The organism is Nocardioides pacificus (genome assembly GCF_054775955.1).
Map to the genome: position 1 here is coordinate 344106 of NZ_BAAHCI010000005.1, position 56008 is coordinate 400113.

Here is a 56008-nt window from a genome sequence, read left to right on the forward strand (position 1 = left end):
GACCCTCGCCAGCCTGACGACGCTCGCCCTGCTCAGCACAGGGATCACCGCCGGCTGCTCCGGCCCATCGGCCGAGGACGAGGCCGGCGACCTCGCGGACACCGTGGCCGAGGCGCTGAGCGAGCGCACCCTCGAGGGCGTGCCGCTGGCCGACGCGGGCGCCGACGCCGACGCGTCCGACGAGCTCGCGAGCATCCTCGAGCGGGTGGCCGACCTCCCCGTCGAGGTCGAGGCGGGAGACGCGACGGTGGACGGCGATGCGGCCACCGCGCCGCTAACCTGGGCCTGGGAGGTGGGCGCGGAGACCTGGACCTACGAGACCACCGCAGACCTGTCCCGCACGGATGACGACTGGGCCCTGAGCTGGGATCCCACCCTGGTCGAGCCGTCGCTGACCGAGGGCGAGGTGCTCGATGCCCAGGTCCTGCCCGCCCGGCGCGGCGACATCCTCGGCGCGGGGGACCGACCGCTGGTGACGAGTCGCGACGTGCTGCGCTTCGGCGTCGACAAGACCAAGGTCGCCGGCTCCCGGGCGACGAGCTCGGCACGTCGGCTCGCCCAGCTCCTCGACCTCGAGGTCGCGGCGTACGTCGAGCGCGTCCGCACCGCCGGCGACAAGGCGTACGTCGAGGCCGTCGTCCTGCGCGAGAGCGACGCCGAGCTCCGGGTCCTGCAGTCGGCCCAGGGCATCCCCGGCGTTCTCGTCATCGGGGACCAGCTGTCCCTCGCCCCCACCCGGGGGTTCGCCGGCCCGATCCTGGGGACCGTGGGCGAGGCCACCGCAGAGATGATCGAGGAGTCCGACGGGGCGCTCGAGGCCGGTGACGTCGTCGGCATCTCAGGTCTGCAGGCGCGCTATGAGGAGCAGCTGGCCGGCACGCCGGGGATCGCGATCCGGGCCGTGCCCCAGGCCGAGGCGGACGCCGGCGACGCGCGCACGCTCTTCGACGTCGAGGAGACCAGCGGCGAGCCGCTGCGCACCACCCTCGACGAGCGGGCGCAGAGCGCCGCCGAGTCGGCACTGGCCGACATCGGCCCCGCCAGCGCGCTCGTCGCGATCCGGCCCAGCAGCGGCGAGATCGTGGCGGCGGCGAGCGGGCCGGGCTCCGCGGGCTACAACACCGCGACGTTCGGCCAATATGCGCCGGGCTCGACGTTCAAGGTGGTGAGCGCGCTGGCCCTGCTGCGCAGCGGCCTTCGCCCGGACGCCCCGGTCCAGTGTCCGGCCACGACCACCGTCGACGGCAAGTCGTTCAAGAACTACGACGACTACCCCGCCTCCGCCCTCGGGCAGGTCTCGCTGCGCACCGCGATCGCCAACTCCTGCAACACCGCGATCATCGGGGCTCGCGACAAGGTCGGCGAGAGGTCCCTGGCCCAGGCGGCCGCGGCTCTCGGCCTCGGGGTCGACCACGACCTCGGCTTCCCGTCCTACTTCGGCGAGGTACCGCCCCCCGAGAGCGAGACGGAGGCCGCCGCCGACCTGATCGGCCAGGGCCGGGTGCTGGCCTCGCCGATGGCGATGGCGACGGTGATGGCCTCGGTGAGCGCCGGTCGGGCGGTGCTGCCGACGCTGCTGCCCGACGTCGAGGTCGAGCAGACGGCTCCCGAGCAGCCGCTGACCCCCGGCGAGACCCGCGACCTGCGCGCGATGCTGCGGGCGGTGGTCACCGAGGGGAGCGGCTCGTTCCTGGCCGACGTGCCCGGCGAGGTGATCGCCAAGACGGGGACGGCGGAGTACGGCTCCGGGACCCCGCTGCCCACCCACACGTGGATGGTGGCGGCTCGCGGCGACCTGGCCGTGGCGGTGTTCGTCGAGACCGGCCAGTCGGGATCCCAGACCTCCGGCCCGATCCTCGAGCAGTTCCTGCGCGCCGTCGACTGAGGTCGGGCAGGCTGGGGGGTCCGGCAGGCTGGGGTCGGGCAGGCGCCGGCTCAGGAGGCGAGCATCTCCTCCATCATCTCGATCTCGGCCTGCTGACCGGTCACGATGTCCTCGGCGAGCTCGACGGCCTCGTCGTACTGACCGTCCTCCTGCTGCTCCTCCGCCATCTCCACGGCGCCCTCGTGGTGCTCGACCATCATCTCCAGCCAGAGGTCCTCGAACTCCGCGTCAGACGCCTTCTCCAGCGCGGTCATCTGCTCCCCGGACATCATCCCCGGCATGTCGGTGTCGTGCCCGTCCCCGTCCCCGTCCCCCTCCCCGTCGCCGTGGGCGTTGGCGTGGTCGCGCATCGTCTCCGGCACGGGCTCGTCCCACGAGACCAGCCAGTCGCTCATCGTCTCGATCTCCGGGGCCTGCGCGTTGCGGATGTCCTCGACGAGCTGCTCGGTCTCGGGGCTGAGGGGGCGTCCCAGCGTCAGGTCGACCATCGACAGCGCCTGGGCGTGGTGCTGGATCATGTCGGTCGCGAAGGCGACGTCGGCCTCGTTGAACTCCGTCGCGGACTTCTCCGGCTCCGAGCTCGACTCGTCCCCGCTGCCGCAGCCCGCGAGCAGGGCCAGGGCGGCGACGGTGGCAAGGGGCACGGCGCGCGACAGGTTGATCATGAGGTGGACGGTACCCAGGGGAGGGAGAGATCCCGCAGGACCGGTGCCGGAAACCCTCCTCGCGATCACCCGCCCCACTAGGCTGCCCTGGTGAGAGACATGGCTCCGGCACGAGCGTTCGCGCTGGCGCTCATCCTCGGACTGGGTCTGGCCGCCCCCTCCGCTGCCGGACCGGCGACCTCTCCGGTCCCCTCCCTGAGCGAAAGAGCCGAGCCGGCCCAGGAAGCGACCCGTCGAGCACCGGACCCGCGGCTGACCCGACCGGTCTACGTCGACACCGAGTCGAACGCCTTCCGAGCGGCCACCACCGACCCGGCGTACCGTCCGATCGCGACGGCGCCCCAAGCCTTCTGGCTCACCGATCACCACCCGGTCAACCAGGTCGCTGCCGTCGCAGCGGGGTACGCCGACCGCGCCGTCGCCGCGCGGCGGACCCCGTTGGTCGCGCTCTATGCGGTCCCCGGCCGCGACTGTGGCTCGCACTCCGCCGGCGGCTTCACCCCGCCGGTCTACCGGAAGTGGGTCAGTCAGGTCGCACGGGGGCTGCGTGGCCGCCAGGCGATCGCCGTCCTCGAACCCGACGCGGTCCCCATGATCGGCGACTGCACCGGACAGGGCAACCGCGCGGCCCTGCTGCGTCAGACGGTCCGCAAGCTCTCGAAGGCCGGGGTGTGGGTCTATCTCGACGCCGGACACAGCGGGTGGCACGCCGCACCCGACATCGCCGGGCGCCTGGCCCGAGCCGGCATCGCGAAGGCGCGCGGTTTCACGACGAACGTGTCGAACTTCCGCACCACAGCCGTCGAGCAGGCCTACGCCGCACGGATCGCCGTGGAGCTGCGCAAGCTCGGCCACCCGCGCAAGCGCTACCTGATCGAGACCGCGCGCAACGGCGCCGGCCCCGGCGACGGCACGTGGTGCAACCCTCCGCACGCGCGGCTCGGCCCCCGCCCGCGTTGGCTGCGCAAGGGCCTGCTGGACGGCTACGTCTGGGTGAAGCGCCCCGGCGAGTCGGACGGCGAGTGCAACGGTGGCCCGTCCGCCGGCACGTGGTGGCCGGACGGGGCGCGCCGGCTCCTCGGCCTGGCGCCCTGACGCTGGGTCCCTGACGCTGGGTCCCTGACGCTGGGTCCCTGACGCTGGGTCCCTGACGCTGGGTCCCTGAAGATGGGCGCCCTCAGCCGCGTCGACTCCGCAACGAGGCCGGCGAGATCTTCGCCCACCAGCGCCGCCGCCGGCTGACGTCGCGGGCCATGGTGGCGCGGGCCTGCTGCGACGCGGCCCACACCAGCGAGAGGTCGTCCGGGGTCGGCTGTCCCGGTCCGAACGCCCACGCGTCGACCTCGTCGGCGAGCGGGAGCAGCACGGCGTCGGGATGGGCGGCAGCGAGCACGAGGGCACCCTCGCGACGCGTCGCCGCGTCCGGGGAGCGCGACCCCAGGTCGGCAGCGGCGTCGACCACCTCGGCCCAGCCGCCGACGGCGCGTTCGACGGGAGTCCCTCGGGTGCGACGACGTCGACGCCGCCGCCCCTTGAGGAGTACGACGAGCAGCGGCGGGACCGTCACGGCGAGGAGCAGCACCACCAGCGCGAGCAGCCACCACGCGGGCGTGGACCCCTCGGGCGCGGCGTCGTCCGCGTCCTCCGCCTGGTCGTCCCGGTCCTGGCGCTGTCCCTTGCGACCCTTGCCCTTCCCGTCGGACACCTCCACGGGCAGGGTCTTCTCGCGCGGCGGGGTCGCCTCGATCGGCACCCATCCGTGCCCCTCGAAGGACGCCTCCGCCCACACGTGCAGGTCGGCCCCGGTGAGCTCGACCTCCTCGGCTCGTCCACCGCCGGGTCCCTCGGGGCGGGTCTCGCGGTGGAAGCCGAGCACCACGCGGGCGGGGATCCCGAGCTTGCGCGCCATCAGGGCCGTCAGCACGGCGTACTGCTCGTCGTCGCCGACGATCTCGCTGCCGGTCAGCAGCGCATGCATCCGCGGTGCGCTGTGCCCGGCGGGCGAGCGGCCGTCGGAGCCGTCGGAGAAGTAGCCCCAGAAGCTCAGGGTCTCGGCGATGCTCGCGAGCCGCAGCGCAGGGTCGGTCTCGTCGGCGGCGAACTCGACGGCCTTCTCCAGGACGATCGAGGGAACGCGCAGCACGGGGGGAAGCCGGTCGCCGCCGGGGTCGATGCCCGCGAGGTCCTCCAGGCTGACCGCGGAGCGGGGAAGCACGACGTTGACGCGGTAGCCGTCGCCCTCCTCGAGACCGGCGGTGGTGAGCACGTTGCCGGTCGCCGGGTCGTAGTGCGCGCTCTCGGCGAGCAGGCCCGCCCGCGGCCCGTCGAAGACGAGACGACGCAGGTCGCCGCCGCCGGGCAACCACACGCCGTCGTATCCCTCGACCGTGACCTGGACGGTCGTGGTGTTGCCGCCGTCTGTCCCCTCGGGCGGCTCGACCTCCTCGTCGATCTCGACGTAGCCGGCACCACCGCCGTCGTCGTAGACGACCCCGTCATAGCTCTCCAGCGTCGCCACCCGCAGCCGCCCCGTCCGGGGAAGCCCGCGGACACTCAGCAGCGTCTCGTAGCGCTTCCCCTGGGCGAGGTCGCGGTAGCGCAGCAGCGGGCTGGGATAGGACCCCAGATCGAGTTGGGGCACGGCACTCTCGCGGAGCACGTCGCGGTCGGTGACCGTGGACAGCCCGGCCGCACCGGCCCCCGCGACACCCGTCGCCAGGCCGAGTACGGCGAGCCCCGCCAGCGCACCCCGTCGTCGCGAGGCCCAGCCGGCCCCGGCCGCCGGGGCGAGGGCGCGAGTCCGGGCACTGCGCCACGACGCCCAGGCCAGGCCGCCGACGCCGAGCATCAGCCCCTGGGGCACCGCCCACCGGTTCTCCTCGGTGCCCCACAGGATCGCGCTCATCACGAAGAGCAGGACTGGCACGAGGGCCCAGAGGGGGCGTCGTCCGCGCAGGGCGAGCGTCCCGGCCGCCAGCGCGCAGAGCATCCCCGCGAGGTAGGGCAGCACGGTGGCCCCCGACTCCTCGGGCGCGGGGGTGCTCAGCGTCGGCAGCTCGCCCCACACCGAGAGCGAGAGCGAGAGCAGCCGTCGAGCCGTGTCGGGTCCGGGCGCCACCCCGGCCGTGGCCTCGCCGGGCAGCGCGAAGAGCCCCCCGAACAGCAGGAACACGGTGGAGGCCACGGACGCCGTGAGCCACAGCGACCACCCCCTCCAGGAGGAGAGCAGCGCGACGAGCATGCCGAGCTGGACGCCCCCGCCGGCGGCGCGGTAGCCCGGAAGGCCACCGAAGACGGGCCCGTAGGCCATCACGCCCACCCCGAGCAGGACGATCAGGACGATCACGTCGACGACCGAGCTGACCGAGAGATCACGCGGCTGCGCCCCCCGACCACGCCCGGCAGCGCCTGCGCGGCGCAGGATCCTCATCGTGGGCCGCTCACGCCAGGGTCCGAAGCCCGCGGGGCAGGTCCGCGAGATCGGCGACGTCGAGCACGTCGACCTGCTGGACCCGGTGCCGGGCAGGAGGCTGACCGTCCAGGCAGCGTACGGCGAACGCCGCGACGTCGCGGGGCAGCGTGGCGGCGGCCGAGGCCAGCTCGTCGGGACCCGCGCCGCTGCCCAGGACGAGAGCGCACACCGAGGTGTGCGGGAAGAGCGCGAGCCCGCGGGAGGCCACGTCGCCCAGCTGCGGGCCCAACCGAGCGGGGTCGGGCTGCCACTCGAGGCCCGAGAGCCGGTCGAGGAGCGCGGTCGGAGTGCGGAAGGCGAGCGGCCCGGCCTGGGTGACGACCGCGACCTCGCGCCCCTCGCGCAGCGCCTGCACGCTCAGCGACGCAGCAGCCGAGACGGCCAGCTCGAACTCGGACGCCGCCGCGTAGTCCTCGGCGCGCACGGTGAGGGCGACCAGCAGCTGGGTGCGCTTGGTCTCCTCGAACTGGCGGATCACCAGGCGTCCCACCCGGGCGGTCGTGCGCCAGTGGATCGCCCGTCGGTCGTCGCCGGGGACATAGTCGCGCAGCGAGTGGAAGGCCAGGTCCGAGGACGAGAGGTCGAGGGTCGCGGCGCCGTCGACGTCGCGCAGGAACGAGGCCGCCGCCCCGTCGAGGCGCAGGGTCCGGGGATGGACGTACTGCTCCACGACCTCGGGCCAGACCTGGGTGCGCCGGATCAGCCCGAGGGTGTCGCCGCGCACGGCCGTGACCGGGCCGAGCGGGATCACCGCCCGGCGATCGGTCGGGACGGCGAACTCCTCGGTGTGCTCGGCTCCGCCTGCCATCCGGGGCAGGCTGAGCGTGCCGAACGGCAGCTCCACCCGGACGCCGGCCAGGGGGCGACGCGCCCGGTTCGCCACCACCACCCGTCCGGCGGCGGGCTCGCCGACGCCGACCCGCGGCGTCACCAGCTCGAGATGCACGGCGTAGTCGGCGTCGCCGCGGGTGTGGACCACCGCGACCAGCAGCGCGACCGCGAGGACCAGCGCGAGCGCCAGGAACTCCAGCCAGCCCTGCCAGACGCCCAGCACCGCGACGACCAGGCAGCAGGCCAGCGTCGCGCGACCGAGCGTGGTCCAACCACTCACCCGGCGCTCGCCAACGCCGGCGGCTGGACCGACTCGAGCGCACGCAGCACGACGTCCTGGGCGCTCCTGCCGCCGAACTCGGCATCGGGCGCCAGCACCAGCCGGTGGGCCCAGACCGGCACGGCGAGCTGCTTCACGTCGTCGGGCAGCACGTAGTTGCGCCCGGCGGCCGCCGCCCAGACCCGGGTGGCCCGCACCATCGCGATGGCCCCGCGGGTGGAGACGCCCAGCGTGGTGTCCGGGTCCTCGCGGGTCGCCTCCACGAGGCGCTGGACATAGTCGAGCACCGCGGTGTCGACGTGGTTGAGGCGCACCAGGTCGGCCATCTCGGCGATCGCGGTCGTCGAGATGACCGGGGACAGGCCCGCGGCCCGGTCGGGGCTCGCCGATCCGGCCAGCACCTCGATGGCCGCCGCCCGGTCGGGGTAGCCCACCGACGTCTTCATCAAGAAGCGGTCCAGCTGGGCCTCCGGCAGCCGGTAGGTCCCGGCCTGCTCGACGGGGTTCTGGGTGGCGATGACCATGAACGGCCGGCCCGCGTCGTGCCGCGTGCCGTCGACGGTCACGTGCGACTCCTCCATCACCTCGAGCAGGGCCGACTGGGTCTTGGGCGAGGCCCGGTTGATCTCGTCGGCCAGCACGATCGAGGCGAAGACCGGCCCCCGGTGGAACTCCCACGTGCCGGCGTTCTGGTCATACATCGTCACGCCGGTGATGTCGGAGGGGAGCAGGTCGGGGGTGAACTGGATGCGGCTGTGCGAGCCCTCGACGGTCGCCGCGATCGCGCGCGCCAGCGCCGTCTTGCCGGTCCCGGGAGCGTCCTCGAGGAGCAGGTGGCCCTCGGTGAGCATGCAGGTCAGCGCGAGCCGGATCGCCGGGGTCTTGCCGAGCAGCGCCTGTCCGACGTTGGCGCTCAGCCGGTCGAAGATCTCGGCGAACCACGTGGCGTTCTCGGGCGTCAGGGTCATGGACGCACAGACTAGGTGCCGCCGGGCTCCGGCGGAGCGAAAAGTCCCGTCCCGTCCAGCGGTGGGCGCCCGGGTGACCCGTACTCTCGAAGAGGTGACCGGCACCCCAGTCCCGACCCTCTCCCTCCAGTCGCGGTTCGCGCACGAGCTGCCGGAGCTGGCGCTCCCCTGGCAGGCCGAGGAGGCCCCCGCGCCGCAGCTGCTGACGCTCAACGAGCCGCTCGCGGCCGAGCTCGGTCTGGACGCGGACGCGCTGCGCGGCACGGACGGCCTGCGGCTGCTGGTCGGCAACCTGGTGCCCGACGGCGCCAGCCCGGTGGCGCAGGCCTACGCCGGCCACCAGTTCGGCGGCTTCTCCCCTCGGCTGGGCGACGGCCGGGCGCTGCTGCTCGGCGAGCTCGAGAGCACCGACGGGCGGCTGCGAGACCTGCACCTCAAGGGGTCGGGGCGTACGCCGTTCGCGCGGGGCGGCGACGGCCTGGCCGCGGTGGGCCCGATGCTGCGCGAGTACGTCGTCAGCGAGGCGATGCACGCCCTCGGGATCCCCACCACCCGCTCCCTCGCGGTCGTGGCCACCGGCCGGCCGGTGCGGCGCGAGAGCGTGCTCCCCGGCGCCGTGCTCGCCCGCGTCGCGAGCAGCCACCTGCGCGTGGGGACCTTCCAGTTCGCCCGGGCCACCGGCGAGACCGACCTGCTGAGCCGACTCGTCGACCACGCCGTCGCCCGCCACCACCCGCAGGCGGCCGGGACCGACCACCGGGCCCGCGCCCTCTTCGACGCGGTCGTCTCCACACAGGCGTCGCTGGTGGCGCAGTGGATGCTCGTCGGCTTCATCCACGGCGTGATGAACACCGACAACATGACGATCTCGGGCGAGAGCATCGACTACGGCCCGTGCGCGTTCATGGAGGCCTACGACCCCGGCACCGTCTACAGCTCGATCGACGAGGGCGGGCGCTACGCCTACGGCAACCAGCCGGGCATCGCGCAGTGGAACCTCGCCCGGCTCGCCGAGGCGCTGCTGCCCCTGCTGCACGACGACCAGGAGCAGGCGATCGCGATCGCCACCGAGTCGCTGGGGGCCTTCGCGCCGCAGTACGACGCCGCCTTCACGGCCGGCCTGCGGGCCAAGCTCGGTCTCCCCCCGGGGCTCGACGACGCGCTCGTCCGCTCGCTCGCCGATGACCTGTTCGCGCTGCTGCGCGACAACCACGTCGACCTCACGTCGTTCTTCCGCAGCCTGGGGGCGGCCGCCCGCGGAGACGTCGAGCCCGCCCGCGGGCTGGTCCTCGACCTCGCGGGGTTCGACGAGTGGCTCGAGCGCTGGCGCGCGCTGGGCCCGGACGGCGAGGCGATGGACCGGGTCAACCCCGTCTACATCCCCCGCAACCACCTCGTCGAGGAGGCCCTCACGGCGGGAACGGCCGGCGACCTGGCGCCCCTGAAGCGGCTGCTGGACGCCGTCACCTCGCCGTACGACGAGCGCCCCGGGCTCGAGCGCTATGCGGAGCCGGCGCCGGAGGACTTCAGCGCGACGTACCAGACCTTCTGCGGCACCTGAGCGTCCGGCTGAGGCTCGGTCAGGCCTCGGCCACGATCTCCTGCAGAGCCCGCACGTGCGCCGCATAGGCACGCGACCCCTCGGCGGTCAGCGACAGCCACAGCCGGTTGCGGGAGTCCCGCAGCGTCCGCTCCTGCTCGACGTACCCCGCCTCCGCCAGTTGGGACAGGTGCTTGCTCAGCGCCGACTTCGAGACGCCGAGCTGCTCCTGCAGCACGGCGAACTCGACCTTCTGGGCGGCTTTGAGCATCGCGCAGATCCGCAGCCGGTGGGGGGCGTGGATGACCTCGTTGAAGGCGGCCTCAGCGGGCATCGCCGTACTCCCGCCGGTAGGCGCGGCCGGTGAGCAGCACCACGGCGGCCGAGAAGACGGCGCCGATCGCCCAGACCCAGCCGGCCCCGGTGGCGTCGGCGACCAGCGCACATCCCGCGAAGCTGGCCATCATGGCGACGAGGAAGGGCAGCATGTCGCGCAGGCTCGGCGTGACCCCGGCGACGCCGTCGCGATAGAGCCAGTGGCGCGAGCCGAGGAGCACCGCGACCGCGCCCAGTCCCAGGGTCGCCGCCGCGGCGCCCTCGGAGGGGAGCATCCGGACGAGGTGCAGCCCGGCCACGAGGGCGGCCATCACCGGATAGAACCACCGGGGCAGCGGTGGGTAGCGCACGGCGCTCTCGTCGCCCGCCAGCTGCGCCAGGAGCTCGCGCGCCTCGTCAGGAGTCGGTGAGCCGGATCCAGTTTCCATACAGGAAACCCTAGGGCCTTGTTTCCAGAGTGGCAACAGGAGCGGGTGCTCAGCGCCCCATCAGCGAGAGCATCTCCGGCAGCTCGAAGAACGTCGCGATGGCGACCGCGGACTTCTCGCCCAGCTCGGGATCGGCCCCGGCGGCGAGCAGGTCCCGCACGATCCTTTCCTCACGGCGGAACACCGCCGCGGCCAGCGCGGTCTGTCCCCGATCGTTGACCCGCGCGTGGTCGGCACCGCGCTCGAGCAGCGCCCGCACCAGCGCGGCGTGGCTGTAGTAGGCCGCGAGGATCAGCAGACTGTCCCCCGAGCTGTTGGTCAGGTTCACCGGCAGACCCTGGTCGACGTACGACGCGAGCATCTCGGTGTCGCCCGTGCGGGCCAGCTCGAAGGCCGACTGCAGGAAGGCCAGCTCGTCGGGGGTCAGCTCCTCGGTCATCCTGACAACCTAACGGCCGCACCGAAGGGGCCCGCGGGCCCCGATGCGTCCCGCTGCGACACCTGCAGTTAGCGCAGGAACACCCTGCTTGAAACCTGTCGCACCTACGGTGGGACTCCGAGGTCCATCCGACCTCACCGCACGACATCCCGCCACCTCGGGACCCACCACCGGAGCACAACCATGAGCAGTCTCAGCATCGTCCCCGACGCGGGACGCCAGGTCATCGAGATCGACGGCGATCTCGACTGTGTGACCTCCTACGACCTCCACCGGGCCGTGAGCGCCGCCCTCAGCCAGGGACAGCGCCGCATCTGGCTCGACCTCACCCGGGTCCGCACGATCGACGTCGACGGCGCCCAGGCCCTGCACCGCTGCACCGACCAGGTGCTGGCCGCCGGCGGCGAGCTCAGCTTCAGCGGCATCAGCCGCGCCGCCCTGGCCGGGCTGGCCACGATCGAGCACCGGCGTCTCCACCCGACCCAACCGTCGCTGCCGTCCCGGCCGTCCCGCACGGCCTGAGCCGCCCGGGCGGTGGTGAGCGATGGGCGTCGACCTAGCCTGCCGCCCATGCAGATCACTCTCCTGCCGCGCGAGCACCAGCCCACCGACAGCGAGGTCGCCCCACTCCTCGACCAGCTCGCCGACCTGCTCGTCGACGCCGTGGACTCGGGCGCGAGCGTGGGATTCCTGGCGCCGCTCGGCCACGACGCAGCCGTGCGATGGTGGGCCGCGGCTCTCGCGGACCCCGACACGGCGACCTGGCTGGCGCGGGCAGAGGCCGCCGGCCCAGTGGTCGGTGTGGTCCGACTGGTCCTCGCCGGCATGCCCAACGGGACCCACCGGGCCGAGGTCTCCAAGCTGCTCGTGCACCGCGGGGCACGTGGCCAGGGGATCGGCCGCGGGCTGATGCGTACGCTGGAGGAGCACGCGCACGCCATCGGCCGGACCCGGCTGGTGCTGGACACGGAGACCGGGAGCCAGGCAGAGTCGCTCTACGAGAGCTGGGGATGGGACCGCGTCGGCACCATCCCCGACTATGCGCTCGGCCCGGACGGCCGCCTCGGGGCGACGACCTTCCTCACTCGCGCGACCGCCCCCGAGAGGACGTCACCATGACCCCTGCTGACCTGCTGATCGACTCGTTCGGCCGCGTGCTGGAGGACGGCCTGGCCGTCCTCGACGGCCTCTCCGCCAAGGAGCTCGCCCACCGCCCCGGCACCGACAGCAACTCCATCGCCTGGCTCGTCTGGCACCTCACCCGTGTCCAGGACGACCACGTCGCGGAGGTCGCGGGGCTGGAACAGGTCTGGACCGCCCAGGGCTTCTGCCAGCGGTTCGGGCTCCCGCTCGAGGAGAGCGACACCGGCTACGGCCACACCCCGGCGCAGGTCGCGGTGGTGCGCGCCGACGCCGACCTGCTCGCGTCGTACCTCCGCGCGGTGCACGAGCAGACCGTCGGCTGGCTGCCCGGTGTCACCGCCGCAGACCTCGAGCGGGTCGTCGACGAGCGCTGGGACCCGCCGGTGACGCTGGGCGTGCGCCTGGTGAGCGTCGTCAACGACGACACCCAGCACGTCGGCCAGGCGGCCTACCTGCGCGGCCTGATCGCCACCTGACCCCAGCCCCGGTCCCGGTCCCGGTCCCAGAAACATTGCGACAGATGGGCTGACCCGGAGCCCGATCCCCAGCCATTTCGTCGCAATGTCTCGGTGGGTCAGCCCTTGGCGAGCACCGCCTTGACCGCGTCGCGGGTGCGGTCGAGGACCGACGCGAGCGGGCCGGCCATCAGGTTGGTGGTCATCGAGCTGCCGACGCTCGGGTGCGGGTGCGTGGGGGCGATCGCCTCGGCCGCGAGCACGGCCTGCGCCATGAGCTGCAGCCGGTCGGGGGCCACGTCGCGGCGCAGCAGCGGGAACTCCTCGCGCTCCTCGGCCTCGGCGTGCGCGAGGACGGCGTCCTTGAGGGCGGCGAGCTTCTCGGAGAAACCGTCCTCGTCGACCTTCATGCCGTCGAGGTCGGCGAGCATCTTCTTGGCCGCGGTCTCCTCCTCGAGCCGGGCGTCGACGACGTCGTTGCCGCCCTCGGAGGTGCGAGCCCGCGGGTGGGTGATCAGCTCCTCGGCCGTCTCGTGCACGGCGAGGAAGCGCCGCAGCTCCTCGAACCTCTCCTGCTTGGTCTCCGTGCTGCGGGCGCGCCCCACCTCGGCGAAGAGGTCGCGGATGTGCTGGTGCTGACGCTCGAGGAGCGCGACGACGTCGTCGTTGGGGCCGGTGGTGCTGGTGGCGTTCGCGGTCATGAGGCTCCTTCGGGGGAGGGACACGGGCGCCAGGGAGGTACCCGTTCAGCGCGGGCGTACGCCGACCGCCCCCAGCTCGGGCACCGGCCACGAGACCGCGGCGCTCTCCGCCAGCAGCTCGTCGAGGGTGGCGGCGACCTCGGCCGGGAACGGCGCGATCCGCCGTACGCCGCGGTCGACGTTGCCGAGCAGGAACTCCAGCGTGCACGACAGCTCGCGCGTGGAGTGGTTCACGAGGAGCGCCAGGCCGTGCACGACCTTGTCCGTGCGCGCGACGATCCGCAGGTGCGAGGTGAGCTCGTCGCCCACGTGGCACTCGCGGTGGTAGCGCAGGTGCTGCTCCATCGTGAACGGACCCATCTCACGGCCGTCGAACTCGCGGAACCAGTCCATCCGGGAGAACAGGCTCGCCACCGCGTCCGACTGCACGTCGAAGTAGTTGCGGATGTTCATGTGCCCGTTGCGGTCCTCGAACTCCGGCGGCACGGTCACCTTGACCGCCACCGGGAGCTCGAGGACCTCGTCGTACGACGGGAGGCCCGGGGCTGGTCTCGACGATGGGCTCACGCGTTCGCCGCCAGCGTCGGGTCCTCACCGATCCGGACGAGCTGCTTGCCCACGTTGCGCCCGGCCAGCAGCCCGCGGAAGGCCTCGGGGACGGACTCGATCCCCTCGGCGACGTCCTCGAGGTAGCGCACCTGGCCGTCGCGCACCCAGCCGCCCATGTCCCGCTGGAAGTCGGCGTAGTGGGTGGGCACGAACTCGGTCTGGATGAAGCCGCGCACGGTCAGGCTGAGCGTGAGGACCTTGTTCATGAAGCCGGGGAGGCGGTCCGGGCCCTCGGGCACGGAGGTGGCGTTGTAGCCCGACACCAGGCCGCAGACCGGGATCCGGGCGTAGAGGTTGAGTCGGCGGAGCACCTGCGCGGTCACCGGGCCGCCGACGTTCTCGAAGTAGACGTCGATGCCGTCCGGCACCGCTGCCTTGAGCTTGTCGGCGAAGTCGTCGGCCTTGTAGTCGACGGCCGCGTCGAAGCCGTACTCCTCGATCAGGAGCTCGCACTTGCGCGGGCCGCCGGCGATGCCGACCGCACGGGCGCCCTTGAGCTTGGCGATCTGGCCGACCGCCGAGCCGACCGGGCCGGTGGCGGCGGCGGTGACGACGGTCTCGCCCTCCTTGGGTCGCCCGATCTCGAGCAGACCGGCGTACGCCGTGAAGCCGGGCATGCCGAGCACGCCGACGCCGGTCGAGATCGGCGCGAGCGACGGGTCGAGCTTGCGGGTCCACTTCGCGGGGACGACCGCGTGCGTCTGCCAGCCGGCGTACGCCGTGACGTAGTCGCCGACCGCGCGGTCGGGCGAGCGCGACTCGAGGACCTCGGCGACGACCTCGCCGACCATCACCTCGCCGATCTGGACCGGGGCGGCGTAGGAGCGGGCGTCGCTCATCCGGCCGCGCATGTAGGGGTCGAGGGAGAGGTAGACGACCCGGACCAGCAGCTGGCCCTCCTCCAGAGCGGGGAGCTCGACGTCGGCGAACTCCAGGTCGCTGTCCTTCGGCTCGCCGACGGGGCGGGCGGCCAGCTTGATCTGGGTGGACTTCACAGGGGGTTGCTCCTTCGCGTGGGGGTGATCAGGGGGAGCTCAGGCAGGCAGTTGAGGCAGACAGTTCAGGCGGGCAGTTCAGGAGGGGATCCCGACCAGCCCGGCCAGCCGGGCGCGGTGCGATCCGGCGGTGCCTGCTGCGATCGAGTCTGCCTTCGCCCGCTTGAGGTAGAGGTGGGCGGGGTGCTCCCAGGTCATGCCGATGCCGCCGTGCAGCTGGACGGCCTCCTCGGCGGCCCGGACGGCCACGTCGCTGCAGTAGGCCTGCGCGACGGCGGTGGCGATCTCGGTGTCCGGGTCGTCCTCCGCGAGCGCCGCCGCGGCATAGCGGGCCGCCGCGTTCGCCGACTCCACGAGCACGTAGAGGTCGGCGAGGCGGTGCTTGAGCGCCTGGAAGCCGCCCACGATGCGCCCGAACTGGCGGCGCTCCTTGAGGTAGGCCACCGTCGCGGTCAGGCACCACTGGGCGACGCCGAGCTGCTCGGAGGCGAGCAGCGCGGCACCCGCGCCGAGCCCACGCCGTACGGCGTCCTCGGCGCTGGCAACCGCACCGCCACCGGCGCCGATCAACGGCTCCCCGAGCGCGACGCCGTCGAGGGTGACGTCGGCGAGCGGGCGGCTCATGTCGAGGGAGACCACGGGCGTGATCGTGGCCAGCGAGGCCTCGATCGCGGCCAGGACGATCCCGTCCGGCGTGGTGACCGGCACCAGCAGCGCGTCGGCGGCGAGCGCCCCGGCGACGCTGGTCACCGTGCCCGAGACCTTGTCGCCGTCGAGGGTGAGCCCGACGACCGGGTCGTGCGGGGCCTGGGACAGCGGCACGAGCAGCGCTGCGGTTCGCTCCCCCGCGGCGAGCCGGGCGAGCAGGTGCCGCCGAGGGGCGGAGGCCGCCGAGGACCCAGGGGCCAGCAGGACCGAGGTGGCGACGACCGCGCTCTCCCAGAACGGGACCGGCGCCGCGGCGCGGCCGAGCTCCTCGAGCACGACCGCGGCCTCGCGGGCCGAAGCACCGGCACCGCCGAGGTCCTCGGGGACCAGCAGGCCGGCCAGGCCGAGCTCACCGGCGATGGCCTGCCACAGCGGCGCGGTGAGCGAGGAGTCGCCGTCATAGGCCGCGGTGACCGCCTCGGGGGTGCAGCGCGCGGCGAGCAGGTCGCGCACGCTCGAGCGCAGGTCGTCCTCGACGTCGGTGTAGAGCAGGTGCAGGTCGGGGTTGCCGGCCGGCACAGCGCTCGCGACAGTCAGTGGGGGGTCGGTCAGTTGGTCGGTCACGGGAGCGCTCATCGGGGGAGCTCCTTCCACGCCACGTCTTTGTCGACGCGGGCCTCGGCCGGCAGGCCCAGGACCCGCTCGGCGACGATGTTGCGCAGGATCTCCGAGGTGCCGCCCTCGATGGAGTTGCCCTTGGCGCGCAGGTAGCGGAAGCCCGCGTCGCGACCGGTGAAGTCGGTGACGGTCGGGCGGACCATCGTCCAGTCGGAGTAGCGCAGGCCGTCCTCGCCGCGCAGCTCGACCTCGAGGCCGCTGAGCTCCTGGGCGAGCCGGGCGAAGGTCAGCTTCATCGCCGACCCCTCCGGCCCGGGCTGGCCCACGGCGAGCTTCTGCCCGAGGCGCTGGCCCGCGAGCCGCGCCACCTCGGACTCGACCCACAGCTCCATCAGCCGGGCGTGCAGCTCGGGGGCGCGCTGCTCGGGCAGCTCGCGCCAGGCGTCCGCGACCTTGCCGAGCATCCCGGACTCACGCGGGCTGGCGCCGCCGCCGATCGCGACCCGCTCGTTGTTGAGCGTCGCGTTGGCGACCCGCCACCCCTCCCCCTCGGCGCCGAGGCGCTGGGAGTCGGGGATCCGGACGTCGGTCAGGAAGACCTCGTTGAACTCCGCCTCGCCGGTGATCTGGCGCAGCGGCCGGACCTCGACGCCCGGGTCGGTCATGTCGCACAGGAAGTAGGTCATGCCGACGTGCTTGGGCACGTCCGGGTCGGTGCGCGCCAGCAGGATCGCGAACCGCGCGTTGTGGGCGCTGGAGGTCCACACCTTCTGGCCGTTGACGACCCACTCGTCCCCGGACCGTACGGCGCGGGTCGCGGCCGCGGCCAGGTCGGAGCCGGCGCCGGGCTCGCTGAAGAGCTGGCACCACACCTCCTCGCCGGTCCACAGCGGGCGCAGGAAGCGCTGCTTCTGCTCGTCGGTGCCGTAGGCCAGGATCGTCGGAGCGGCCATGCCCAGGCCGATCCCGATCCGGCGGGGCTCGTTGTCGGGGGCCCCGGCCGCGGCGAGCAGTTCGTCGACGTACCCCTGCAGGGCGCGCGGCAGACCGAGCCCGCCGAGCCCCTCGGGGAAGCCGACCCAGGCCAGGCCGGCGTCGAAGCGGGCGCGCAGGAACTCCAGCCGGTCCTCAACCGAGTCGATCCGGGCGGGGTCGTGCCCCGTCAGCAGCTCCTCGACGCGGCGGCGCAGGTCGTCGCGGACCTCGGGGGACTCGCTCATCAGGCCCCCCGGGCGGCCCGCTGGCGGCGCAGCTCGGCCTTGGCCAGGGCGCTCTTGTGGACCTCGTCGGGGCCGTCGGCGAAGCGCAGCGTGCGGTTGCCGGCGAACGCCGCGGCGAGCGGGAAGTCCTGCGAGACGCCGCCGCCGCCGTGCACCTGGATCGCCTTGTCGAGGATCCACTCCACGGCCAGCGGGGTGGCGATCTTGATCGCCTGGATCTCGGTGTGGGCGCCCTTGTTGCCGACGGTGTCCATCAGCCAGGCGGTCTTGAGCACCAGCAGCCGCAGCTGCTCGACACGGACCCGCGACTCCGCGATCCAGTCGCGGACCACGCCCTGGTCGGCGAGCGGCTTGCCGAACGCGACCCGCTCGTCGGCGCGGGCGCACATCAGCTCGATGGCCCGCTCGGCGGAGCCGATCGCGCGCATGCAGTGGTGGATCCGGCCCGGGCCGAGGCGGGCCTGGGCGATCGCGAAGCCCGCGCCCTCCTGCCCGATCAGGTTCGACACCGGCACCCGGACGTCCTCGAAGCGCAGCTCCGCGTGGCCGCCGTGCTCGTGGTCGTCGTACCCGAAGACCTGCATGCCGCGCACCACGGTGACGCCGGGGGTGTCGCGGGGCACGAGGACCTGGCTCTGCTGGCGGTGCCGGTCGGCGGTGGGGTCGGTCTTGCCCATCACGATCATGATCTCGGCGGCCGGGTTCATCGCGCCGGTGATCCACCACTTGCGGCCGTTGATGACGTACTCGTCGCCGTCGCGCTCGATGCGAGTGGAGATGTTGGTGGCGTCGGACGAGGCGACGTCGGGCTCGGTCATCGCGAAGGCGGAGCGGATCTCGCCCTCGAGCAGCGGGGTGAGCCAGCGCTCCTTCTGCTCGGGGGTGCCGAACATCGACAGCACCTCCATGTTGCCGGTGTCCGGCGCGGCGCAGTTGAGGGCAGCCGGTGCGAGGTGCGGGCTGCGGCCGGTGATCTCGGCGAGCGGGGCGTACTGCAGGTTGGTCAGCCCGCCGCCCTCCTCGCCGGGGAGGAAGAGGTTCCACAGGCCGCGCTTGCGCGCCTCGGCGCGCAGCTCGGCCAGCACGGGGACCGTCGACCAGGCCCAGCGGTCCTCCAGCGCCGCGAGCTGGTCGTGGAAGACCTGCTCGGCCGGGTGGACGTGGGAGTCCATGAAGTCGAGGAGCTCGGCGCGCATCTGCTCGGTGCGCTCGTCGAAGGTGAAGTCCATCAGCTGTGCTCCTTCATCGATTCGAGGCCTGCGGCGACGATCGGCTCGACCAGCGCGCCCACCCCGTCGAAGCCCTCGCCCACGGTCTGCCCGTGGACGTAGCGGTAGTGGATGCCCTCGAGGATCACGGCGAGCTTGAACGACGCGAGGCCGAGGTAGAACCCGAGTGCGGAGAGGTCGCGGTCGCTGCTCTCGGCGTAGCGGTCGAGCATCTCGCTCTCGGACAGGTGCCCGGGGGCGGAGGCGGCGTCGGCGATCGCGTGCCCGCCGAAGTCGCCGAGGCGCTTGTAGACGACGAGCAGACCGACGTCGGTCAGCGGGTCGCCGAGCGTGGCCATCTCCCAGTCGATGACCGCGGCCGGCCGGTCGTGGTCGTCGGTGAGGACGTTGTCGAGGCGGTAGTCGCCGTGCACGATGCCGGTCGGCGACTGGGTCGGCTGGTGGGAGGCGAGCCGGTCGTGGAGCTCGGCGGTGCCGGCCAGCTCACGGGTGTGGGAGGCGTCGAGCTGCTTCTTCCAGCGCCGCACCTGCCGCTCGAGGAAGCCCTCGGGACGCCCGAAGTCGGAGAGGCCCACCTGCGCCGGGTCCACCTCGTGCAGCGTGGCCAGCGTGTCGACCATGCCCTGCGAGATCGCTCTCGTGCGCTCGGGACCGAGCGGCTCCAGCTCCGCCGCCGTGCGGTACGGCGTGCCGGCGACGCGCTCCATCACATAGAACGGCGAGCCGATCACGTCGTCGTCCTGGCACAGCGCGTAGGTGATCGGGACCGGCACGTCGGTGTCGCGCAGCGCGGTCATCACCCGATGCTCGCGGCCCATGTCGTGGGCGGTGGCCAGCACGTGGCCCAGCGGGGGCCGGCGCACGATCCAGTCGTGGATCCCGTCGCTGACGACGTAGGTCAGGTTGGACTTGCCGCCGGCGATCAGGCTCCCGGTGAGCGGTCCTCCGACCAGGCCGGGGAGCTCGTCGTCCAGCCAGCGGCGCAGCGCGTCGAGGTCGAGACCGCGCAGGGTCTCCCGTTCGGGCTCGGTCATCGGTCCTCCTGCGTGTCCGCGAGCTGCTCGAGCCCCTGCTGCAGCCGGTTCATGCCGCGCAGCCAGCGGTCGGTGTCGCCGGCTCGGTGGCGGTAGTAGTCGCCCACCTCGGGGTGCGGCAGCACCAGGAACCGGTCGTCGGCCATCGCCTCGAACGCCCGCTCGGCCACGTCGGCCGGCTCCAGCGCGGTGTCCGCGCTGAGCAGCTCCTGCAGCGGGCCGGACTCCTCGAGCATCCGGGTCCGCACGCCCTGCGGGCAGATCGCCTGGACGACCACGCCGCGGTGGCGGTAGGTCGCCGAGAGCCACTCGGCGAAGCCGACGGCCGCGTGCTTGGAGACGGAGTACGTCGGGGAGCCGAGCATGGTGAGCAGGCCGGCCGCGGACGCGGTGACCACGAAGCGGCCCTCGCCGCGCGCCACCCAGTCGGGCACGAGCAGCCGGGCGGCTCGGACGTGGGCCATCACGTTGACCTCGAGCGAGGAGGCCCAGTCGGCCTCCGGCGCCTCGAGGCCCTTGCCGCGGTCGATGCCGGCGTTGGCGAACCAGACGTCGATCGCACCGAGGTGCTCGCGGGCCACGTCGACCAGGGCGCTCACGCCCTCCTCGCTCGCGGCGTCGCCGGGAGCGGCGAACCCCCCGATCTCCTCGGCGACCGCGTGTGCGGCGTCGGCGTCCAGGTCGTTGACGACGACCCTCGCACCGGCGGCGGCCATCCGGGTCGCGAGCGCGCGGCCGATGCCGTGGCCGGCGCCGGTGACGACGACGCCCTTGCCAGTCAGATCGGGGCCAGTCAGATCAGGGCCAGTGAGATCAGGGCCGGTCATCACACGCCGCCCGTCAGCGTCACGCCGCCGTCGAGGACCATCAGCTGGCCGGTCAGCCAGCCGGCGTCCTCGGACAGCAGGAAGGCGACCGCGCCGGCGATGTCCTCGGGCAGGCCGAGCCGCTTGAGGGGGTACGCCGCGGCGACCTCCTCCTCGCGACCCTCGTAGAGGGCGGTGGCGAACTTCGTCTTGACCACGGCGGGCGCGACGGCGTTGACCCGGATGTCGGGGCCGAGCTCGACGGCGAGCTCCTCGGTGAGGTGGATCAGCATCGCCTTGGAGGCGCCGTAGAAGCCGATGCCGGGCGCGGGCTTGATGCCGGCGACCGAGGCGACGTTGACGATCGAGCCGCCGTGCTCCTTCATCCAGGAGCGGTGCACCTGCTGCACCCACGACAGCGCGGCGAGGCAGTTGACCTCGAAGATCTTGCGGGCGGCCTTGTGCTCCAGGTCGACCAGCCCGCCGAAGACCGGGTTGATGCCGGTGTTGTTGACCAGCAGGTCCGCGGAGCCGAAGGTCTCGATCGCCTGGGCGACGGTCTCGGCCTGGTGATCGAGGTCGTCGGCGGAGCCCGCGACGGCCAGGGCGTGCTCGGGGCCGCCCAGCGCGGCCACCGCCTCGGCGAGCGCCTCGGGCTTGCGCGCGGTGATGACGACCTTCGCGCCCTCCGCGACGAGCCGCTCGGCGATGCCGAGCCCGATGCCGCGACTGGCGCCGGTGACGATCGCCGTCCTGCCTTCGAATCTCCGTGCGGGGGTGCTGAGGGGCATCGACGTCCTTCCGGAACGGGTTACTAAGCGCTTGCTTATTCGCTACGCTCAGCGTGCCGCACCACCCAGCGCCCGTCAACCACCCCCGAAGGGCTCCCGATGACCGAACGACCTGCCGCCAGTCCCGCGGCCAGGGCGGAGTCGACGCGCGCCCGGCTGCTGGCGGCGGCGGTCGAGGCGTTCGCGGCCAAGGGGTTCCACGCGACGACGACACGCGACATCGCGGCCGCGGCGGGGATGAGCCCCGCGGCGCTCTACGTGCACCACTCCTCCAAGGAGGAGCTGCTCTACCTGATCTCGCGCCAGGGCCACGAAGCCACGCTGGCCCTCGTGCGCGAGGGGCTGACGACCTCGAGCGACCCCGTCGAGCAGCTGCGGCGCGTCGTACACGCCTTCGCGGTGCACCACGCGACGGGGCACACGGGGGCACGGATCGTGAACTACGAGCTCGCGGCCCTCAGCGAGGAGCACCTCGGCGAGATCCGCGAGGTCCGTCAGCAGATCCAGGCGGAGATGCGGGCCCTGGTCGAGCGGGGCGTGGAGGCGGGGGTCTTCACGACGCCGTCAGCACAGATGGCGTCGGTCGCGCTGCTGTCGCTGGGCATCGACATCGCGCGGTGGTATCGCGACGACGGGTCCTGGTCTCCCCAGGACGTCGCGGAGTTCTACGCCGACCTGGCGCTGCGGATGGTCGGCACGAGCCGCTGAACCGGCTCCGGCAGGCGGAAGCCGCACGCACGGCGGGCGGTCTCGCCGTCGGCACGCTCACCGGACGGGCGAGTGTCCCCGGGCCGGGCGCCCTCGGCGCCCTTCGGCTCCTGTCGCTCCGCCTGGGCGCGCTCGGCGAGCGCACGCTTGCGGCGTGGATCGTCTCGGGGGCCGCCGGGGATCATCGTGCATCCCCAGCGACCCTCGAACCTGACGGCCCCCCGGCCTTGATGCGTGATCGCATCGGTCCCTCCCCAATATGCGCCTGTGCCTCGCGCTTTTATCGGGCCCCCACGGCCCTCAGCCCCCACGGCTGCGCGATGAGTAGACACTAGCCAAGATTTTGCCCATCGGCGGTTAAATCCTCGTCAGGTCCAGTCCTCTCCCCGGTTTGGGCTGAGGACGGGCGGGCACCGACTCGGAAACCTCAGGCAGGAGGAGTCGTGGCCGATCACCCCTTTGCGTCCCTCGAGTTCATCGGTACGGCGACCACGGTGCTGCGCCTGGGCCCGTTCACGCTGCTCACCGATCCCAACTTCCTGCACCGCGGCCAGCGCGCCTACCTCGGCAAGGGGCTCTTCTCGAAGCGGCTGACCGAGCCGTCGCTCCAGCCCGCCGACCTGCCGCGACTCGACGGGATCGTCCTCTCCCACCTGCACGGCGACCACTTCGACCGGGTCGCCCGCGAGCGACTCGACCGCGGGCTGCCGATCTGGAGCACGCCCAAGGCCGCCGGGCGGCTGCGCGACTGGGGCTTCGGCTCGGCCGAGGGGATGGGGACCTGGGAGTCGACGACCCTGACCGCCGGAGAGGCGCGGCTGACGCTAACCGCCGTACCAGGCCAGCATGCGCCAGGGCCGCTCAACCGGGTCTTCCCGCCGGTGATGGGCACGGTCCTCGAGCTGGAGGAGGCCGGGCGGACGTTCCGGCTCTACCTCAGCGGCGACACCCTCTATCGGCCCTGGCTGCGCGACATCGTCGAGCGCACCGGCACGCTCGACGCCGCCGTGCTGCACCTCGGCGGCACCCGCGCCTTCGGTGTGCTGGTGACGATGGACGGCGAGCAGGGCGCCGACCTGGTCCGGCTGCTCGCGCCCGGAGTCGCCGTGCCCGTCCACCACGACGACTACACGGTCTTCCGCTCGCCGCTGGCGGACTTCCTGCGCGCCTGCACCGCGCGCGACGTACCGGCCCAGGTCCGCCCGGTCGCCCGGGGCGAGACCATCTCCCTGCTGCCCTGACCGACCTCAGCGGGCGATGAGCTGGGCCCGCCCCTGCTCGGCGAACTCCGCACGCAGCGCCTCGACGCGGGCGTCGTCCAGGCGGACGTAGCCGTCCCGCGTCCGCTCATACACGGGCTCGTCGCCCTCCCACAGCATCCGGCGCAGGCGCGGCTTGTCCACCTTGCGGGTCGCGGTCACCGGCAGGTCCTGGGTGATCCGGACCAGCCTGGGCGCCCACTTGGTGCCGAGGTCGGGCTGCTCGGCGAGGAACGCCGCGAAGCCGGCGGGGTCGAAGTCCTCTGCCGGCATCTGCAGGGTCGCCATCACCTGGTCGCCGGTGTGCGGGTCGGGCACGGGATAGACCGCGGCCACCGCCACGCCCGGGTAGCGGCTGACGATCCGCTCGACCGGTGCGGCGGCGAAGTTCTCCGAGTCGACGCGCAGCCAGTCCGCCGTACGCCCGGCGAACCAGAAGAAGCCGCGCTCGTCCTTGTAGGCCAGGTCACCGGTCCAGAAGTCGCCGTCGCGCAGCTTCTCCGCGCTCGCCTCGGGGTTGTTGTAGTAGCCCTCGAACTTGGCGGCCGCACCCCGCGAGACGATCTCGCCGATCGCCTCCTCGGAGTTGAGCATCACGCCGTTGTCGTCGAAGCGGGCCGGCGGGCAGATCTGGCCGGCGCCGTTGACGATCTCGGGGAAGTGCCCCTGCTGCGGGAGTCCCAGCGCGCCGTCGGGGGTGTCGGGCGTGGCGATGATGTAGCAGGTGCCCTCCGATGAGCCGTAGGACTCGAAGAGGTCGCAGCCGTAGCGGCGCTTGAACTCCGAGCGGTCGCGGGCGGAGGCCTCGGTGCCGAAGCCGAAGCGCAGCCGGTTCTCCGACTCCCCGGGCTGCTCCGGCTGGGCCAGGACGTAGGCCAGGGAGCGGCCGACGTAGTTGAAGAACGTCGCCCCGAAGCGCTGGATGTCGGGCAGGAAGCCGGATGCGGAGAACTTGCGGCGCATCGCGTAGGCCGCGCCGGAGTTGAGGCACGGGCCGAAGGCGCCCATCAGCGCGTTGCCGTGGAAGAGCGGCATCGCGTTGTAGGCGACGTCCTCGGGGCCGAACGCGATCGGGTTGACCTGGCAGATGAAGGCCCACCGCCCGGTCGAGCAGATGACCGCCTTGGGGGCGCCGGTCGAGCCGGAGGTGAAGAGCAGCAGCAGCGTGGTGCGGGGGTCCAGGCCCTCGGGGGTCGCGGCCACGGGGGCGTCGCGGTGCCTCTCGAGGAGGGCGGCGTAGTCCGCGCCGTCGGCGGCGAGGACTCGCTCGGCACCGTGCTCGAGGCCCACGATCAGGTCGCCGTACGCCGGGTCGGTGACGATCAGCTGGCAGTCCGTGGCGCGGATGTCGGCGGCCAGCTCCGAGCCACGCCGCGTGGGGTTGATGCCGACCAGCGTCGCTCCGCTGAGGGCGGCGCCGGCGATGAGGAAGAGGTACTCCGGCGTGTTGTCGAGCAGCACGCCGACGTGCCACGGCCCCTCGGCGGGACGCAGCTCCTGCAGGATCGCCGAGCGGGTGGCCGCCTCGGCGAGGAACTCACGCCACGTCCACCGCTCGTCCTCGAAGAGCAGCGCGGTGTTGTCGTCCTCGGCGCGGTTGAGGAGCAGCTCGGCGATCGTGGCGTACGGGACGACTGGTGCGGTGGTCATCGGTGCGGTCACTCCTGGGTGCGATGCGGGTCCTGGCTCGGAGGATGTCCCGGGACCCGCCACTCGCGCGTGAGGTGTCTCACCCAGTGGGGCGGTGTCCCCGGGTTCAGTCGCTCGCCGATCACGTCCAGGTGGGCAGCGGCACCTACCATCGGTCGGTGCCCCCGCAAGACCCCTCCCCCCAAGACGCCGCCTCCCGAGACGCCGCCGCCAGCGAGCTCGAGCGCCTCGACCCCGACGAGCTCGCGACCGCCGTGAAGGTGCTCGGCCAGCTGCACCGGCTGCCCGACGACCACCCCGACGTGACGACCGTCAAGCACGCCGCCTCGCACATGTACAAGGCGCTCAAGCGGACCCGTCGCGAGCGCAAGCGGGCCGCCGAGGCCGCCGCCGACCGCGCGATCATCGAGGCCACCGCCACCGGCTCGCCGATGCGCATCGACGACGAGACCAAGGGCATCCCGCTCGTGTCGGGGACGACGGGCTCCTTCGCCGGCGAGCTGCTCAAGCCGCGCGGCTGCTACATCTGCAAGACCGACTACACGCTGGTCGACGGGTTCTACCACTGGCTGTGCCCGTCATGCGCCGCGATGTCGCACACCAAGCGCGACCAGCGCACCGACCTCACCGGCCGCCGCGCGCTGCTGACCGGCGGGCGCGCCAAGATCGGCATGTACATCGCCCTGCGGCTGCTGCGCGACGGCGCGCACCTGACGATCACGACGCGCTTCCCCAAGGACGCCGTACGCCGCTTCTCCGAGCTCGAGGACAGCGCCGACTGGCTGCACCGGCTCAAGATCGTCGGCATCGACCTGCGCGACCCCACCCAGGTGATCTCCCTCGCCGACGACGTGGCTGCCGCCGGGCCGCTGGACATCCTGATCAACAACGCCGCCCAGACCGTACGGCGCTCGCCCGGCGCCTACAGCCAGCTCGTCGAGATGGAGTCGGCGCCGCTGCCGACCGACCGGGCGCTGCCCGAGATGGTCACCTTCGACCGGATCAGCGAGGCCCACCCGGCTGCGATCGCCGGCACGCTCGCCCAGCACGCCGTCGCGCACGAGGCGCTCGAGGTTGCAGCCGACGGGACCGGGGCTGCCGGGGCCGAGGTGGTCGAGGCGGCCCAGGAGCTGACCCGCTCCGCCGCCGCGATGACCGCACTGGCGCTGACCGCCGGCAACGCCAGCCTCGAGGCGCACCTGGCCGGTACGGCGGTCGACGCGGGCGGGCTGCTGCCGGACCTGCAGTCGGTGAACTCCTGGACCAAGGTCGTCGACGAGGTCGACCCGCTGGAGCTGCTCGAGGTCCAGCTGTGCAACTCGACCGCGCCGTTCCTGCTGATCTCGCGGCTGCGCGCCTCGATGCGCGCCGCGGTCCAGCAGGGCGCACGTCGCGCCTACGTCGTGAACGTCTCCGCGATGGAGGGCCAGTTCTCGCGCCGCTACAAGGGCCCCGGCCACCCGCACACCAACATGGCCAAGGCCGCCCTCAACATGCTCACCCGCACCAGCGCCGGCGAGATGTTCGAGACCGACCAGATCCTGATGACCGCCGTCGACACCGGCTGGATCACCGACGAGCGTCCCCACCAGGACAAGCTGCGGATCGCCTCCGAGGGCTGGCACGCCCCGCTCGACCTGGTCGACGGCGCCGCCCGCGTCTATGACCCCATCGTCCGCGGCGAGGCCGGCGAGGACCTCCTCGGCTGCTTCCTCAAGGACTTCGAGCCCAGCCCCTGGTAAGGACCCGGCTGGTCGAGCCACCGCTAGTCGAGCAGGTTGCGCAGTCGGTGGGTTGAGCAGGTTGCGCAGCCCGCTGGTCGAGCAGGTTGCGCAGTCGGTGGGTCGAGCAGGTTGCGCAGTCGGTGGGTCGAGCAGGTTGCGCAGCCCGCTGGTCGAGCAGGTTGCGCAGCAACCGACGTCGAGACCCCCGAGAGACAATGCCCCCGTGACCAACCACCCCTCCCCGCCCACCGCCGTCCGGATGACCCCCGAGGGCCTGCTCGTCGCGGGCGCCGCCGGCCGCTTCTATGCGATGACCGGCGCCGCGGTGGTCGCGGCCCTCGCCGGCGTCATCACCGGTGGCCTGGGGCTCCAGCGCGGCGAGCTCGTCGGCATCACCTCGCCCTGGCCGGCGGCGATCGTCACCCTGCTGTCCCTGCTGCTGCTCGGCGTGGTCGTCGGCCGCCTGATCCGGCTGCCCCGCGGACCCCAGCTGCTGCTGACCCCGACCGCCCTCGTCTACCGCGGTGGCTTCGCCCGCGGCGATCTCGCCTGGGACGACATCAGCGCCGTCCAGCTCGTCCCCGGCGGCATGCCCCAGCTCCAGGTCCGCACCGACGACGCCGAGATCGACGTCCCCCAGTTGGAGATGCAGCTCCCGCTCGAGGTGCTGGCCAAGCGACTGGCCCACTACGCCCAGAAGCCCTCGGCCCGCGCCGAGCTCGCCGGGTCCGTCGTACCGCCTCGCTGGCGCTGAACCGCACCGAACCTGTTGCCGTTTGGTCCCCAACGGCACGGATTTCGGGAGATGACATGTCGTTTCTGCCCAATCGGTGACCCCGGGCCTGGCCCGCAGCCGGCGATCCCTTCAGTACTACGCGGCGACCCGCCGTACCGCTCGACAGGCCGGTCGTGTGCCCGCTGACGCGACCCAGCGCGTCCTCCGGCACACGACCCCGCCCAGCACCGACCGCCCAGCACCGACCCCACGCGCCGGCCCCCGCCGGAGCCTCAGCCCCGCATCGACACGAGGAACTCGCTGACCTCGGAGCGGAGGCTGGCGATGGCGGTGGCGACACCGTCGGTGGAGTCGCCGGTCCCGGCGCCGTCGACGGCGACCGCCATCTCGGCGACCATCTCGTTCATGTGAGCGACGGTGGCGCCGACGCCGGAGATCACGGCGACGGCGTCCTCCGTGGCGGTGCGGATCTCGGCGACCTGCTCGCTGACCTTGGTGGTGGCCTCGTGCGTCTGCTCGGCGAGCTGCTTGACCTCGTCGGCGACCGCGGCGAAGCCCCTGCCGGCCTCCCCGACACGGGCGGCCTCGATCGTGGCGTTGAGGGACAGCATCCGGGTCTGGGCGGCCACGGCCCCGATGAGCTGCACGATCTCGCGGATCTGCTGCGAGGACGTCGCCAGCGAGTCGACGGTCTGCTGGGCCCGGGCCACCTCCTCACCGGCGCCGGCCGCGGTGCCGCTGAGGCTGTGAGTGGCGGTGGACAGTCGCCCGGAGCTGTCGGACAGGTGCTCGGTGTGGGCGACGACGACGGCGTCGAAGCGGCAGGCGAGCTCGGTGCGCTGTGCCTGCGCCGCACGGACCCGCTCCTCGGAGGAGCGCATCCCGTCGCGGGCGGTGTTGATCAGCCGGACCGTGCTCGCGAACTGGCCGGGCAGGCCCTGGGCGATCGAGAAGCGGTGATAGCGCCCCTCGCTGGCCGACGTCAGCGCCGCCCCCGCCTCACGGACGAACGCGTCGGAGAGGTCGAGGACCCGGTTGAGCGCCCGGCGCAGCGCCACGAGCTCGGCGTGCGCCTCGGTCCCGGCCACGCCGCTCACCCGCGCCTCGAGGTCGCCCTCCCCGGCGGCACGGCAGGTGGACAGCATCTCCTGCGCCATGGCGCGATAGGCCTCGAGCTCGGCACGCTCGTCGGCGACCAGGGCCCGGGAGCGACGAGTCGGCAGCCGGAACATCAGGCGGCACCTTCCAGGGCGATCAACGACCAGACCAGCTCGTCATAGGTCTGCCCGCTGTCCGCGAGCACCGACTGCAGCAGCGCGTACGACGCGTCGGTCGCCTCGCGCTTGTTGACGTGACGTGCCTCCTCCGCCAGCAGTCGGCGGTAGAGCGGCGTGACCCGCTCGATCGCCACCCGGCTCGGCGCCCGACGGAACGAGTGGTAGCCGACGACGGCGCCGCGGGCGTCGTACGACGGCGTCATGTGAGCCATCACCCAGTAGTGGTCGCCGTTCTGGGACCGGTTCACCACGTAGGCGAAGATCTCGCCCCCGCCGCCCAGCGTGTCCCACATCAGCCGGAAGACCGCCCGCGGCATCTCCGGGTGACGCAGGATGCTGTGCGGCTTCCCCAGGAGCTCCGGCTCGTCGTAGTCGCTGATGTCGAGGAACGTGTCGTTGACATAGGCGATGTGGCCCCGCAGATCGGTCTTCGACACGATCAGGTCGTGGGGAGCGAGCCGGCGCTCGACGCCGGTGAGGTTCTGCATGGATCCGTCTCCAGGGGAAGGACTTCGGTGTCCCCCCACCATCGGCAGAAAACAGTTGGTCTTTACCTTAAATCGGTGCGACCGGATGCGGCCCCGTCCAGGGCGATCAGCGACCACACCAGCGCGTCATAGCTCTGCCCGCTGTCCGCGAGCATCGACTGCAGCAGCGCGTACGACGCGTCGGTCGCCCCGCTTGTTGACGTGACGGGCCTTCTCCGCCAGCAGTTGTCGGTATCAGTCGGGCCGACGCTTCTGCCCGAACGGCGTCTCGTGGCGGGCCAGCATCTCGACGTACTTCGCGATCCGGCGCTCCCGGGTCTCCGACCGCTTGGCCCCCTTGATGTCACCGAGGATCGCCTCGCGGTTGCTCTTCGTGAGCACGTCGAACATCGCCTGCGCAGCCGGCGCCGCGGCGAGCGCAGCGGCGAGGTCGTCCGGGGCGACCAGGTGCTCGTCGAGCGCGGCCTCCCAGCGTCCGTCCGCCTGCGCGGCCCGGACCTGCGCCCGACCCGCCTCGGTCATCCGGCCCTCGCCCTCGAGAAGCGCGACCCGGGCGACGTTGCTGGCCGACCACACGCTTCGCGGGCGACGGGGCGTGAGCCGCTGCAGGCGCGATCCGGCATCGCGGCGTCGGGCCTGGCCGTCGATCCAGCCGAAGCAGAGCGCCTCCCGGACAGCCTCCTCATAGGTCAGCGAGGTGACGTCCCCACCGATCTTGTGGATCACCAGCCACACCCCGGGTGAGTCGGTGTGGTGCTCGACCAGCCAGGCACGCCAGGCGGCGGCATCCGGGACGAGAAGCTCGGGAAGGTCCGGCGTCATGGCTGCTCGAACCCTTCGACGTTGCGGGGCAGTCGGAGGGTGATCGTGGTGCCGTCGCCCTCCTGGCCACTGCTCGCGGTGATGCTGCCGCGGTGACGCTGGACGATCTCGGTGCAGATGGCGAGCCCCAGGCCGTGACCGCTGGCCCGCTCCTGCCCGCCGCGCGTGCGGTGGAAGGGCTCGAAGATCCGCTCGAGCTCGTCGGGTGCGATGCCGATGCCGTTGTCGCTCACGTCGACCTCCAGCCAAGTGGTCCCAACCGCGCGGCGCCTGACCTCGATGCGCGGGCGCACATGCGCCACGGTGTACTTGATGGCGTTGCCGATGAGGTTGTCCAGCAGCTGCCGGAGCAGGGCCTCGTCGCCCCAGGCGCGCAGGTCGTCGTCGACCTCCACCGTCGCCCCGCGCGGTCCCGCGGTGCGCAGGCTGGCGACCTCGTGGACGAGCCTCGTGAGGTCGACATCGTGGGGCTGCAGCACCTGGTCGCGCGCCGTCGCGAGACGCAGCAGGTCGCTGATGAGCCGGGCCATGTGGTCGCTGCCGTTAAGCACGCGCGCCAGCATCGGGCGCAGGACGGCGGGGTCGACGACACCGCGGGCGAGCTCGAGGTCGAGGGTCTCCGCCCAGCCCTGGATGAGCGTCACCGGATTGCGCAGGTCGTGGGCCACCACCCGCGCGAACTCGTCGAGCGCCTGGTGCCGCAGCCGCTCGGCCGTGACGTCACGCAGGTGGATCATCGCCCGCGGATGAGGGCTCCCGATGGCGGGGACGGGGTACGCCGCCACCTCCAGCACGTGGTCGGCCTCGAAGCCTGGCCGCGACAGCCGATACTCGCGGGGCTCGAAGACCTCGCCGCGCAGCGCAACGGACGCGGCCGCCCCCTCGTCCGCGGGGGTCACCCCGTCCATCTCGCGGAGGTCGACGGCAGCCGCGGTCAGGGGGGTGGCGAGCGGACTGCCGGTGAGGCCGAAGAGATCGCTGGCTGAGCGGTTGCGGATGACGATGGACAGGTCCGCGTCGACGACGACGACGCCGTCGTGCATCTGGTCGAGGATCGTGGCCAGCAGCTGTTCCTGGTCGGCGGTGTGCCGCTGGGTCTCCTGCAGGCGCAGGTGTGCCTGAGCACGGTCGGCCTTGGCGAACGCCAACGCCAGACCGACCAGGACGGTCATCCCGATGAAGACCTGCGCCAGCAGCGCCTCGAAGTGCGGATCGCCCGGGAAGACGAAGGGTCCCTCCCCGGCGAGGGTGAAGCCGACGGCGACAGCCCCGGTGAGGAGCCCGTAGGACATCACGGTGAGGGCGGAGAAGCGGATGCCCGCCCAGACCATGGGGGCCAACAGCAGGAAGGCGAAGGCCTCGCCGTCGGGGACCAGGAAGACCCCGACGTGGAGCGCGGCGGCGCCCGCGGCCAGGATGACGGCGTCCACCGCCCGCCGGGACCGGCCGTCTTCGGCCGACGTCGGATCCCTGGCGTCGCGATGCCGGCGCCGATCGAGCCAGCTCTGTTGGCCCAGCAGGCCCCAGGTCACCACGAACAGCAGGCCGAGGTCGTTGCGCGCCAACCACACCACCAGGTCGATGGGACGCACCCGGTCGATCTCGCCGAGGAGCAGCAGGCCGCCCTGGGCCACCAGCGCGGCAAGCGTGCAGCCGACGGTGGCGGCGAGCGTCAGTCGACCCAGCTGGGCCAGCTGGGTGAACGGCTCGGTGCCGCCGAAGCCGCGCGTCCCCGGGAGCCATCGGCGCGCCAGCGCGACGTAGACCCCGGTCTGCAAGGTGTTGGTGCCCGCGAGGAGCAGGGCCGCATCGCTCGCTGCGCCCGTCGCCGCATTCACGACGTACGACGCGAGCGCGAGGAGCGCGAGGTGCAGCCAGACGCGCTTCCCCCGCTGGGCGCCCACCCACAGCGCGGCCACGCCCGCGGCCGGCCACACCAGGGCCAGGTTCGACCCGTCAATGCTGGTCAGGCGCCCGAGGAGTCCCGCAACGGTGAAGGCCGCCACCCAGGCCATCCCCAGCCCCGCCGTGCGGACGCGCTGACGCGACGCACTGCCCCCCGCTCGCCCGCCCATCTGCCCCCGCCTCGGTGGTCGCATCGTCTTCGTCCCAGGCACTCTGCCACGCGCAGCGACGACCTGAGGGGAACCCGGAAAGGTCGAGCCTGCGGCGCGGTCGATCGCATCCGTACGGATCGCGGGCCTTCCGTGGAGGCGCTCGTGAGAGCGTACGCGCTCCTTCACTCGCCGTTCCGGCGCTCCCCGGGTCACGTCCGCGGGGGCGACACCAGCCGATACCGCACGAACGCAGGTACGACGAGCGCGGCGAGGACCGTGCCGACCACGACCAGCACGCCCCCGCCGGCGGCAGCGGTCGCCGTACCCACCATGGCGGCAGCGCTGCCGTGGGCGACGTCAGCGAGACGCGGACCACCGGCCACGACGACGATGAAGACGCCCTGCAGCCGACCGCGGACCTCGTCGGCCGCCGCGGTCTGCAGCATGCTCGTGCGGAAGGCGGCCGAGACCATGTCGGCGCCGCCGCCGACGGCGAGCATCACCACGGCGACCACCAGCATCGGCCCGGCGGCGCCGTCGAGGCTCCCGGCGAGCCCGGTGGCGACGCCGAAGCCGATGATCGCGAAGCCCCAGACCAGGATCGCCACGATCACCGCGAGTCCCTGGCGCTCCACGCGCGAGACCCAGCCGGAGAAGACCCCGCCGAGCACCGCCCCGGCGGGGATCGCGGCGAAGAGCAGCGCGAACGCGAGCCCGCCGCCCTCGGGGCCTCCGAAGCTGTCGTGCGCCATCTCCGGGAAGAGCGCCCGCGGCATCCCGAAGAGCATCGCGATGATGTCGACGACGAAGGACATCAGCAGCACCGGGTGGCCGCGCAGATAGAGCAGGCCGTCGATCACTGACCGGATGCCCGGCGTCCCCGCGACACCCTCGACGGTCAGTCGCGGCAGCCGGACCACCGCGCCGAGCGTCGCGAACAGCGTGACGGTGTCGATCGCGTAGAGCCAGGAGAACCCGACGATCGGGATGAGCACCCCGCCGACCAGCGGGCCTGCGATCGCCCCGGCCTGGAACACCGTCATGTTGAGGGAGTTGGCGGCCGGCAGCAGGGCGGGCGGGAGCAGCTTGGGGAGCACGGCGCTGCGCGTGGGCTGGTTGACGGCGAAGAACGCCTGCTGCACCGAGAAGAGGCTCAGCAGCAGCCACACGTTGGTCCCGCCCGCGACGGCTTGGGCCCAGAAGAGCGCACTGGTCCCGATCAGCCCCGTGGTGGTGACGATCAGCAGCGTGCGCCGGTCCATCGCGTCGGCGAGCGCCCCGCCCCAGAGGCCGAAGACGACGAGGGGGACAAGACCGAATACTCCGGTCAGCCCTACGTAGGCCGACGAGCCGGTCTCCGCGTAGATCTGCGCGGGCACCGCGACCACGGTGAGCTGGGCACCGATGACCGTGATGATGTTGGCCAGCCAGAGCCGGCGGAAGTGGTCGTTGCGCAGCGGCCGGGTGTCGGCGACGAGACCCGAGAGACGCACGCCACCGTCCTAGTCCAACGCCGGCCGCGGTGCGCGGCCGAGAGGGGGTGAGGCTACCTCTCACCCCCTCGCGATCCGGACGGGTGGTGGCTCAGCGGCCGCGCTTCTTCGACAGTCCGCGCAGCAGGGACTTGGCTCCGCGGGCCATCTCGGCGTTGCCGCCGGCCGTGCCGCGCGAGCGGCCCCCTGCCATGCCGGGGGTGCCCATCGCGGCACCGCCCCTGCGGCCACCGCCACCCAGCACTCGTCCGAGGATTCCTCGCAGCATGTCGTGCTCCCTCCAAAGACCGACCGCGATGTTGCGGCCTGTCCCGATCGGTACCCCCGACGGAGGGCGACATGCGGCGTGGCTCACACCGACGGCCGGTGCAGCGCGTCGACCCGAGCCCGATCGGCCGCAGGGACGCCCACCGGCTCCCGGCGCCGGGCCAGCATCCGCCGCTGGGCCTCCTGCCCCTCGGGGTCGTCCTCGGTCGAGTCGTTGCCGTCCCGTCCGATCAGCCAGACCAGCCCGCGTCCCATGCCCGAGTTCAGCTGCTCCGCCTCGACGTCGAAGCGCACCAGCGCCACGGCGTACGTCAGCTCCGTGCCGGCGTGGTGCTGCGCCCAGTCGATGACCTGGATCGCGTCGGCGCCGGTGATGTCGTAGGTGGCGGTGGACCCGCCCGTCGAGGTCTCACCGCAGTTGTGCAGGTAGACCCGGAACCGGGGCCGGTGGTCCTCCCAGGAGCTGTCGCGCTCGTCCACCGCGGTGATGTCCATGAGGGACGGTAACCGCCTCGGCACGCCGACGGGTGCGTGAGTGGCACCGAGTTCAGACATTCCTGCGAGATAGTCGGGGCATGCTCTCCTCCCCGCCTCCCGTCATCGGGTCGATCATCCCGAGCCCCTTCCTCCCCTGGAAGCTCGACCCGGCCGGACGGCTCAGCACCTACACGGTCACCTCGTACGCCGGCTTCTCGGCGGTCGACCTCACCACCGCCGGCGGGACCCTCGCCGGGCTGACCACGATCCCGTGGGACCAGATCACCCGGGTGAGCCTCGAGGACGAGACCATCCGCGGCGTCACGACGTACATCGTCTCGGTCTCGGCCGGCACCACCTCGCTGCGCGTCAGCTTCGACCAGCCGGACACCGTCCGCGAGCTCCTCGCGGAGATCCACCGCCGGCTCGCGAAGGCCAATGCCTGACTGACCCGTCACACCCTCTTGCTTATTGCGATAAGGCCGCCTTAGCGTAGTAAGCGTGAACCTCACCGACCGCGAGCGCGAGATCGTGGCCCTGCTGCGCCACCAGCCGATGATCGGGTCGGGAGCCATCGCCGAGGCACTCGGGATGACCCGCACCGCGGTCAACGTGCACCTGTCCAACCTGGGCAAGAAGGGCGTGATCCTCGGGCGCGGCTACCTCCTCAGCGAGCAGCCCGGCGTCGTGGTCATCGGCGGGGCCAACGTCGACGTCAAGGCGCGCAGCACCGCGACCGCCGTGCTCGGCACCTCCAACCCGGGCACCGGCGCCATGGCTCCCGGCGGGGTCGGGCGCAACATCGCGGAGAACCTCGCCCGCCTCGGCACCCGCACCCACCTGGTCGCGGCCGTCGGCAGCGACGCCCTCGGCGACTCCCTGCTCAGCTCGACGGCGGCCGCCGGCGTCCACGTGGAGCACGTACGTCGCTGGCCGGGCGCTACCGGCACCTACACGGCCCTCCTCGACGCCGACGGCGAGCTGATCGTCGCGGTCGCCGACATGGCCGCCACCGACCAGCTGCCCGTCGAGCAGGTCAACGCGGCCCGGGACCTGATCGCCTCGGCGGGACTCGTCGTACTCGACGGCAACCTGGCGCGCGCCACGCTCACCCACGCCCTCGACCTCGCGACGGCGGCCGGCTCCCGCGTCGTCCTCGACCCGGTCAGCGGCCCGAAGGCGCGCCTGGTGGCGCCGCTGCTGAGCCTCGACCGGCCGCTCTACGCCGCCACTCCCAACCGCGACGAGCTGGCCGCACTCACCGACCTCCCCACGTCGACCGACGACGAGCTGCTGGCGGCGGCACGGGTGCTGCACGAGCGCGGCGTCCAGATCGCCTGGATCCGCCTCGGCTCCCGCGGCTCGCTGCTCAGCCGACCGGAGGGCCACGAGTTCCTCGACGCGGTCCCCGCGGAGCAGGTCGTGGACGTGACCGGCGCCGGAGACTCCGGGCTCGCCGCGTTCTGCCACGCCCTCCTCGAGGGCGACGACCCCGTGCACGCGGCCCGCTTCGGGCACGCCGCGGCGGCCCTCACGATCGCGAGCCAGGACACCGTGCGCCCTGATCTCACCGCACGTCTCGTCGCCCGCTGCCTCGACGACCCCAGCCTTGCCACATCCCAGCCGTCCACCCCGCTCAGGAGCCCCCGATGACGATCCCCACCCTCCACCCCGCGCTCACCTTCACCCCCGAGGTGGAGGAGGCTCTGCGTGACGGCGCCCCGGTGGTGGCCTTGGAGAGCACGATCATCAGCCACGGCATGCCCTACCCGCAGAACGTCGAGATGGCGGTCGAGGTCGAGCAGATCATCCGCGATCTCGGAGCCGTGCCCGCCACGATCGCCGTCCTGCACGGCACGCCACGCATCGGCCTCGACGCGGATGCCCTCGAGCTGCTGGCCTCGGACGAGCACGTGCTCAAGGTGAGCGTCCGCGACCTGCCGTACGTCGTGGCGCGCGGCCTGCACGGGGCCACCACCGTCGCCTCGACGATGCGCCTCGCCGCCCTCGCCGGTATCCGGACCTTCGTCACCGGCGGCCTCGGAGGCGTCCACCGCGGCGCCGCGCAGTCCTTCGACGTCAGCGCCGATCTCACCGAGCTCAGCCAGACGAACGTCGCGGTCATCTCCGCGGGTGTGAAGTCGATCCTCGACATCGGCCTGACTCTCGAGAAGCTCGAGACCTTCGGCGTCCCGGTCCTGGTCAACGGCACCGACGAGTTCCCGTCGTTCTTCTCGCGCAGGAGCGGTCATGCCGCCCCGCTGCGGGTCGACAGCCCCGCCGAGATCGCCGCGGTGATGGCAGCCAAGTGGCACCTGGGCCTGTCCGGCGGCGTCGTCGTCGCCAACCCGATCCCCGTGGCCGACGAGATCCCGGCCGACGAGATCGGCGAGATCATCACGCAGGCGCTGGGCGACATGGACGCGCTGGGCATCCGCGGCAAGGACGCGACGCCCTACCTGCTGGGCCGGATCGTCGAGATCACCGGGGGTGCCAGCCTGACCGCCAACATCGCGCTGGTGCGCAACAACGCGCGGCTCGGAGCCCTGGTCGCCCAGGAGTTCGCCCAGCGCTCCGTGTAGGGGCGCTCCATCTAGGGGCGCTCCGTGTTGGGTCGCTCCGTCCAGAGACACCGGACCGGGGCTGAGCCGAAGGTCCCTTGCCCCACGTGAGCCCCCCGGCGCACACTCGGAGGACTGACGCCACCTGGGGAGGGAGGGCACTCAGCAGCGATGAACGACACGGTGAGCCAGCGCCAGTCGGACCAGTACCTGCGAGCGCGACACACGGCGTGGTCGCTCGGCGACTTCCCCGGCGTCGCGTCCCAGTTCCTTCCCCAGCTGGGTGAGTCGCTGGTGCAGTTCTGCGGGGTGCGACCTGGGTCCCGCGTGCTCGACATCGGGGCCGGCTCCGGCACGGCGACCCTCCCGGCAGCACGCATCGGCGCCGATGTGACGGCGTCCGACCTGACCCCCGAGCTGCTCGACGCGGGCCGGCTGATCGCGGAGCGAGCCGGCCTGCGGGTGCGCTGGAAGGCGGCGGACGCGGAGGCGATGCCGTTCGAGGACGGCGAGTTCGACATCGTGATGTCCTGCCTGGGCGTCATCTTCGCCACCGACCACCAGGCCGCCGCCGACGAGATGACTCGGGTGTGCCGTTCCGGTGGCACCCTCGGTGTCGCCAGCTGGACCCCCCAGGGTTTCTTCGGGCAGGTGATCGAAGCCTTGCGCTCCATCGTCGCGACCCCGCAGACGGGACCTGTCACGCCCGCGCTGTGGGGCACGGAGGACCATGTGCGCGCGCTCTTCGGTGACCGGGTCACCCGACTCGAGACCGAGGCGCGCTCCGTGCAGACCTCTCGCTTCGACTCCGGCGCGGAGTTCCGCGACTACTTCAAGGCCAACGTGGGGCCGGCCATGGTGACCTACCGCTCGATCACGCACGACCCGGCGAAGGTCGCCGAGCTCGACGAGCGGCTGGCCGACCTCGCCCACGCCTTCGGCGCCGGCTCCCCGCGGGGCATGGAGTGGGAGTACCTCCTGGTCCGCGCCCGCCGTACGTGATCAGCGGAAGGCCGACTCCCCCGTGAGCGCCTGGCCGATCATCAGCTGGTGCACCTCGCTGGTGCCCTCGTAGGTCAGCACCGACTCGAGGTTGCCCGCGTGCCGCATCACCGGGTGCTCGAGCGTGATCCCGGCAGCCCCGAGGATCGCCCGGCACTCGCGCGCGATCGCGATCGCCTCCCGCACGTTGTTGAGCTTGCCGAGGCTCACCTGCGCGGGCGCGAGGCCGCCGGCGTCCTTGAGCCGGCCCAGGTGCAGGGCGAGCAGCATGCCCTTGCCGAGCTCGAGGCTCAGGTCGGCGAGCTTCGCCTGGGTCAGCTGGAAGCTCGCCAGCGAGCGGCCGAAGATCTCCCGATCACGGCTGTAGGCCAGCGCCGTGTCCAAGCAGTCGCGGGCAGCGCCGAGCGACCCGAAGACGATCCCGAACCGGGCCTCGTTGAGGCACGACAGCGGGCCCGACAGCCCGGCAGTTCCGGGGAGCATCGCCGATGCCGGGAGGCGTACGTCGTCGAGGACGATCTCGCCGGTCACCGACGCCCGCATCGAGAGCTTGCGGTGGATCTCAGGCGCCGAGAAGCCGGGGGTGTCGCTCGGCACGACGAAGCCACGCACCCGTCCGCCGTCGGTCTCCTCCGTGCGCGCCCAGACCACGGCGACATCGGCGACCGAGGAGTTCGTGATCCACATCTTCGAGCCGTTGAGGATCCAGTCGTCGCCGTCGCGGCGCGCCCGGGTCCGCATCGCGCCGGGGTCGGAGCCGGCGTCGGGCTCGGTGAGGCCGAAGCACCCGATCGCCTCGCCGGTCGCCATCCGCGGCAGCCACTCCTGCTTGTGCTCCTCACTGCCGTGCTTCCAGATCGCGAACATCGCCAGCGACCCCTGCACCGAGACCAGCGAGCGGATCCCGGAGTCGCCTGCCTCGAGCTCCAGGCAGGCCAGGCCGTACGCCGTGGCGCTGGTGCCCGCGCAACCGTAGCCCTCCAGGTGCATGCCCAGCACCCCCAGCTCGCCCAGCTCCCGCGCGAGCTCGCGGGCCGGGATCGTCGCCGACTCGTACCACCCGGCCAGCTGGGGCCGCAGCCGCTCGTCGACGTAGCGCCGCACGGTGTCACGGATCGCGACCTCCTCCTCGCTCAGCAGCGAGTCGATGTCGAAGAGCGCGAACGGCGAGAGGGGGCCGGACGATCCAGGGCCGGACGAGCGGGGGCCGGGCGAGCGAGGCACAGTCATGCCGCCACCCTGCCAGGGTGGCAGCCGAGCAAGTCAACAGCCTCAGCGCCCAAACCCTCCCCGCCGAGTCGGCGTGAACGCACACCCCCAGGCGGTCGAGTCGGCGCAAGTGCACACCTTCAGGGCGCCGACCAACGCCCTGAGCGTGCATTCACGCCGACTCGACCGCCGTACGGCGTGCGCTTGCGCCGGGTCAGCGCTTGCGGGTGAGGCGGATGGGGCTGGTCACGGCGTTGCGGGCCCGCTTGGGGAGCTGGCTGGCGCGACCGTGCAGGGCCGTGATGATCGTGATGAAGGTCTGGTCGACCTTGGCGGTGCGGTCGAAGGTGGTCAGGTTCATCACCGGCTTCATCCGCTGGCGGGCGACGGCCTTGGCATAGGTGAACTCCTTGAGCCCGTCGGGACCGTGGATCCGGCCGAAGCCCGAGTCGCCGACGCCGCCGAAGGGCAGGCCGGGGATGCCGGCGAAGGAGATCACGGAGTTGACCGCGGTCATCCCCGAGCGCAGCTTGCGGGCCAGCTCGTCGCCGCGCTTGGCGGAGAAGACGGTCGAGCCCAGGCCGTAGCGGCCGGCGTTGGTGAGCCGCACCGCCTCGTCCATGCTCGACACCTTGTTGACCGCGACCGTCGGGCCGAACGTCTCCTCGGTGATCGCGAGCGAGTCCTCCGGCACGTCGACCAGCACGGTGGGCTGGATGAAGCGGTCCCCGACGGCGCCGGCGCCGCCGACCAGCGCCCGCGCACCCTTGGCCAGCGCGTCCTCGACGTGGCTGCGGACGACCTCGACCTGGCTGGGCATCGTCATCGGGCCGAACTTCGCCTCGACATCGGTGCCGGAGTGGATCTCGCCGGCCCGGCGGGTCAGCTCGCCGAGGAACTCGTCGTAGACCTTCTCGTGGACATAGACCCGCTCCACGCCGATGCAGGTCTGGCCCGCGTTGGAGAAGGCGCCCCACGCCGCCGCGTCGGCAGCCGCCGCGACATCGGCGTCCTCGTCGACGAGCAGCGCGTCCTTGCCGCCGGCCTCGATGAGCACCGGGGTGAGCTGCTCCGCACAGGCCGCCATCACCTTCTTGCCGGTCGCGGTCGAGCCGGTGAAGGCGAGCTTGTCGATGTCGGAGCGGCACAGCGCCGCGCCCGTCGCGCCGTACCCGATGATCGTCTGCAGCAGCGCCCGGTCGGGGACGACCTCGGCGAGGCTGTCGGCCAGCCAGACGCCGACGCCGGGGGTGAGCTCGCTGGGCTTGAAGACGACGGTGTTGCCCGCGGCCAGCGCGTAGGCGATCGAGCCCATCGGCGTGAAGACGGGGTAGTTCCAGGGCCCGATGACGCCGACGACGCCGAGGGGGAGGTACTCCACCGTCGCCGCCTGGTTGGCCATCAGCAGCCCCGGGGAGACGCGCTTGCGGCCGAGCACCTTCTCGGCGTGCGAGCCGACCCACGCGAGGTGGTCGATGGCCAGGCCGATCTCGAGGGCGGCGTCGCCGTGCGGCTTGCCGGTCTCCTGGTGGACGACGTCCGCGAGCTGCGCCATCCGCCGGGTGATGACCGAGCGCCACTGGCCGAGCACCTCCTTGCGGCCGTCGAAGCCGATCCCGCGCCACCAGCGCGCTGCCTCGCGGGCCCGGGCGACGGCGGCGTGGACCGCCGCCTCGTCGTCGACGGCGTGGATCCCGACGACGTCGCCGGTGGCCGGGTTGAGCGACTCGAGCTTGTCGGTCGACGGGGTGGTGGGGGCGTTCGTCACTGCTTCGGGCATCAGGAGGCCTTCCCGGCGCGGCCGCGGAGCAGGTCCGCGGCCTTCTCGCCGATCATGATCGTGGGAGCGTTGGTGTTGCCGCGCGGGACCATTGGCATCACGCTGGCGTCGGCGACCCGGAGGCCCTCGACGCCGCGCACGCGCAGCTCGGGGTCGACGACCGCGTCGTCGCCGGTGCCCATCGCGCAGGTCCCGACGGGGTGGTAGAGCGTCTGCGTCTCACGGCGCAGGTGCTCGATGATCTCGGTGTCGCTGGGGTCGCGCTGGGCGGGCATGAAGGGACCCTCGATCAGCCGGGCGAGCGGCCCGGTGCCGGTGGTCTCCAGCAGCCGGCGCACGCCGCTGACCATCGCGTCGAGGTCGGCCTGGTCGTCGAAGTAGGCCGGGTCGATGTCGGGGTGCCAGCGCGGGTCGGTCGAGCGCAGCCGCAGCTGGCCCCGGCTTTGGACGTGGACGAGGGTGGCCGCCACGGTCACCTTGCGCGTGGTCGGCTCGTGCATGCCGTGGTCCCAGAAGCCGCTCGGCGCGATGTGCACCTGCAGGTCCGGCGCGGGCAGGTCGGAGCGGCTGCGCCAGAAGCCGCCGCCCTCCCCGACGTTGGACACCAGCGGCCCCGTGCCCGTGGCCTTGGCCCGCAGGAAGTTCACCAGGTTGTTGTGCTCGGCCAGGTCTGTGGTGTCGCGGGTGTGGAAGACCAGCGGGGTGGCGGGGTGGTCGTGCAGGTTCTGCCCCACGCCGGCCAGGTCGTGGAGCACGTCGACCCCGACGTCGCGCAGGTGCGCGCCCGGGCCGATGCCCGAGAGCATCAGCAGCTGCGGGGAGTTGACCGCGCCGCCGCTCAGCACCACCTCGGCGTTGGCGTACGCCGTACGCGTGTCGGCGCCGACGAGGTACTGCACCCCCATCGCGCGCCCGCCCTCGAGCACGACCTTCTCGGCCAGCGCCCCGGTGCGGACGGTGAGGTTGGGGCGGTCCATCGCCGGCTCGAGGTAGGCCTTCGACGTCGACCAGCGCCGGCCCTTGCGGCAGGTGACCTGGTAGAGACCGGCCCCCTCCTGCTCGGCGCCGTTGAAGTCGTCGGTCGGCTTGAAGCCGCTCGCGACCGCCGAGTCGACCCACGCCTGCGTCAGCGGGTGGGTGTAGCGCCGGTCCTCGACGTGCAGCGGGCCGTCCTGGCCGTGGAACGGGCCGCCCAGGCGCTGGTTGCCCTCGGAGCGGATGAAGTAGGGCAGCACGTCGTCATAGCCCCAGCCGCTCGCGCCGTGCTGGTCGCGCCAGGTGTCGTAGTCCAGCCGGTTGCCGCGGATGTAGATCATCGCGTTCATCGACGAGCAGCCGCCCAGCGCCTTCATCCGCGGCCAGTAGGCGCGCCGGCTGCCGAGCTGCTTCTGCTCGGAGGTCTGGTAGTTCCAGTCCCACTTGGTCTTGAACAGCGCCGACATCGCGGCCGGCACCGAGATCTCATCGGCGTCCGCCGGACCGCCCGCCTCCAGCAGCAGCACCGAGGTCTGGGGGTCCTCGCTCAGCCGGGCCGCGATGACCGCACCCGCGCTCCCCGCCCCCACGATCACGTAGTCGAAGCTCTCCCGCACGCGCGCCTCCCTCGTCGGCGACCCACCCGGGGCCGCGCAGGACTCGAACCTAGGACGAAGTGGTGCGGGTCACAAGATGTTGTCCAGCCCGCTCGCCGGAGCCGGTGGCTACCCCGCCAGCTTGTCCAGCCGCGCCTGCAGCAGCGACACCCGGTGGGCGTTGCCGTGCAGGTGCACGTAGCGGTCGCCGTACGCCGCGAGCAGCGCGTCGTCGAGGCGTCGTACGGCGCCAGGCGGATAGCGGTAGGCCATCCGCTCGTTGATCGAGGCGCTGTCCACCCCGGCGAGCAGGTGGGCGAGCTCGTCGAGCGAGGTGATGCCCAGCTCCAGCAGCAGCCCCGAGACCCAGGCGTAGTGGTCGGTGCGCGACCAGCCCGCGTCGGCGTACTTCCCGGCCAGGAACGCCGCCAGGTCCTGGGCGCTGATCCGCGGGTCGTCGGCGTCCTCGGGCTCGCCACGCTGGTCGGTCATCGTCTCCTGGAGCCGGTCGCGGATCATCGAGAACTCGCGGTCGGCCAGCTCCAGCAGGCCGGCGGCCAGCGTGAAGCGCCGGTCGAGGTCGGGGGCGTGCTCGGCCGGGACCGAGCCCTTGTAGCGGATGTCGTGCTCGAACTCCGCCCATGCGTGCTGCAGCACCGTGCGCACCTGGACCGACGCGACGCGACCCACCAGCGGCTCGAGGCTCGCCGGAGTGGGGCGGACCGGGTCGAGGCTGACCAGCATGTGCCGGCTGGCGTAGCCGAAGCGGCCCTCGTTGGCCGTCTCCTGTCCCATGTCGCGGTCGTCGAGGATGCTGAGCTGGTCGGAGAGCAGCTCGGCGACGGCGGCCACGTCGCTCTGCAGGTAGGCGATCACCCGGACGCCGATCTGGTCGGCGATCTGGCTCAGCGGGTCGGGATAGACCCGCTCCCCCTCGAGCATGCGCTCGGCCTTGGCGGCGAACGACGCCACGCTCTTGGTCCGCCCGTCCACGGACAGGTAGTTGATGCCGGCGTCGTCGAGCAGCGTGGTGACCAGCGCGACGTAGCGGTCGGTGGCCTCGAGCAGCTGCGGGCGCAGCGCGGCGTAGGTCTTCACGGCCCGCCGGGCGACCTCCTCGGGGGACAGCGCCACGACCCGCGGCTCGCGCTTGGTGGGCCGGTGCCCCTCGGGCAGGGTCGGCGTGACGATGTAGCCGGTCGCATAGTCGCCGTACGTCGTGACGCCCGCGGGCAGCCGGTCGGCGAACTGGGCGACGTAGGCGCACACGACCGCGTCGACCTGGTCCTCCGCGCGCCGCAGGTCGGCCTTGCGCTCGGCGTCGGCGACGGTCGCCCGCAGCTGGCTCCAGCGCTCCCCGAGCCGCAACGGGACCTCGGCGTCACCGAGGTCGGCGAGCAGGTCCATCAGCCGGAGCAGCTCGTCGCGCAGCTGGGCGAAGGGGCGTCCGGGCTTGTTCTTGTACTTCAGCGTCCGGCCCAGCCGGAACAGCGCGACCGTCGCCGGGTGGGGATAGACCTCGATCGCGCGGCGGGGCGAGGTGGAGTCGGGGTCCATGTCGAGATCCAGCAGCTCGGCGAGGCGGGCGCCGCGTGGTTGGCCGCTCAGCTCCGGCTTGCCGGTGTTGACCGGGTGGGCGCCGGCGTCGAAGCGGGCGAAGTCGCGGTTGAGCGCCGCCTCGGCCGGCCGGTTGCCGGTGGGGTTGGTGACCACCAGCGGCGCGTCCATCGCCACCAGGCAGGCGTCCCCGACGTACGGCGCGAGCACGGCCGCGATCGCGTCGTCGGGACCCTGCGCCGAGAGGTGCACCAGCTCGCCGCCGTCGTCCAGCACGGCCACCCCGGTGGGCCGCTTCTCCCCCCATGCGAGGTCCACGCCCACGAAGTACATGGGATCAGCCTGCCCTATCGGCTCCCGGGCGGTGCGGGAACGTGGCGCTGCAGGGTCAGGACACCGCGTTGAGCACGTCGTACCCCAGGCTCAGGACACCGGTGGCCGCCGCGGTGCAGACAACGACCCCCGCCGCCGCAGCAGGGGTGCGCAGGCGCAGAGCCGTGACCCCGACCAGGACGGCGCCGGCCACCAGGCACAGGATCCAGTAGACCGGGCTGGTCGTGGAGCCGACGACGGTCAGGCCGTAGATCCCGTCCGCGACCAGCACACCCGCGAGCGCGCCCGCCCCCAGCGCGGCGTGGAGGGCACGGCCGCCCACGATCGCGGCGGCTGCGGCGCCGACGAACGGGCCGGCGATGACTCCGACCACACCCCAGAACACCGGGTCGTAGGCGAGCCCGCGCAGCTGCGAGGCGACCGTGTAGCCCAGCACCAGGGCGACGAACGAGGCCATCCCGAGGGCCGCGCCCCAGGCCGGCGAGGGCCGCGCCGCGGCGACGAGCAGGGCGGTCAGCGCCGTCCACCCGGACGGCGAGTTGGCGAACGACGCCAGCGCGTCCGGCAGCAGACCCTGCGCCCACGAGGTCAGGCCTCCGAGCAGCAGGCTGGCGCCCACGACGGCCGCCATGACGGTCAGGGCGGACAGGAGGGGGCGGGGCGAGGCGTTCACGGTCCCATCGTCGACCCTTCCGGCACGTGGTCCGCGCCGTCCGGCTGCGCGCGGTACCTGAGGCCAGGAAGTCGGTACCTGCGAGGGAGAAGGCCCCCTTCGACCCCCTGCGACCCTCCGCGACCTCGGTCACAGGAGCAGACTGGAGCCATGCGGTCAGCGACCTCGCACGACACTCCCCTGGGGCTCACCAGCGAGGAGGCCGAGCGCCGGCTCGCCGAGCACGGTCCCAACCAGCTCGACGAGGCGCCGCGCGAGCCGCGGTGGCGGGCGTTCCTGCGCCAGTTCCAGGACCTGCTGATCATCATCCTGCTCATAGCGGCCGTCGTCAGCCTGGTGGTCACCCAGGAGATCAAGACGCCGATCGCGATCGCCGTGGTCGTGCTGCTCAACGCCACGATCGGCTTCGTCCAGGAGGCCCGCGCCGAGGCCTCGCTGGCCGCGCTGCGCGACATGGTCGTGACGACCGCCCGGGTACGACGCGACGGCCGGCTGGTGAGCGTGCCCTCGACCGAGCTCGTCCCCGGCGACGTGATCGCGGTCGAGGCCGGCGACCGGGTGCCTGCCGACGCGCGGCTGCTCGAGGCGGTCTCGCTCGAGGTGCAGGAGTCCGGACTCACCGGGGAGGCCCAGCCGGTCAGCAAGGAGGCCAACGCGGTCGTGGCCCCGGACGCCCCGCTGGGCGACCGGATCGACAGCCTGTTCCTCAACACCTCGGTCACCCGCGGGCGGGGCGAGGCGGTGGTGACCGCGACCGGGATGGCGACCGAGACCGGACGGATCGCCGACCTGCTGCACGGCGCCGAGCCCGGAGCGACACCCCTGCAGCGCCAGATCGACGGCCTCAGCCGCACCCTCGCGGTGGTCTCCGGCGTGGTGATCGTCGTCGTGCTCGGCCTGGGCCTGGCCCGCGGGCAGGACTTCGGCGACCTCTTCGTCACCGCCGTCTCGCTCGCCGTCGCCGCGATCCCCGAGGGCCTCCCGGCCGTGGTCGCCTTCACCCTGGCCATGGGCACCGGCCGGATGGCCAAGCGCGGCGCGATCGTGAAGCGGCTCGCCTCGGTCGAGACGCTCGGCAGCACCTCCCAGATCTGCACCGACAAGACCGGGACCCTGACGCTCAACCAGATGACGGCCCGGGTGGTCCTGCACGCGGGGCGCCGCTTCACGGTCTCCGGGGAGGGCTACTCGACCGAGGGCCGGGTCCGCTCGACCGACGGCGACCCGCTGCCCGCGACGCTCGACGACGCCGTCCTCGCGCTGGCGCTGTGCACGGACGCGGCCCTCCAGGACGACGCCGTCGTCGGCGACCCCACCGAGGGCGCCCTGGTGGTGCTCGCCGAGAAGGCCGGGTACGACGTCGCGGCGATCCGGCAGGCGCGCCCGCGGGTGCTCGAGGTGCCCTTCGACTCCGCACACAAGTTCATGGCGACCTTCCACGAGTGGACGGGTGAGGACGGCTCCGCCATCGTGCGGTGCTTCGTCAAGGGGGCCCCCGACGTGCTGCTGAGCCGCGCCGACTCCTACGTCGGCCCGGCTGGCGTCGTACCCCTCACCGACGCCGACCGGGCCCGGATCGCCGAGCAGAACGACGAGCTCGCGGCCCAGGGACTGCGCGTGATCGCGGTCGGCATCGAGGACTTCCCGGCTGAGGACTTCCCGGCCGAGGGCCTCGGCTCCGCCCCGGCGCCGGACGACCCCAAGACGATGCTCGACCGGCTCCAGCTGGTGGCGCTCGTCGGGATCGTCGACCCGCCCCGCCCCGAGGTCCGGGCCGCGATCGCGGAGTGCCACGACGCGGGCATCCAGGTCCGGATGATCACCGGCGACCACGCGGTGACCGCGGGAGCGATCGCCGGCGAGCTGGGCATCCCCGGTCGCGCCGTGACCGGCGCCGACCTCGACCGGGTGCCCGAGGAGGAGCTCGGCGCCTGGCTCGACGACGTCGGGGTGGTCGCCCGGGTCTCCCCCGAGCACAAGATCCGGCTGGTCCGGGCGCTGCAGGAGCGCGGCGACGTGGTGGCGATGACCGGCGACGGGGTGAACGACGCCCCGGCCCTGCGCCGCGCCGACATCGGGGTGGCGATGGGCATCACCGGCACGGAGGTCACCAAGGAGGCCTCCACGATGGTGCTGACCGACGACGACTTCTCGACGATCGTCCGCGCGGTGCGCGAGGGTCGGGGAATCTACGACAACATCGTGAAGTTCACGATGTTCCAGGTCTCGACCGCGATCGGGTTCGTGCTGACCTTCCTGGTCGCCTCACTGACCGGGCTCGCGGGAGGTGCGCCGTTCACCGCGCTGCAGATCCTGTTCGTCAACCTCGTGATGGACGGCCCGCCCGCGATGTCGCTCGGCGTCGACCCGGTCAGCGAGGACGCGATGACCCGCGCGCCGCGCCCCGCCCACGAGCGGATCCTGAGCGCCGCCCGGCTGCTGCCGATCCTGGTCTCGAGCGCGGTGATGTCGCTCGGGACGCTCGCGGTGCTGCAGTGGGGTCCCGGACCCGAGCCCCAGATGGGCGAGGCGAGCACCGCCGCCACGATGGCGTTCGCGACGTTCGTCTTCTTCCAGGTCTTCAACCTGCTCAACGTGCGCCACGTGCAGCGCAGCGTCTTCCGCCGCGAGACGCTGGAGAACGCGTCGTCGTTCGTCGCCACGCTGGTGGTCATCGTGCTGCTGGTGCTGCTCGTCGAGATGGACGTGCTGCACGGGCTGCTCACCACCACCGACCTCACCTCGGGTCAGTGGCTCACGGCCGTCGCCGTCGGCTCGACCGTGCTGTGGGTCGCCGAGATCGGCAAGCTGCTGCGTCGACTGCCGGCGTTCAGCGGGTCGTTCAGCGGGGCTCCCCGCTGACCTACCCGCCCATCTGCCGCTCGGCGCGCTCCTTGATCCCGCGCAGCATCTTGCGCTCCATCAGCAGGTGGATCGGCTCCAGCGCCCACTTGTTGGTCGCGTAGCCCATCACTGTCGGCCGGAAGTCGCAGCGGAAGCGGACCACGAGCCGGCTGCCCACCTCCGCCGGCCGGATCAGGAACGTCCACGCCGGATAGGGCAGGCCCGCGGCCAGCGCCTCTGCGTGGGACCCCTCCGGCCCGAGCACCAGCAGGTGCGGCGCCTCGAGACGGTCGACGACGAACGCGAGGTCCGGCTCCGTGCCCTCGGGCACCAGGCGCACCCGATCACCGACGGCCAGCGTCTGCAGCTCGGGCACGATCGCGTCGGCGCTGTGCATGTCGAGGCCGACCAGGTTCTCCAGCCAGTCGTAGGAGTACATGCCCCCGCGCCCCTGGCCGATCTGCACCAGCCACGCCCACACCACCTCGGGTGGCGCGTCGATGCTGATCGCATGGGTGGCGCGATAGCGCGCGACCTCGACCAGCTCGTCGCCGGGCAGGGTCTCGATGCTCTCGCCTAACGTGGCGCCCCAGTTGGCCATCTTGAACATGCCCCCACCCTCCTCGCTGCCTGCTCCTTCCGCCAGGGTCGACCGTCCCGATGCTCACGGGCGAACACTCACGGGCGAACAAGGGGGCGGCGAGGTTTTGCGCGCAAAGGTCATGTCCGCCTTGTCCGCGTCGGGGACACTTGCCGAAGTGCGGGGCCGGTTTGCCACCCCCACCCAACGGGGTACCGAACCGACGCGCCCCCGCGCCCGATTCCCGAGGAGCCCCATGACCGCACTGCAGCGGAAGCCCGACAGCCAGGTGTCACACCTGAGCGCCGACGACATCGAGCAGCTCGGACGTGAGCTCGACGCGATCCGCCAGGACGTCCTGGACTCGCGCGGCGAGCGCGACGCGGCGTACATCCGTCGGGTCATCGACGTGCAGCGCAAGCTGGAGCTCGGCAGCCGCGTGCTCCTGCTGGCCGGCCGCTACCGCCCGGCGTGGGTGATCGGCACCGGCGCGCTCGCGCTGGCCAAGATCCTCGACAACATGGAGATCGGCCACAACGTCCTGCACGGGCAGTGGGACTGGATGCGCGACCCCAAGATCCACTCGACCACCTGGGACTGGGACCACGCCTCCCCGCCCGAGCAGTGGAAGCGCGCGCACAACGAGGTGCACCACACCTACACGAACATCCTCGGCCAGGACAACGACCTCGGCTACGGCATCATGCGCGTCGACGAGGACCAGCCGTGGCGGCCGCGCTTCCTCGTCCAGCCGCTGTGGAACTTCGTCAACGCCTGCATCTTCGAGTACGGCATCGCGATGTATGACATCGAGTTCGGCGAGCACCTGCGCGAGGGCAAGGGCATGACGCCGGTGCTCAAGGGCCGGATCAAGCAGGCGCTGCGCAAGATCGGCAAGCAGGTCACCAAGGACTACGTCATCCACCCGGCGCTGTCCGGCCCCGGCTGGCGCTCGACGCTGGCCGCCAACGCCACGGCCAACCTGATCCGCAACGTCTGGTCGCACTCGGTGATCATGTGCGGGCACTTCCCCGAGGGCGTCGAGACCTTCGAGCAGCCCGAGCTCGACGAGTCCGAGACCCGCGGCGAGTGGTACCTGCGCCAGATGCTCGGCTCGGCCAACGTCTCCGGCCCACCGCTGCTGCACATCCTCACCGGCAACCTGTCCCACCAGATCGAGCACCACCTCTTCCCCGACCTGCCCAGCAACCGGTACGGCGAGATCGCCCCGCGGGTGAAGGATCTCTTCGACCGCTACGGCCTGCGCTACCACTCCGCCCCGCTGCCCCAGCAGGTCGCCTCGGCCTGGCACAAGGTGCTCCGGCTCTCGCTGCCCAACGGCTGGCTCGCCGAGCTCACCCCGGCGACGGCGCCGGCCCAGCTCGCCAAGCTCTACCGGATGTCGCTCGACAAGGCGCCTGCCCCGCGGATGCTCGCCGCCGTCGGCTGAGGGTGGTCACAGGGGTCACAGCCGCCTCTCGTTTCACGAGTTAACGTGTGAAACGCGCACTTCCCACACGAAGGAACACGTGGGAAGTGCGGGTTTCGTGTGGTCAGTACGGCGCGCGGCCGCGGCGCCCGTACGGCGCGCGCCGAGTGGCTACTCGGGCGCGTCCCCGGAGATGTTGACCATCCACGTGACGCCGAAGCGATCCGCGCACATCCCGAACTCGTCGCCCCACATCTGCTTCTCCAGCGGCGCCGTGACGGTGCCGCCCTCGCTCAGACCGGCCCACCAGCCCCGGAGCCGCTCGGCATCGTCGCCGCTCAGGCTCACGGACATGGTGTTCCCGCGCCGGCACTCCTCACCGGGCGGCATGTCCGAGCCCATCAGGGTGAGCCCGTCCGGCGTCTCGAGCGTCGCGTGCATGATCTGGTCGGCGAACGGCTGGTCGGCGGCGCCGTACTCCCCGAACGTGTTCATCTCGAGGGTGCCGCCCAGCACCTGCTGATAGAGCGTCATCGCCTCCCGCGCCGTGCCGGGGAAGCTGAGGTAGGGGTTGAGCGTGGTGGTCATCGGTCCTGGTCCTCTCTCAGGGTGTGCGCCACGAGGGCGTTGGCGTGGCCGTGGCCCAGACCGTGCTCGGTCTTGAGCCACGCGACGAGCTCACCGTGCCGAGCGAGGTCCGAGTCCCGGATGAGCTGCTTCCAGTGGCTGATGGGCTGGCCGTAGGTCCTCTCGATGGAGGGGAAGTAGGACGCGGGCCCCTTCACAGGCCCCCTCGCGGGCCCCTTCGTGGGCCCCTTCGTGGGCTGGGCAGGTTGAGTCGAGGTCATGGCCATGTCGACTCCGGCGACGCCAAGAACTCATCGCCGGGTCGTACGGCGAGCAAGTGACCAACGGCCCTCACGCGGAGGACGGCGCCGGACGCACGCTGAAGGGTGGAGGAGCACGAGCATGACCACCCTGCACACCGAAGGCTTGAGCACGACCGAGGCCGCCGCCCGACTGGCCGACCGCGGACCCAACCGCCTTCCCGCTCCCCGGCGTCCCTCGGCCCTCAGACGCCTCGGTGAGGAGCTCACCCACTTCTTCGCACTGATGCTCTGGGTGGCCAGTGGCCTGGCCGTGCTGGCCGATCTCCCGGCGCTCAGCGTCGCGATCGTCGCGGTGATCCTGCTGAACGCGCTCTTCGCCTTCGCCCAGCAGGCACGCGCCGAGCGGGCCGCGGACCGGCTGCGCGAGATGCTGCCCACCCGGGTGTCGGTGTGGCGCGACGGACGCGTGCAGGTGATCGAGGCGGAGGAGGTCGTCACCGGCGACGTGCTGCTGCTCGAGGGCGGAGACCGCGTGCCCGCCGACGCCGTGCTGACTCACGCCAACCGGCTGCTGGTGGACTCCTCCCTGCTCACCGGCGAGAGCGTGCCCGCGGCGCTCGACGACGGCGACCGGGTCCACGCCGGCACCTTCGTCGTCGAGGGCGACGCCCGGGCGCTGGTGATCGCCACCGGCCAGGACACCCGGCTGGCCGGCATCGCCAAGCTGACCACGGCCTCCACCAAGCCAGTCACGCCGCTCACCCGGGGCCTCAAGGGCGTCGTCCGGCTGATCAGCGCCCTTGCGGTCGGAGTCGGCTCCGCGTTCCTGCTCGTCTCCCTGCTCATCGGCAACGACCTCCAGGACGGCTTCGTCTTCGCGATCGGCGTCACCGTCGCGCTGGTCCCCGAGGCGCTGCTGCCGACGGTCACCCTCTCCCTGGCCTGGGGTGCCGAGCAGATGTCGAAGCGCCAGATCCTGGTCCGCAAGCTGGAGGCGGTGGAGACGCTGGGCTCCACCACGTTCATCTGCACCGACAAGACCGGCACGCTGACCCGCAACCAGATGGCGGTCGTCGAGGCGTGGTCGCCCTCGGGCAGCGTGCGCGTGCACGGTGACGGCTACGCACCGGAGGCCGAGCTGGACTGGTCACCGGACGCCGATCGCGATTGGTTCACGGCGTTGGCGCAGGCCGGGGAGCGCTGCGCCACCGGCTTCGCCGAGCTCGTGGACGGAGCCTGGCGCGCGCACGGCGACCCGATGGAGGCGGCCCTCGACACGTTCGCCCGCCGGCTCGGAGTGGACACCGCCGAGGACCGTCGCGGGCACCCCGTGCGGCTGCGGTTCCCCTTCGACCCGCGCCTGCGCCGGATGTCCGTGGTCCTCGACGACGGCGTCGTGGTGAAGGGTGCCCCGGACGCGGTGCTGCCGCTGTGCGGGAACGGCGAGGAGGCGCGCGCCCGCCTCGATGCTCTCACCGCGCGCGGCCTGCGGGTGCTGGCGATCGCGCAGGCCCCGCCACCGGACGCGGCGCCGCGCTCGCTCGAGGAGAGCGAGCGGGGACTGCGTCTCCTCGGCCTGGTCGCGCTCGAGGACCCCCCGCGTGAGGAGGTGCGCGACGCGCTGAGCGCCTGCCGCCGGGCCGGGATCAAGGTCGCGATGGTGACCGGTGACCACCCGGCGACCGCCCGTGCGATCGCCGACGAGGTCGGGCTGCGGCTGCCGGACGCTCCGGTGCTGAACGGCCACGACCTGCCGGCCGACGAGACCGAGCTCGCCGCCCTGCTCGACCACGACGGTCTGGTCGTCGCCCGGGTCTCGCCGGAGGACAAGCTGCGCATCGCCCGGGCCCTGCGATCACGCGGCCACGTGGTGGCGATGACCGGGGACGGCGTGAACGACGGCCCCGCCCTGCACGAGGCCGACATCGGCATCGCCATGGGCCGCTCAGGCACCGACGTCGCGCGCGAGGCCGCCGACCTGGTGCTGCTCGACGACTCCTTCGCGAGCATCGTCGTCGGCATCGAGCAGGGGCGCGCGACGTTCGTGAACATCCGCCGGTTCCTGACCTACCACCTCACCGACAACGTCGCCGAGCTCACGCCGTTCCTGGCCTGGGCGCTGTCTGGTGGCCAGTTCCCGCTGGCGTTGGGCGTCCTGCAGATCATCGCCCTGGACCTCGGCACCGACACCCTGTCGGCGGTGGCGCTGGGCGCCGAGCCGCCGGCACAGCACCTGCTCGAGGGGCCGCCCGTGCGCGGGCGGCTGATGAACCGCACCGTGCTCCGGCGGGCGTTCGGGCTGCTCGGGCCCCTGGTGGCCGCGCTGACGATGCTCGCGTTCCTGGTGTCGCTCGCCGCTCTGGGCTGGCGACCGGGGGAGGCCTTCCCCACCGGCGACGAGCTGCGGTCGGCGTCCGGCGCCGCCTTCATGACCGTGGTGATCGCCCAGACCGCCAACGCGTTCGCGTGCCGCAGCTCCAGTCGCTGGCCAGGCGCCCTCGGCTGGACGACCAACCGGCTGCTCGTCCCCGCCGCCGCCATCGAGTTCGCCTTCTCCCTGGCCGTCCTCCTGGTGGCGCCGATCGCGGTGGTGCTCGGCCATGCCGTCCCGCCGCTGCTCGGCTGGGTCGTCGCGGTCCTCTCGGCCCCGGTGCTGCTCGGCGTCGACGCGCTGGACAAGCAGAGGAGGCGCCGGCCCCCGAGGGGACCGACGCCTCATGCGTGAGCGCGACGTACGGCGCTGCGGGTGACCGCCAGGGTCAGCCCTTCGGAGCGACGATGCTGATCAGTGCCGCCTCGTTGCCGCGCATCGCCTTCTTCACGGTGACGCGGGTGCCGTACGAGACCCCGTCATCGGCCGGGTTGCCCGAGCCGAGCGGGGTCACCAGGCCGATGTCCTCGCCGTAGTAGTCCGGCAGCGGGTTGCCGTTCTCGTCCACGACCCGGGTCGAGTACGGCGCGTTGCCGAACGAGGGGACGACCACCGAGGCGTCGGCGTCGCGGTAGAACATCCGGCCGTCGGCCTTCACCTCCAGGCCCGGGTACCAGCCCAGGTCGTCGGTGAAGGAGCGGACCGCGTCGAGCGCGCTGAACGACGTGCACTCCTCGACGGTCAGGTCGGCGTTCGTCAGGCACTCGCGGAACGGGTAGGTCCGCTGCAGACCGAACGCCGCGTTGGAGGACTGCGCCCGCGACGGCAGGTTCTTCAGCGTCGTCGGGTCCAGCGCGGCCGCGGCGCCGGTGCGGCGCAGCGGGTCGTAGTGGCTGTCGACGATCAGCAGGCCGCCCTTGCTGCCCTCGCTCGGGAGCGACGTCAGGTTGTTGAGCACGTGGTTGGCGTCGCCGTACGACGTGTCGCGGTACCAGACCAGCGCACCGGGAGCGTTGTACTTGATCTTCTCGACCTTCCAGGAGCCGTCCTCGGCCTGGTAGGTCGTGTCGTAGGCGTACTTCAGGCCCTCGTCGAAGCCGTCGAAGTTGCGCCACTCGACGAGGTAGTACTGCGCCTGAGCGCTGGTGCCGGTGTCGATGACCCAGCCCGCGCCGGGCGCCTCCCCGTCGACGAAGGTGCCGGTGGCCGCGGTCCAGCCGTTGGCGCCGTTCTCCACGTCGTCGGACCAGACGGTCTCCCCGTCGGCGACCAGCGAGAAGTCGTCGGCGAACCAGCCGCGCTCGGTGAACGCCGCGTCGGTGGCCTGCAACAGGCGCAGCTGCACCGTGCTGCCGGCGTACGACGAGAGGTCGACGTAGTCGTGACGCCAGCCGTCGCTGGAGCCGGTGAGCCCGTACTTGCGCTCACCCATCGTGGCGAGGTTGCCGTTGGGGTCGGCGTAGTCGTCCGGGGTGGTGACCTCGGCGCCCGACTCGTCGTACACCTTCAGCTGGGTCCAGGTGCTGCCACCGTCGGTCGAGACCTCGACGAAGCCGAAGTCCCAGTCCTCCTCGATGACGTAGTTGTTCCACATCCAGAACTTCGCGTCGGTCGCGGCCGGGACCTCGACGGAGCGGGTGATGGTGTTCTTGGCCCAGCTCTGGTCGTTGTTGCCCCACCACATGTTCTCGCCGCTGTGCGGCTCGGCGAGCGTGCGGACCTTGTCGGGCAGGTTGATCTTGACGCCGTCCTCGCTGCCCTTGAGCGGGCGGGAGTTCTGGCCCACCTTCACGGTGCGGGGACGGTCACCGGGGTTGATCTCGACGGGGTCGACCCAGCCGAGGACGTACTTGTCCCACAGGCCCATGTGCGTCGGCATCGACTGGAAGATCGGGCCGGCGTGCGAGCCGGAAGACATCAGGTCCCAGAAGTCGACGTCGGAGTCGCCGCCGCTGCCGGTGTCGTAGAGGTCGGGCAGGCCGAGGTCGTGGCCGTACTCGTGGGCGAAGACGCCCACGCCGGAGTCCTCGGGCTGGACGATGTAGTTGGACAGCCTGAGGTCGGTGCCGGGCACGCTGGCGCCGCCCGCCACCGCGGAGGAGTGCGCCCACAGGGCGTAGGTGCCCTCGGCGCCGCCGCCGCCGGACTTGTCGGCACCGGCGTGCACGAGCACGACGTGGTCGATGACGCCGTCGGGCTCGTAGTAGTTGCCGTCGCCGTCGCGGTCGCCCTGGTCCTCGACGTCGTAGTCGGCCCACGGGAAGTCGGGCTCGGCCTTGGCCAGCGCGGCCACGGCGTCGATCGGGAGCTGGCCCGCGCCGAGCTTGTTGTCGGGGTGGCCCTGCATGTCCTGGACCGCGCCGGCCTCCCAGACGCCCTCGTCGTTCTTGTGGCAGACCGACGCGCCGTACCAGCCCTCGGAGTGGTCGACCGTGACCCACGGGGTGGCCTCACCGTCGACGGTGTAGGCGCCCTGCGACATCTCCTCGTACATGTTCTTCATGGTGTAGCCGGAGATGTCGACGCCGCGACGCCCGTCGGGGCCGCGCAGGTCGGGGCGGATCCGCTCGGTGATGCCGCGCTTGGTGTAGAGCATCTTGTTGAAGTGCTCGGAGGAGAAGTCCTCCACCCACATCGAGTTGTTGTCCTCGTGGGCACCCTCGGCGGGGTTGGGGATGTTGTTGTGCAGGGGGCCGTTCTGGACCGAGCCGGGCTGGCACTCGGTCGCGCCGAACTCGGTCGGGACCATCACGTCGGAGAAGTCGTCGTCGGCGTTGTCGTTGAACTCGACCAGGATCGTCAGGAGCTTGGCGGTCTGCGTCTCCTTGGCCTGCTTGTAGCGCGACTTGTACCACTTGGGCGACTTGCCCGTGCGGATCGACTTGGCCTCCAGCTTGGCCAGCTCGCGCGCGGCGACCGGGTTGCCCTGGGAGTGCTTGGCGTCGAACTTCATCGCCTCGGCGATGACCTCTTCGCGTCGGTCGGCGGCCTTCGGGCCCTTGCGGACCCGGGTGTCGGAGCCGAAGGCCTTCTCGACCTGCGGGGCGACGTAGTTGATGTAGCTCTCCGACACGGGGGCGTCGGAGGTGTTCGTCGTGGTGGCGTCGTCGGCCGGGGCGGCGCTGACGCTCACCCCGGTCGAGGCGAGACCGGTCGCGACGAGGGCCAGGGCAGGGGTTGCCACGGCCAGACGGAAACGAGATGCACCGCTGCGACG

Annotated in this window: 50 protein-coding genes; 17 read left to right on the forward strand and 33 right to left on the reverse strand. The window is 72.3% G+C overall.

Annotated features, from left to right (window positions below; translation table 11 throughout):
* Positions 1–1885: penicillin-binding transpeptidase domain-containing protein (locus ACYU7L_RS04185; RefSeq protein ID WP_460793993.1), on the forward strand; the 1885-nt coding region annotated here is incomplete at its 5' end.
* Between the two features lie 50 nt (positions 1886–1935).
* Here the strand turns inward: ACYU7L_RS04185 and ACYU7L_RS04190 are convergent.
* Positions 1936–2550 carry a DUF305 domain-containing protein gene (locus tag ACYU7L_RS04190; protein WP_460793994.1) on the reverse strand — a complete coding sequence of 205 codons (615 nt, stop codon included), beginning with the start codon at positions 2548–2550 and terminating at the stop codon, positions 1936–1938.
* A gap of 99 nt (positions 2551–2649) precedes the next feature.
* On the opposite strand from ACYU7L_RS04190, the gene ACYU7L_RS04195 reads away from it, so the two are divergent.
* Positions 2650–3645, forward strand: coding sequence for a glycoside hydrolase family 6 protein (locus ACYU7L_RS04195; protein WP_460796568.1), 996 nt, complete (start codon positions 2650–2652; stop codon positions 3643–3645).
* A gap of 82 nt (positions 3646–3727) precedes the next feature.
* On the opposite strand, the gene ACYU7L_RS04200 is transcribed toward ACYU7L_RS04195, so the two are convergent.
* From ACYU7L_RS04200 to ACYU7L_RS04210, 3 genes are read right to left on the reverse strand one after another with little or no spacing between them, the layout of a single operon-like run.
* Positions 3728–5980 carry a transglutaminase family protein gene (locus tag ACYU7L_RS04200; protein ID WP_460793995.1) on the reverse strand — a complete coding sequence of 751 codons (2253 nt, stop codon included), beginning with the start codon at positions 5978–5980 and terminating at the stop codon, positions 3728–3730.
* 10 nt (positions 5981–5990) lie between these two features.
* Complete coding sequence (locus ACYU7L_RS04205; protein ID WP_460793996.1) at positions 5991–7133, reverse strand: DUF58 domain-containing protein; 1143 nt, start codon at positions 7131–7133, stop codon at positions 5991–5993.
* Entirely contained in the window at positions 7130–8101 is a 972-nt protein-coding gene (locus tag ACYU7L_RS04210; protein WP_460793998.1) for an AAA family ATPase, read from the reverse strand. Before ACYU7L_RS04210 ends, ACYU7L_RS04205 begins: the two co-directional genes overlap by 4 nt.
* Positions 8102–8195: 94 nt before the next feature.
* Between ACYU7L_RS04210 and ACYU7L_RS04215 the strand changes: the two genes are divergently transcribed.
* Positions 8196–9662: a protein adenylyltransferase SelO gene (locus tag ACYU7L_RS04215; protein ID WP_460794000.1), complete on the forward strand. Its 1467-nt coding sequence runs from the start codon at positions 8196–8198 to the stop codon at positions 9660–9662.
* A gap of 19 nt (positions 9663–9681) precedes the next feature.
* Here the strand turns inward: ACYU7L_RS04215 and ACYU7L_RS04220 are convergent, their stop codons facing one another.
* From ACYU7L_RS04220 to ACYU7L_RS04230, 3 genes are read right to left on the reverse strand one after another with little or no spacing between them, the layout of a single operon-like run.
* Complete coding sequence (locus tag ACYU7L_RS04220) at positions 9682–9975, reverse strand: transcriptional regulator (RefSeq protein ID WP_460794001.1); 294 nt, start codon at positions 9973–9975, stop codon at positions 9682–9684.
* Positions 9965–10405, reverse strand: coding sequence for a hypothetical protein (locus ACYU7L_RS04225; protein WP_460794002.1), 441 nt, complete (start codon positions 10403–10405; stop codon positions 9965–9967). The genes ACYU7L_RS04220 and ACYU7L_RS04225 overlap by 11 nt, the downstream gene beginning before the upstream one ends.
* A 49-nt stretch (positions 10406–10454) precedes the next feature.
* Positions 10455–10844: an ankyrin repeat domain-containing protein gene (locus tag ACYU7L_RS04230; RefSeq protein ID WP_460794003.1), complete on the reverse strand. Its 390-nt coding sequence runs from the start codon at positions 10842–10844 to the stop codon at positions 10455–10457.
* A gap of 183 nt (positions 10845–11027) precedes the next feature.
* Between ACYU7L_RS04230 and ACYU7L_RS04235 the strand changes: the two genes are divergently transcribed.
* Genes ACYU7L_RS04235 through ACYU7L_RS04245 form a run of 3 tightly spaced genes read left to right on the forward strand, consistent with a single transcriptional unit; the run spans position 11028 to position 12463 of the window.
* Positions 11028–11366: an STAS domain-containing protein gene (locus ACYU7L_RS04235; protein WP_460794005.1), complete on the forward strand. Its 339-nt coding sequence runs from the start codon at positions 11028–11030 to the stop codon at positions 11364–11366.
* A 48-nt stretch (positions 11367–11414) separates the two neighbouring features.
* Entirely contained in the window at positions 11415–11963 is a 549-nt protein-coding gene (locus ACYU7L_RS04240) for a GNAT family N-acetyltransferase (protein WP_460794006.1), read from the forward strand.
* Positions 11960–12463 carry a mycothiol transferase gene (locus ACYU7L_RS04245; protein ID WP_460794007.1) on the forward strand — a complete coding sequence of 168 codons (504 nt, stop codon included), beginning with the start codon at positions 11960–11962 and terminating at the stop codon, positions 12461–12463. The genes ACYU7L_RS04240 and ACYU7L_RS04245 overlap by 4 nt, the downstream gene beginning before the upstream one ends.
* A gap of 98 nt (positions 12464–12561) precedes the next feature.
* Here ACYU7L_RS04245 and ACYU7L_RS04250 read toward each other — a convergent pair whose 3' ends face one another.
* The 9 genes from ACYU7L_RS04250 to ACYU7L_RS04290 all read right to left on the reverse strand — a co-directional run bounded on the left by ACYU7L_RS04250 (position 12562) and on the right by ACYU7L_RS04290 (position 21093).
* Positions 12562–13143 carry a hemerythrin domain-containing protein gene (locus tag ACYU7L_RS04250; RefSeq protein ID WP_460794008.1) on the reverse strand — a complete coding sequence of 194 codons (582 nt, stop codon included), beginning with the start codon at positions 13141–13143 and terminating at the stop codon, positions 12562–12564.
* Positions 13144–13188: 45 nt separating this feature from the next.
* Positions 13189–13710, reverse strand: a complete 522-nt coding sequence (locus tag ACYU7L_RS04255) for a thioesterase family protein (RefSeq protein ID WP_460794009.1) — start codon at positions 13708–13710, stop codon at positions 13189–13191.
* Positions 13707–14747, reverse strand: coding sequence for an NADP-dependent oxidoreductase (locus tag ACYU7L_RS04260; protein ID WP_460794010.1), 1041 nt, complete (start codon positions 14745–14747; stop codon positions 13707–13709). Before ACYU7L_RS04260 ends, ACYU7L_RS04255 begins: the two co-directional genes overlap by 4 nt.
* A 78-nt stretch (positions 14748–14825) precedes the next feature.
* Positions 14826–16031 (reverse strand): acyl-CoA dehydrogenase family protein, encoded by a 1206-nt coding sequence (locus ACYU7L_RS04265; protein ID WP_460794012.1) that lies wholly within the window; start codon positions 16029–16031, stop codon positions 14826–14828.
* Positions 16028–17233, reverse strand: a complete 1206-nt coding sequence (locus ACYU7L_RS04270; RefSeq protein ID WP_460794013.1) for an acyl-CoA dehydrogenase family protein — start codon at positions 17231–17233, stop codon at positions 16028–16030. Before ACYU7L_RS04270 ends, ACYU7L_RS04265 begins: the two co-directional genes overlap by 4 nt.
* Positions 17233–18462 carry an acyl-CoA dehydrogenase family protein gene (locus ACYU7L_RS04275; protein ID WP_460794015.1) on the reverse strand — a complete coding sequence of 410 codons (1230 nt, stop codon included), beginning with the start codon at positions 18460–18462 and terminating at the stop codon, positions 17233–17235. Before ACYU7L_RS04275 ends, ACYU7L_RS04270 begins: the two co-directional genes overlap by 1 nt.
* Positions 18462–19496, reverse strand: coding sequence for a phosphotransferase family protein (locus tag ACYU7L_RS04280; RefSeq protein WP_460794016.1), 1035 nt, complete (start codon positions 19494–19496; stop codon positions 18462–18464). Before ACYU7L_RS04280 ends, ACYU7L_RS04275 begins: the two co-directional genes overlap by 1 nt.
* Complete coding sequence (locus tag ACYU7L_RS04285; protein ID WP_460794017.1) at positions 19493–20323, reverse strand: SDR family oxidoreductase; 831 nt, start codon at positions 20321–20323, stop codon at positions 19493–19495. Before ACYU7L_RS04285 ends, ACYU7L_RS04280 begins: the two co-directional genes overlap by 4 nt.
* Positions 20323–21093, reverse strand: a complete 771-nt coding sequence (locus ACYU7L_RS04290) for an SDR family oxidoreductase (RefSeq protein WP_460794018.1) — start codon at positions 21091–21093, stop codon at positions 20323–20325. Before ACYU7L_RS04290 ends, ACYU7L_RS04285 begins: the two co-directional genes overlap by 1 nt.
* 99 nt (positions 21094–21192) lie before the next feature.
* Between ACYU7L_RS04290 and ACYU7L_RS04295 the strand changes: the two genes are divergently transcribed.
* The gene (locus tag ACYU7L_RS04295) at positions 21193–21801 is read left to right on the forward strand and encodes a TetR family transcriptional regulator (RefSeq protein WP_460794019.1); all 609 of its coding nucleotides are present in this window, start codon (positions 21193–21195) and stop codon (positions 21799–21801) included.
* 443 nt (positions 21802–22244) lie between these two features.
* The gene (locus ACYU7L_RS04300) at positions 22245–23042 is read left to right on the forward strand and encodes an MBL fold metallo-hydrolase (protein WP_460794020.1); all 798 of its coding nucleotides are present in this window, start codon (positions 22245–22247) and stop codon (positions 23040–23042) included.
* Positions 23043–23048: 6 nt separating this feature from the next.
* Here the strand turns inward: ACYU7L_RS04300 and ACYU7L_RS04305 are convergent, their stop codons facing one another.
* The gene (locus ACYU7L_RS04305) at positions 23049–24710 is read right to left on the reverse strand and encodes an AMP-binding protein (RefSeq protein ID WP_460794021.1); all 1662 of its coding nucleotides are present in this window, start codon (positions 24708–24710) and stop codon (positions 23049–23051) included.
* Between the two features lie 158 nt (positions 24711–24868).
* Between ACYU7L_RS04305 and ACYU7L_RS04310 the strand changes: the two genes are divergently transcribed.
* Together ACYU7L_RS04310 and ACYU7L_RS04315 are read left to right on the forward strand one after the other, a co-directional pair.
* Positions 24869–26452 (forward strand): SDR family NAD(P)-dependent oxidoreductase, encoded by a 1584-nt coding sequence (locus ACYU7L_RS04310; RefSeq protein WP_460794022.1) that lies wholly within the window; start codon positions 24869–24871, stop codon positions 26450–26452.
* Positions 26453–26657: 205 nt separating this feature from the next.
* The gene (locus tag ACYU7L_RS04315; protein ID WP_460794023.1) at positions 26658–27188 is read left to right on the forward strand and encodes a hypothetical protein; all 531 of its coding nucleotides are present in this window, start codon (positions 26658–26660) and stop codon (positions 27186–27188) included.
* Positions 27189–27442: 254 nt separating this feature from the next.
* Here ACYU7L_RS04315 and ACYU7L_RS04320 read toward each other — a convergent pair whose 3' ends face one another.
* The 7 genes from ACYU7L_RS04320 to ACYU7L_RS04350 all read right to left on the reverse strand — a co-directional run bounded on the left by ACYU7L_RS04320 (position 27443) and on the right by ACYU7L_RS04350 (position 34069).
* Entirely contained in the window at positions 27443–28402 is a 960-nt protein-coding gene (locus ACYU7L_RS04320) for a methyl-accepting chemotaxis protein (protein WP_460794024.1), read from the reverse strand.
* Positions 28402–28935 (reverse strand): PAS domain-containing protein, encoded by a 534-nt coding sequence (locus ACYU7L_RS04325; RefSeq protein WP_460794025.1) that lies wholly within the window; start codon positions 28933–28935, stop codon positions 28402–28404. The genes ACYU7L_RS04320 and ACYU7L_RS04325 overlap by 1 nt, the downstream gene beginning before the upstream one ends.
* Positions 28936–29169: 234 nt before the next feature.
* The gene (locus tag ACYU7L_RS04330; RefSeq protein WP_460794027.1) at positions 29170–29757 is read right to left on the reverse strand and encodes a YdeI/OmpD-associated family protein; all 588 of its coding nucleotides are present in this window, start codon (positions 29755–29757) and stop codon (positions 29170–29172) included.
* Entirely contained in the window at positions 29754–31832 is a 2079-nt protein-coding gene (locus ACYU7L_RS04335) for an ATP-binding protein (protein WP_460794028.1), read from the reverse strand. The genes ACYU7L_RS04330 and ACYU7L_RS04335 overlap by 4 nt, the downstream gene beginning before the upstream one ends.
* A gap of 191 nt (positions 31833–32023) precedes the next feature.
* Complete coding sequence (locus ACYU7L_RS04340; RefSeq protein ID WP_460794029.1) at positions 32024–33307, reverse strand: MFS transporter; 1284 nt, start codon at positions 33305–33307, stop codon at positions 32024–32026.
* A gap of 91 nt (positions 33308–33398) precedes the next feature.
* Positions 33399–33575: a hypothetical protein gene (locus ACYU7L_RS04345; protein WP_460794030.1), complete on the reverse strand. Its 177-nt coding sequence runs from the start codon at positions 33573–33575 to the stop codon at positions 33399–33401.
* Positions 33576–33658: 83 nt separating this feature from the next.
* On the reverse strand, positions 33659–34069 hold the full coding sequence (locus ACYU7L_RS04350) for a hypothetical protein (RefSeq protein ID WP_460794031.1): 411 nt from the start codon (positions 34067–34069) through the stop codon (positions 33659–33661).
* Positions 34070–34149: 80 nt separating this feature from the next.
* On the opposite strand from ACYU7L_RS04350, the gene ACYU7L_RS04355 reads away from it, so the two are divergent.
* The 4 genes from ACYU7L_RS04355 (at position 34150) to ACYU7L_RS04370 (ending at position 37614) form a co-directional block, all read left to right on the forward strand.
* Positions 34150–34497 carry a hypothetical protein gene (locus tag ACYU7L_RS04355; RefSeq protein ID WP_460794033.1) on the forward strand — a complete coding sequence of 116 codons (348 nt, stop codon included), beginning with the start codon at positions 34150–34152 and terminating at the stop codon, positions 34495–34497.
* A 55-nt stretch (positions 34498–34552) separates the two neighbouring features.
* The gene (locus ACYU7L_RS04360; RefSeq protein ID WP_460794035.1) at positions 34553–35704 is read left to right on the forward strand and encodes a carbohydrate kinase family protein; all 1152 of its coding nucleotides are present in this window, start codon (positions 34553–34555) and stop codon (positions 35702–35704) included.
* Positions 35701–36633, forward strand: a complete 933-nt coding sequence (locus tag ACYU7L_RS04365) for a pseudouridine-5'-phosphate glycosidase (protein ID WP_460794036.1) — start codon at positions 35701–35703, stop codon at positions 36631–36633. Before ACYU7L_RS04360 ends, ACYU7L_RS04365 begins: the two co-directional genes overlap by 4 nt.
* 150 nt (positions 36634–36783) lie before the next feature.
* On the forward strand, positions 36784–37614 hold the full coding sequence (locus tag ACYU7L_RS04370) for a class I SAM-dependent methyltransferase (protein WP_460794037.1): 831 nt from the start codon (positions 36784–36786) through the stop codon (positions 37612–37614).
* Here ACYU7L_RS04370 and ACYU7L_RS04375 read toward each other — a convergent pair whose 3' ends face one another.
* The 5 genes from ACYU7L_RS04375 to ACYU7L_RS04395 form a co-directional block, all read right to left on the reverse strand.
* Positions 37615–38844, reverse strand: coding sequence for an acyl-CoA dehydrogenase family protein (locus ACYU7L_RS04375; RefSeq protein ID WP_460794038.1), 1230 nt, complete (start codon positions 38842–38844; stop codon positions 37615–37617).
* Between the two features lie 193 nt (positions 38845–39037).
* A complete protein-coding gene (locus ACYU7L_RS04380) occupies positions 39038–40603 on the reverse strand; it encodes an aldehyde dehydrogenase family protein (RefSeq protein ID WP_460794040.1) in 1566 nt (521 codons plus the stop codon).
* A complete protein-coding gene (locus tag ACYU7L_RS04385; RefSeq protein ID WP_460794041.1) occupies positions 40603–42195 on the reverse strand; it encodes a GMC family oxidoreductase in 1593 nt (530 codons plus the stop codon). Before ACYU7L_RS04385 ends, ACYU7L_RS04380 begins: the two co-directional genes overlap by 1 nt.
* Positions 42196–42303: 108 nt before the next feature.
* Positions 42304–44064, reverse strand: a complete 1761-nt coding sequence (locus ACYU7L_RS04390) for a DUF429 domain-containing protein (RefSeq protein WP_460794042.1) — start codon at positions 44062–44064, stop codon at positions 42304–42306.
* 55 nt (positions 44065–44119) lie between these two features.
* Entirely contained in the window at positions 44120–44737 is a 618-nt protein-coding gene (locus ACYU7L_RS04395; protein ID WP_460794044.1) for a DUF6518 family protein, read from the reverse strand.
* Positions 44738–44887: 150 nt separating this feature from the next.
* Between ACYU7L_RS04395 and ACYU7L_RS04400 the strand changes: the two genes are divergently transcribed.
* On the forward strand, positions 44888–47599 hold the full coding sequence (locus ACYU7L_RS04400; RefSeq protein WP_460794046.1) for a cation-translocating P-type ATPase: 2712 nt from the start codon (positions 44888–44890) through the stop codon (positions 47597–47599).
* A gap of 1 nt (position 47600) precedes the next feature.
* On the opposite strand, the gene ACYU7L_RS04405 is transcribed toward ACYU7L_RS04400, so the two are convergent.
* Entirely contained in the window at positions 47601–48191 is a 591-nt protein-coding gene (locus ACYU7L_RS04405; protein WP_460794047.1) for a hypothetical protein, read from the reverse strand.
* Between the two features lie 226 nt (positions 48192–48417).
* Here ACYU7L_RS04405 and ACYU7L_RS04410 point away from each other — a divergent pair, with 226 nt between their 5' ends.
* Positions 48418–49611, forward strand: coding sequence for a fatty acid desaturase family protein (locus ACYU7L_RS04410; RefSeq protein WP_460794049.1), 1194 nt, complete (start codon positions 48418–48420; stop codon positions 49609–49611).
* 150 nt (positions 49612–49761) lie between these two features.
* Here ACYU7L_RS04410 and ACYU7L_RS04415 read toward each other — a convergent pair whose 3' ends face one another.
* Positions 49762–50178 (reverse strand): VOC family protein, encoded by a 417-nt coding sequence (locus tag ACYU7L_RS04415; RefSeq protein WP_460794050.1) that lies wholly within the window; start codon positions 50176–50178, stop codon positions 49762–49764.
* A complete protein-coding gene (locus ACYU7L_RS04420; RefSeq protein WP_460794051.1) occupies positions 50175–50375 on the reverse strand; it encodes a DUF4287 domain-containing protein in 201 nt (66 codons plus the stop codon). Before ACYU7L_RS04420 ends, ACYU7L_RS04415 begins: the two co-directional genes overlap by 4 nt.
* Before the next feature lie 184 nt (positions 50376–50559).
* Here ACYU7L_RS04420 and ACYU7L_RS04425 point away from each other — a divergent pair, with 184 nt between their 5' ends.
* Entirely contained in the window at positions 50560–53145 is a 2586-nt protein-coding gene (locus ACYU7L_RS04425; protein WP_460794052.1) for a cation-translocating P-type ATPase, read from the forward strand.
* 34 nt (positions 53146–53179) lie between these two features.
* Here the strand turns inward: ACYU7L_RS04425 and ACYU7L_RS04430 are convergent, their stop codons facing one another.
* Positions 53180–55975 carry an immune inhibitor A domain-containing protein gene (locus ACYU7L_RS04430; RefSeq protein ID WP_460794053.1) on the reverse strand — a complete coding sequence of 932 codons (2796 nt, stop codon included), beginning with the start codon at positions 55973–55975 and terminating at the stop codon, positions 53180–53182.
* Positions 55976–56008: the final 33 nt, after the last annotated feature.

Bases quoted from the DNA above. Each gene is read 5' to 3' on its own strand.
- ACYU7L_RS04190 (WP_460793994.1), bottom strand. From the start codon at position 2,550: ATGATCAACCTGTCGCGCGCCGTGCCCCTTGCCACCGTCGCCGCCCTG.
- ACYU7L_RS04195 (WP_460796568.1), top strand. From the start codon at position 2,650: ATGGCTCCGGCACGAGCGTTCGCGCTGGCGCTCATCCTCGGACTGGGT.
- ACYU7L_RS04200 (WP_460793995.1), bottom strand. From the start codon at position 5,980: ATGAGGATCCTGCGCCGCGCAGGCGCTGCCGGGCGTGGTCGGGGGGCG.
- ACYU7L_RS04210 (WP_460793998.1), bottom strand. From the start codon at position 8,101: ATGACCCTGACGCCCGAGAACGCCACGTGGTTCGCCGAGATCTTCGAC.
- ACYU7L_RS04220 (WP_460794001.1), bottom strand. From the start codon at position 9,975: ATGCCCGCTGAGGCCGCCTTCAACGAGGTCATCCACGCCCCCCACCGG.
- ACYU7L_RS04225 (WP_460794002.1), bottom strand. From the start codon at position 10,405: ATGGAAACTGGATCCGGCTCACCGACTCCTGACGAGGCGCGCGAGCTC.
- ACYU7L_RS04230 (WP_460794003.1), bottom strand. From the start codon at position 10,844: ATGACCGAGGAGCTGACCCCCGACGAGCTGGCCTTCCTGCAGTCGGCC.
- ACYU7L_RS04235 (WP_460794005.1), top strand. From the start codon at position 11,028: ATGAGCAGTCTCAGCATCGTCCCCGACGCGGGACGCCAGGTCATCGAG.
- ACYU7L_RS04240 (WP_460794006.1), top strand. From the start codon at position 11,415: ATGCAGATCACTCTCCTGCCGCGCGAGCACCAGCCCACCGACAGCGAG.
- ACYU7L_RS04245 (WP_460794007.1), top strand. From the start codon at position 11,960: ATGACCCCTGCTGACCTGCTGATCGACTCGTTCGGCCGCGTGCTGGAG.
- ACYU7L_RS04250 (WP_460794008.1), bottom strand. From the start codon at position 13,143: ATGACCGCGAACGCCACCAGCACCACCGGCCCCAACGACGACGTCGTC.
- ACYU7L_RS04265 (WP_460794012.1), bottom strand. From the start codon at position 16,031: ATGAGCGCTCCCGTGACCGACCAACTGACCGACCCCCCACTGACTGTC.
- ACYU7L_RS04270 (WP_460794013.1), bottom strand. From the start codon at position 17,233: ATGAGCGAGTCCCCCGAGGTCCGCGACGACCTGCGCCGCCGCGTCGAG.
- ACYU7L_RS04275 (WP_460794015.1), bottom strand. From the start codon at position 18,462: ATGGACTTCACCTTCGACGAGCGCACCGAGCAGATGCGCGCCGAGCTC.
- ACYU7L_RS04280 (WP_460794016.1), bottom strand. From the start codon at position 19,496: ATGACCGAGCCCGAACGGGAGACCCTGCGCGGTCTCGACCTCGACGCG.
- ACYU7L_RS04285 (WP_460794017.1), bottom strand. From the start codon at position 20,323: ATGACCGGCCCTGATCTCACTGGCCCTGATCTGACTGGCCCCGATCTG.
- ACYU7L_RS04290 (WP_460794018.1), bottom strand. From the start codon at position 21,093: ATGCCCCTCAGCACCCCCGCACGGAGATTCGAAGGCAGGACGGCGATC.
- ACYU7L_RS04295 (WP_460794019.1), top strand. From the start codon at position 21,193: ATGACCGAACGACCTGCCGCCAGTCCCGCGGCCAGGGCGGAGTCGACG.
- ACYU7L_RS04305 (WP_460794021.1), bottom strand. From the start codon at position 24,710: ATGACCACCGCACCAGTCGTCCCGTACGCCACGATCGCCGAGCTGCTC.
- ACYU7L_RS04320 (WP_460794024.1), bottom strand. From the start codon at position 28,402: ATGTTCCGGCTGCCGACTCGTCGCTCCCGGGCCCTGGTCGCCGACGAG.
- ACYU7L_RS04325 (WP_460794025.1), bottom strand. From the start codon at position 28,935: ATGCAGAACCTCACCGGCGTCGAGCGCCGGCTCGCTCCCCACGACCTG.
- ACYU7L_RS04330 (WP_460794027.1), bottom strand. From the start codon at position 29,757: ATGACGCCGGACCTTCCCGAGCTTCTCGTCCCGGATGCCGCCGCCTGG.
- ACYU7L_RS04335 (WP_460794028.1), bottom strand. From the start codon at position 31,832: ATGGGCGGGCGAGCGGGGGGCAGTGCGTCGCGTCAGCGCGTCCGCACG.
- ACYU7L_RS04345 (WP_460794030.1), bottom strand. From the start codon at position 33,575: ATGCTGCGAGGAATCCTCGGACGAGTGCTGGGTGGCGGTGGCCGCAGG.
- ACYU7L_RS04350 (WP_460794031.1), bottom strand. From the start codon at position 34,069: ATGGACATCACCGCGGTGGACGAGCGCGACAGCTCCTGGGAGGACCAC.
- ACYU7L_RS04355 (WP_460794033.1), top strand. From the start codon at position 34,150: ATGCTCTCCTCCCCGCCTCCCGTCATCGGGTCGATCATCCCGAGCCCC.
- ACYU7L_RS04365 (WP_460794036.1), top strand. From the start codon at position 35,701: ATGACGATCCCCACCCTCCACCCCGCGCTCACCTTCACCCCCGAGGTG.
- ACYU7L_RS04370 (WP_460794037.1), top strand. From the start codon at position 36,784: ATGAACGACACGGTGAGCCAGCGCCAGTCGGACCAGTACCTGCGAGCG.
- ACYU7L_RS04375 (WP_460794038.1), bottom strand. From the start codon at position 38,844: ATGACTGTGCCTCGCTCGCCCGGCCCCCGCTCGTCCGGCCCTGGATCG.
- ACYU7L_RS04380 (WP_460794040.1), bottom strand. From the start codon at position 40,603: ATGCCCGAAGCAGTGACGAACGCCCCCACCACCCCGTCGACCGACAAG.
- ACYU7L_RS04390 (WP_460794042.1), bottom strand. From the start codon at position 44,064: ATGTACTTCGTGGGCGTGGACCTCGCATGGGGGGAGAAGCGGCCCACC.
- ACYU7L_RS04400 (WP_460794046.1), top strand. From the start codon at position 44,888: ATGCGGTCAGCGACCTCGCACGACACTCCCCTGGGGCTCACCAGCGAG.
- ACYU7L_RS04405 (WP_460794047.1), bottom strand. From the start codon at position 48,191: ATGTTCAAGATGGCCAACTGGGGCGCCACGTTAGGCGAGAGCATCGAG.
- ACYU7L_RS04410 (WP_460794049.1), top strand. From the start codon at position 48,418: ATGACCGCACTGCAGCGGAAGCCCGACAGCCAGGTGTCACACCTGAGC.
- ACYU7L_RS04415 (WP_460794050.1), bottom strand. From the start codon at position 50,178: ATGACCACCACGCTCAACCCCTACCTCAGCTTCCCCGGCACGGCGCGG.
- ACYU7L_RS04425 (WP_460794052.1), top strand. From the start codon at position 50,560: ATGACCACCCTGCACACCGAAGGCTTGAGCACGACCGAGGCCGCCGCC.